General features: G+C 66.7%; 50 protein-coding genes, 1 tRNA gene and 2 pseudogenes (1 of these 53 cut by a window edge). 23 read left to right on the top strand and 30 right to left on the bottom strand.

What is annotated here, in order from left to right:
* Positions 1 to 764: the 3' portion of a dicarboxylate/amino acid:cation symporter gene (locus ACIQCS_RS15145; RefSeq protein WP_345849214.1), read on the top strand. 505 nt of this gene lie to the left of the window's left edge; 764 of the gene's 1269 nt are visible here — the last part of the coding sequence; its start codon lies beyond the left edge, outside the window; its stop codon occupies positions 762 to 764.
* 97 nt (positions 765 to 861) lie between these two features.
* On the opposite strand, the gene gorA is transcribed toward ACIQCS_RS15145, so the two are convergent.
* From gorA to pgi, 4 genes are all read right to left on the bottom strand, one after another.
* Positions 862 to 2208, bottom strand: coding sequence for a glutathione-disulfide reductase (gorA, locus tag ACIQCS_RS15140; RefSeq protein WP_345849216.1), 1347 nt, complete (start codon positions 2206 to 2208; stop codon positions 862 to 864).
* 60 nt (positions 2209 to 2268) lie between these two features.
* Positions 2269 to 2895 carry a hypothetical protein gene (locus tag ACIQCS_RS15135; RefSeq protein ID WP_345849219.1) on the bottom strand — a complete coding sequence of 209 codons (627 nt, stop codon included), beginning with the start codon at positions 2893 to 2895 and terminating at the stop codon, positions 2269 to 2271.
* A gap of 142 nt (positions 2896 to 3037) precedes the next feature.
* Positions 3038 to 3343 carry an alkylphosphonate utilization protein gene (locus tag ACIQCS_RS15130; protein ID WP_280280763.1) on the bottom strand — a complete coding sequence of 102 codons (306 nt, stop codon included), beginning with the start codon at positions 3341 to 3343 and terminating at the stop codon, positions 3038 to 3040.
* Entirely contained in the window at positions 3340 to 4833 is a 1494-nt protein-coding gene (gene pgi / locus ACIQCS_RS15125; RefSeq protein WP_345849221.1) for a glucose-6-phosphate isomerase, read from the bottom strand. Before pgi ends, ACIQCS_RS15130 begins: the two co-directional genes overlap by 4 nt.
* A gap of 106 nt (positions 4834 to 4939) precedes the next feature.
* Here pgi and lepB point away from each other — a divergent pair, with 106 nt between their 5' ends.
* The 4 genes from lepB to ACIQCS_RS15105 all read left to right on the top strand — a co-directional run bounded on the left by lepB (position 4940) and on the right by ACIQCS_RS15105 (position 8547).
* A complete protein-coding gene (gene lepB, locus ACIQCS_RS15120) occupies positions 4940 to 5797 on the top strand; it encodes a signal peptidase I (RefSeq protein ID WP_345849222.1) in 858 nt (285 codons plus the stop codon).
* Positions 5794 to 6465 (top strand): ribonuclease III, encoded by a 672-nt coding sequence (gene rnc / locus ACIQCS_RS15115; RefSeq protein WP_294049869.1) that lies wholly within the window; start codon positions 5794 to 5796, stop codon positions 6463 to 6465. The genes lepB and rnc overlap by 4 nt, the downstream gene beginning before the upstream one ends.
* A 229-nt stretch (positions 6466 to 6694) precedes the next feature.
* Positions 6695 to 7591: a GTPase Era gene (gene era / locus ACIQCS_RS15110; protein ID WP_345849224.1), complete on the top strand. Its 897-nt coding sequence runs from the start codon at positions 6695 to 6697 to the stop codon at positions 7589 to 7591.
* On the top strand, positions 7588 to 8547 hold the full coding sequence (locus tag ACIQCS_RS15105; protein WP_345849225.1) for a nitrilase-related carbon-nitrogen hydrolase: 960 nt from the start codon (positions 7588 to 7590) through the stop codon (positions 8545 to 8547). Before era ends, ACIQCS_RS15105 begins: the two co-directional genes overlap by 4 nt.
* A 6-nt stretch (positions 8548 to 8553) precedes the next feature.
* On the opposite strand, the gene ACIQCS_RS15100 is transcribed toward ACIQCS_RS15105, so the two are convergent.
* The 3 genes from ACIQCS_RS15100 to ACIQCS_RS15090 all read right to left on the bottom strand — a co-directional run bounded on the left by ACIQCS_RS15100 (position 8554) and on the right by ACIQCS_RS15090 (position 10640).
* Positions 8554 to 8871: an antibiotic biosynthesis monooxygenase gene (locus ACIQCS_RS15100; protein WP_345849226.1), complete on the bottom strand. Its 318-nt coding sequence runs from the start codon at positions 8869 to 8871 to the stop codon at positions 8554 to 8556.
* A gap of 177 nt (positions 8872 to 9048) precedes the next feature.
* Positions 9049 to 9765 (bottom strand): NAD-dependent deacylase, encoded by a 717-nt coding sequence (locus tag ACIQCS_RS15095; protein WP_345852022.1) that lies wholly within the window; start codon positions 9763 to 9765, stop codon positions 9049 to 9051.
* Positions 9765 to 10640 (bottom strand): ATP-grasp domain-containing protein, encoded by an 876-nt coding sequence (locus ACIQCS_RS15090; RefSeq protein WP_345849227.1) that lies wholly within the window; start codon positions 10638 to 10640, stop codon positions 9765 to 9767. Before ACIQCS_RS15090 ends, ACIQCS_RS15095 begins: the two co-directional genes overlap by 1 nt.
* 85 nt (positions 10641 to 10725) lie before the next feature.
* Here ACIQCS_RS15090 and ACIQCS_RS15085 point away from each other — a divergent pair, with 85 nt between their 5' ends.
* The 5 genes from ACIQCS_RS15085 to ACIQCS_RS15065 all read left to right on the top strand — a co-directional run bounded on the left by ACIQCS_RS15085 (position 10726) and on the right by ACIQCS_RS15065 (position 13899).
* A complete protein-coding gene (locus ACIQCS_RS15085) occupies positions 10726 to 11076 on the top strand; it encodes a hypothetical protein (RefSeq protein ID WP_345849229.1) in 351 nt (116 codons plus the stop codon).
* Positions 11077 to 11116: 40 nt separating this feature from the next.
* Positions 11117 to 11845 (top strand): 4-hydroxy-tetrahydrodipicolinate reductase, encoded by a 729-nt coding sequence (gene dapB / locus ACIQCS_RS15080; protein WP_345849230.1) that lies wholly within the window; start codon positions 11117 to 11119, stop codon positions 11843 to 11845.
* Entirely contained in the window at positions 11842 to 12507 is a 666-nt protein-coding gene (nth, locus tag ACIQCS_RS15075; RefSeq protein WP_345849232.1) for an endonuclease III, read from the top strand. The genes dapB and nth overlap by 4 nt, the downstream gene beginning before the upstream one ends.
* 148 nt (positions 12508 to 12655) lie before the next feature.
* On the top strand, positions 12656 to 13735 hold the full coding sequence (locus tag ACIQCS_RS15070; protein WP_345849234.1) for a histidine kinase: 1080 nt from the start codon (positions 12656 to 12658) through the stop codon (positions 13733 to 13735).
* Positions 13736 to 13822: 87 nt separating this feature from the next.
* A tRNA-Arg gene (locus ACIQCS_RS15065) sits at positions 13823 to 13899 on the top strand.
* 758 nt (positions 13900 to 14657) lie between these two features.
* Here ACIQCS_RS15065 and ACIQCS_RS15060 read toward each other — a convergent pair.
* The 9 genes and pseudogenes from ACIQCS_RS15060 to ACIQCS_RS15020 form a co-directional block, all read right to left on the bottom strand.
* Positions 14658 to 15207 (bottom strand): annotated as a pseudogene (locus ACIQCS_RS15060) (IS5 family transposase); the annotation flags it as partial.
* Positions 15208 to 15296: 89 nt separating this feature from the next.
* Complete coding sequence (locus ACIQCS_RS15055; RefSeq protein ID WP_345849235.1) at positions 15297 to 15593, bottom strand: hypothetical protein; 297 nt, start codon at positions 15591 to 15593, stop codon at positions 15297 to 15299.
* A pseudogene (locus ACIQCS_RS15050) lies at positions 15590 to 16258 on the bottom strand (RHS repeat-associated core domain-containing protein); the annotation flags it as partial. The gene ACIQCS_RS15055 and the pseudogene ACIQCS_RS15050, both read right to left, overlap by 4 nt.
* Before the next feature lie 490 nt (positions 16259 to 16748).
* On the bottom strand, positions 16749 to 17144 hold the full coding sequence (locus ACIQCS_RS15045) for a hypothetical protein (protein WP_345849237.1): 396 nt from the start codon (positions 17142 to 17144) through the stop codon (positions 16749 to 16751).
* Complete coding sequence (locus tag ACIQCS_RS15040; protein ID WP_345849239.1) at positions 17129 to 18373, bottom strand: RHS repeat-associated core domain-containing protein; 1245 nt, start codon at positions 18371 to 18373, stop codon at positions 17129 to 17131. The genes ACIQCS_RS15045 and ACIQCS_RS15040 overlap by 16 nt, the downstream gene beginning before the upstream one ends.
* Positions 18374 to 18578: 205 nt before the next feature.
* The gene (locus tag ACIQCS_RS15035) at positions 18579 to 18932 is read right to left on the bottom strand and encodes a hypothetical protein (protein ID WP_345849241.1); all 354 of its coding nucleotides are present in this window, start codon (positions 18930 to 18932) and stop codon (positions 18579 to 18581) included.
* Positions 18916 to 21555, bottom strand: a complete 2640-nt coding sequence (locus ACIQCS_RS15030; RefSeq protein WP_345849243.1) for an RHS repeat-associated core domain-containing protein — start codon at positions 21553 to 21555, stop codon at positions 18916 to 18918. Before ACIQCS_RS15030 ends, ACIQCS_RS15035 begins: the two co-directional genes overlap by 17 nt.
* Before the next feature lie 17 nt (positions 21556 to 21572).
* Entirely contained in the window at positions 21573 to 23330 is a 1758-nt protein-coding gene (locus ACIQCS_RS15025) for a hypothetical protein (protein ID WP_345849245.1), read from the bottom strand.
* 40 nt (positions 23331 to 23370) lie between these two features.
* Positions 23371 to 23991, bottom strand: a complete 621-nt coding sequence (locus tag ACIQCS_RS15020; RefSeq protein WP_345849247.1) for an Ig-like domain-containing protein — start codon at positions 23989 to 23991, stop codon at positions 23371 to 23373.
* Between the two features lie 208 nt (positions 23992 to 24199).
* On the opposite strand from ACIQCS_RS15020, the gene ACIQCS_RS15015 reads away from it, so the two are divergent.
* Positions 24200 to 24337 (top strand): hypothetical protein, encoded by a 138-nt coding sequence (locus ACIQCS_RS15015; protein WP_401531238.1) that lies wholly within the window; start codon positions 24200 to 24202, stop codon positions 24335 to 24337.
* Between the two features lie 519 nt (positions 24338 to 24856).
* On the opposite strand, the gene ACIQCS_RS15010 is transcribed toward ACIQCS_RS15015, so the two are convergent.
* The 8 genes from ACIQCS_RS15010 to ACIQCS_RS14975 form a co-directional block, all read right to left on the bottom strand.
* Positions 24857 to 27466, bottom strand: coding sequence for an RHS repeat-associated core domain-containing protein (locus tag ACIQCS_RS15010; RefSeq protein ID WP_345849250.1), 2610 nt, complete (start codon positions 27464 to 27466; stop codon positions 24857 to 24859).
* Between the two features lie 23 nt (positions 27467 to 27489).
* Positions 27490 to 29190, bottom strand: a complete 1701-nt coding sequence (locus ACIQCS_RS15005; protein WP_345849251.1) for an RHS repeat domain-containing protein — start codon at positions 29188 to 29190, stop codon at positions 27490 to 27492.
* Positions 29191 to 29248: 58 nt separating this feature from the next.
* Entirely contained in the window at positions 29249 to 29809 is a 561-nt protein-coding gene (locus ACIQCS_RS15000) for a hypothetical protein (RefSeq protein ID WP_345849253.1), read from the bottom strand.
* 331 nt (positions 29810 to 30140) lie between these two features.
* A complete protein-coding gene (locus ACIQCS_RS14995; protein ID WP_345849254.1) occupies positions 30141 to 30923 on the bottom strand; it encodes a 2OG-Fe dioxygenase family protein in 783 nt (260 codons plus the stop codon).
* A gap of 83 nt (positions 30924 to 31006) precedes the next feature.
* Complete coding sequence (gene nagE, locus ACIQCS_RS14990) at positions 31007 to 32731, bottom strand: N-acetylglucosamine-specific PTS transporter subunit IIBC (protein ID WP_345849255.1); 1725 nt, start codon at positions 32729 to 32731, stop codon at positions 31007 to 31009.
* Complete coding sequence (gene ptsP / locus ACIQCS_RS14985) at positions 32728 to 35184, bottom strand: phosphoenolpyruvate--protein phosphotransferase (RefSeq protein WP_345849256.1); 2457 nt, start codon at positions 35182 to 35184, stop codon at positions 32728 to 32730. The genes nagE and ptsP overlap by 4 nt, the downstream gene beginning before the upstream one ends.
* Positions 35181 to 37448 carry a family 20 glycosylhydrolase gene (locus ACIQCS_RS14980; RefSeq protein ID WP_345849258.1) on the bottom strand — a complete coding sequence of 756 codons (2268 nt, stop codon included), beginning with the start codon at positions 37446 to 37448 and terminating at the stop codon, positions 35181 to 35183. The genes ptsP and ACIQCS_RS14980 overlap by 4 nt, the downstream gene beginning before the upstream one ends.
* 160 nt (positions 37449 to 37608) lie before the next feature.
* Positions 37609 to 40308: a TonB-dependent receptor gene (locus ACIQCS_RS14975; protein ID WP_345849260.1), complete on the bottom strand. Its 2700-nt coding sequence runs from the start codon at positions 40306 to 40308 to the stop codon at positions 37609 to 37611.
* Positions 40309 to 40537: 229 nt separating this feature from the next.
* Between ACIQCS_RS14975 and ACIQCS_RS14970 the strand changes: the two genes are divergently transcribed.
* From ACIQCS_RS14970 to pdeM, 6 genes are read left to right on the top strand one after another with little or no spacing between them, the layout of a single operon-like run.
* Entirely contained in the window at positions 40538 to 41281 is a 744-nt protein-coding gene (locus tag ACIQCS_RS14970; RefSeq protein WP_086127602.1) for a GntR family transcriptional regulator, read from the top strand.
* A 4-nt stretch (positions 41282 to 41285) separates the two neighbouring features.
* Complete coding sequence (locus tag ACIQCS_RS14965; protein WP_345849263.1) at positions 41286 to 42317, top strand: SIS domain-containing protein; 1032 nt, start codon at positions 41286 to 41288, stop codon at positions 42315 to 42317.
* Positions 42314 to 43441, top strand: coding sequence for an N-acetylglucosamine-6-phosphate deacetylase (nagA, locus tag ACIQCS_RS14960; protein WP_401531298.1), 1128 nt, complete (start codon positions 42314 to 42316; stop codon positions 43439 to 43441). The genes ACIQCS_RS14965 and nagA overlap by 4 nt, the downstream gene beginning before the upstream one ends.
* A 59-nt stretch (positions 43442 to 43500) precedes the next feature.
* Positions 43501 to 44910, top strand: a complete 1410-nt coding sequence (locus tag ACIQCS_RS14955) for a M20/M25/M40 family metallo-hydrolase (RefSeq protein ID WP_345849266.1) — start codon at positions 43501 to 43503, stop codon at positions 44908 to 44910.
* 41 nt (positions 44911 to 44951) lie between these two features.
* Complete coding sequence (locus ACIQCS_RS14950) at positions 44952 to 45395, top strand: hypothetical protein (protein WP_401531233.1); 444 nt, start codon at positions 44952 to 44954, stop codon at positions 45393 to 45395.
* 31 nt (positions 45396 to 45426) lie between these two features.
* A complete protein-coding gene (gene pdeM / locus ACIQCS_RS14945; protein ID WP_345852023.1) occupies positions 45427 to 46089 on the top strand; it encodes a ligase-associated DNA damage response endonuclease PdeM in 663 nt (220 codons plus the stop codon).
* Here the strand turns inward: pdeM and ACIQCS_RS14940 are convergent.
* The 3 genes from ACIQCS_RS14940 to ACIQCS_RS14930 form a co-directional block, all read right to left on the bottom strand.
* Positions 46086 to 46790, bottom strand: a complete 705-nt coding sequence (locus ACIQCS_RS14940; RefSeq protein ID WP_345849269.1) for a GIN domain-containing protein — start codon at positions 46788 to 46790, stop codon at positions 46086 to 46088. The genes pdeM and ACIQCS_RS14940 overlap by 4 nt on opposite strands.
* 37 nt (positions 46791 to 46827) lie before the next feature.
* Positions 46828 to 47559 carry a head GIN domain-containing protein gene (locus ACIQCS_RS14935; RefSeq protein ID WP_345849270.1) on the bottom strand — a complete coding sequence of 244 codons (732 nt, stop codon included), beginning with the start codon at positions 47557 to 47559 and terminating at the stop codon, positions 46828 to 46830.
* Between the two features lie 117 nt (positions 47560 to 47676).
* Positions 47677 to 48210 carry a CarD family transcriptional regulator gene (locus ACIQCS_RS14930; RefSeq protein ID WP_086127610.1) on the bottom strand — a complete coding sequence of 178 codons (534 nt, stop codon included), beginning with the start codon at positions 48208 to 48210 and terminating at the stop codon, positions 47677 to 47679.
* Between the two features lie 241 nt (positions 48211 to 48451).
* On the opposite strand from ACIQCS_RS14930, the gene ACIQCS_RS14925 reads away from it, so the two are divergent.
* Entirely contained in the window at positions 48452 to 49027 is a 576-nt protein-coding gene (locus ACIQCS_RS14925; RefSeq protein ID WP_345849272.1) for a hypothetical protein, read from the top strand.
* A 3-nt stretch (positions 49028 to 49030) separates the two neighbouring features.
* On the opposite strand, the gene fdxA is transcribed toward ACIQCS_RS14925, so the two are convergent.
* From fdxA to ACIQCS_RS14910, 3 genes are read right to left on the bottom strand one after another with little or no spacing between them, the layout of a single operon-like run.
* A complete protein-coding gene (gene fdxA / locus ACIQCS_RS14920) occupies positions 49031 to 49369 on the bottom strand; it encodes a ferredoxin FdxA (protein WP_086127612.1) in 339 nt (112 codons plus the stop codon).
* 60 nt (positions 49370 to 49429) lie between these two features.
* Complete coding sequence (locus ACIQCS_RS14915; protein WP_345849277.1) at positions 49430 to 49732, bottom strand: S4 domain-containing protein; 303 nt, start codon at positions 49730 to 49732, stop codon at positions 49430 to 49432.
* Entirely contained in the window at positions 49725 to 52202 is a 2478-nt protein-coding gene (locus ACIQCS_RS14910) for a helicase-related protein (protein ID WP_345849280.1), read from the bottom strand. The genes ACIQCS_RS14915 and ACIQCS_RS14910 overlap by 8 nt, the downstream gene beginning before the upstream one ends.
* Before the next feature lie 253 nt (positions 52203 to 52455).
* On the opposite strand from ACIQCS_RS14910, the gene ACIQCS_RS14905 reads away from it, so the two are divergent.
* From ACIQCS_RS14905 to ACIQCS_RS14885, 5 genes are all read left to right on the top strand, one after another.
* Positions 52456 to 53937 (top strand): M23 family metallopeptidase, encoded by a 1482-nt coding sequence (locus ACIQCS_RS14905; RefSeq protein ID WP_345849281.1) that lies wholly within the window; start codon positions 52456 to 52458, stop codon positions 53935 to 53937.
* Between the two features lie 119 nt (positions 53938 to 54056).
* A complete protein-coding gene (locus ACIQCS_RS14900) occupies positions 54057 to 54509 on the top strand; it encodes a hypothetical protein (RefSeq protein WP_345849283.1) in 453 nt (150 codons plus the stop codon).
* A gap of 131 nt (positions 54510 to 54640) precedes the next feature.
* Positions 54641 to 55312 (top strand): glutathione S-transferase family protein, encoded by a 672-nt coding sequence (locus ACIQCS_RS14895; RefSeq protein ID WP_280280729.1) that lies wholly within the window; start codon positions 54641 to 54643, stop codon positions 55310 to 55312.
* Positions 55312 to 55731: a DUF4279 domain-containing protein gene (locus ACIQCS_RS14890; RefSeq protein ID WP_345849285.1), complete on the top strand. Its 420-nt coding sequence runs from the start codon at positions 55312 to 55314 to the stop codon at positions 55729 to 55731. Before ACIQCS_RS14895 ends, ACIQCS_RS14890 begins: the two co-directional genes overlap by 1 nt.
* Positions 55732 to 55803: 72 nt before the next feature.
* Positions 55804 to 56418 (top strand): YbhB/YbcL family Raf kinase inhibitor-like protein, encoded by a 615-nt coding sequence (locus ACIQCS_RS14885; RefSeq protein WP_345849287.1) that lies wholly within the window; start codon positions 55804 to 55806, stop codon positions 56416 to 56418.
* Positions 56419 to 56458: the final 40 nt, after the last annotated feature.

Raw genomic sequence — 56458 nt, 5'->3', positions numbered from 1 at the left:
TGGGCGGCGAGGTCCAGACGCTGCTGACCAACTTCTTCAAGGCGCTGCGCGACGTGATGCTGGTGGTGATCGACTGGGTGCTGTGGGTGGGGCCGCTCGGCGTGTTCGCCCTGGCCCTGGTCGTCGGCGCCAAGGCCGGCACCGGCGCGTTCGGCGCGCTGATCCACTATATCCTCACCGTCGCCGGCGTCGGCCTGGCGGTGACGATCTTCGCCTATCCCGTGGCAGTGTTCGGCGGGCGCGTCCGCCTCGGCCGCTATGTCCGCGCCGCGCTGCCGAGCCAGGCAGTGGCGCTCAGCACCCAGTCCTCGCTCGCCACCCTGCCGGTGATGATCGAGGGCTCGGGCAAGCTCGGCGTGCCGGTGGCCGTGTCGGGCGTGACCCTGCCGCTGGCGGTGGCGATCTTCCGGGCGACCGGCCCGGCGATGAACTTCGCCGTCGCCATCTATGTCGCCGAATGGTTCGGCGTGCCGCTGAGCCCGGCGACGCTGGCGGTGGGCGTGGTGGTCGCGACGCTGACCTCGCTCGGCTCGGTGAGCCTGCCCGGCACGGTGAGCTATGTCAGTGCGATCGCCCCGGTCGCCGCGACGATCGGCGCCCCGGTGAGCCCGCTCGGCCTGCTCGTCGCGGTCGAGACCATCCCCGACATCATGCGCACCGTCGGCAACGTCACCTGGGACATCGCCGCGACCAGCTGGCTGTCACGCCGCGCCGGCAAGGTGCCGCTGGACGAGGCGGACGCGATCCTCGCCCATGACAGCTGAGCGGCGCGGCTTCGCGTGCGGCACCCTCCCTTCGGGGCGTGATCGGCAAAGGCTGCCCCGCGGCCTTCGTTTCACGCCTTCGGCATGAACTTCCCGCTCACTTCATCAACACCAGCTCTTCCGACATGGTCGGATGCAGCGCCACCGTCTGGTCGAACGCGTCCTTGGTCAGCCCCGCCTTCACCGCCACCGCCGCGGCCTGGAGAATCTCCGGCGCGTCGGGACCGATCATGTGGAGGCCGACCACGCGGCCGGTCGTCCCTTCGCAGATCATCTTGTAGAGCGCGCGCTCGTTGCGATCGGCGAGCACATTCTTCATCGCGCGGAAATCGGACTGGTAGACCGCGATCGAACCCAGCTTGTTGCGCGCCTCGCTCTCGGTCATGCCGACGCCGGCCATGGGCGGGTGGCTGAACACGGCGCTGGGGATGCAGCCATAATCGACCTGGTGCGGCTTGTTGCCGAAGATCGTGTCGGCGAACGCCTGGCCCTCGCGGATCGCCACGGGCGTCAGCTGCACCCGGTTGGTGACGTCGCCCACGGCATAGATCGAATCGACCGACGACTGGTTGTCCGCATCGACCTTCACCGCGCCCTTGCCGTCCAGCTCGACACCGACATCCGCCAGGCCCAGCCCCTCGGTATTGGGCACGCGGCCGGTCGCGAACAGCACGCAATCGACTTCGATCGGCTCATGCTTGGTCAGCGTGACCTTGAGCGTGCCGCTCTCGAGCTTCTCGATGGACTTGAACTCGGTGTGGAAGCGGAAATCGATGCCCTTCATCAGCGAGATCTGGAGCAGCCGGTCGCGCATCGAATGGTCATAGCCGCGCAGGATCACGTCGGTGCGGTTGACCAAAGTGACATGGCTGCCGAACTCGTTGAAGATGCCGGCGAACTCGTTGGCGATATAGCCGCCGCCCGCGATCAGCACGCGCCTGGGCAGCTTCTCCAGATGGAACACTTCGTTCGACGTGATGCCAAGGTCGCTGCCGGGGAAATCGGGCACGTGCGGGTGCGCGCCGGTGGCGATGAGGATGTATTTCGCGGTGATCTTGCGGCCGCTCGCCAGCGTCACTTCGTGCGGGCCGGTGACGGTGGCGCGCTCGAGGAAGGTCTCGACCTGGTTGTTGTGCAGCGTCTGGGTGTAGAGGCCGTTGAGCCGGTCGACATCCGCCAGCACATTGTCGCGCAGCACCGCCCAGTCGAAATCGCATTCGGGCACGTTCCAGCCGAAGCGGCGCGCGTCCTTCAGGTCCTCGGCGAAATGCGCGCCATAGACGAGCAGCTTCTTGGGCACGCAGCCGCGGATCACACAGGTGCCGCCGATGCGATATTCCTCGGCCACCGCGACCCGGGCGCCATGGGCGGCCGAGACGCGCGAGGCGCGGACGCCGCCGGAGCCGGCACCGATGACGAAGAGGTCATAGTCATATTCGGCCACCGGCAATCCTCCGCTCGTTTCGAGGCCGGGAGATAGGGCGCATGCGCCCCGATGCCAATGTCAGCCCCGGCGCAGGTCGATCCGGCGCGAGAGGAAATGGAGGATCCAGGCGATCGCCACCGCCGCCAGCGCGGCCGGGACCATGGCCGCCGGCACGTCCTGCGGCGCCACGAAATGCTGCGCGCCGACGCCGAGCGCGGCGAGGCCCCAGACCCAGGCATGGAGCGCGATCCGCCATGGATTGCGGCGGCGGAAGCGCGCGGCCAGCTCGCGCGGGATCGGCGTGCGCGTCGCCAGCTCGCCGCGGATGCGCTCTCGCAGGCGGCGCAGGTCGCGGCGGAAGCGGTAGAGCTGCCAGATCGGCCAGCCGTGCAGCAGCGCCCCGCCCGCCGCGCCGCCGATCACCAGGGTCGGGCCGATCGGCAGGCCCGCCGCCATGGCGATGACGAGCAGGCCGGCGATGAACAGCCCGAACAGCCAGCCATGGACCTGGGCGGCGACATGCTCGTGCTCGACATAATGATCGATCCGCACGAACGCCTCGGCCTGCCAGCCGGGGATCGCCGCGGCGGGGGCGGGAAGCAGGTCTCCGGTACCAGGATCGAAGAGCGGGCCGAGCGGGCTCACCGGAAACCAGCGCTCGATCGCCGCCCGCTCGCTCTCCCGCACGATTCGCCTGCGATCCATCGGCTGCCCCCTTGCCGTGACGGAGCGAGTCTAGCGGGGGAGGGTAAATGGATTGCCTGCACAGCCCGCCATCCCGGCGGAAACCGGGATCCTGTGCGGCTCCTTCCCCGCGCCTTCGCCTGAGACCGGGGTGACGGCAAAATCAGCGCTTCCGCACGAACTCCGCCCGCAGCACCAGGCCCTTGATGCCGTCGAACTTGCAGTCGATCTCCTGGCTGTCGCCGGTGAGGCGGATCGACTTGATCAGCGTGCCGCGCTTCAGCGTCTGCCCGGCGCCCTTCACGGTCAGGTCCTTGATCAGCGTGACCTGGTCGCCGTCCCGGAGGAGGTTGCCGACCGAGTCGCGCACCTCGACCACATCCGCCGCGCCGGCCTTCGCCGCGGCTTCGGCGGCGGGGATCCATTCCCCGCTCGCCTCGTCATAGACATAGTCTTCGTCGCCGCTCATCCGAATGCCCGGGCAATCAGGTCGTTGGTCGAGGCGTCGAAGCTCTGGTCGCCCGCGCCCGCCGCCTTGGCCATTTCCTTGCCGAGCTCGACGCCGAACTGGTCGAACGCGTTGATGCCGAGCAGCACCGCGTTCACGAAGGTGCGCTGCTCGTAGAACGCCAGGATGGCGCCCAGCGTGCGCGGATCGACGCGATCGAGCAGCAGGGTCGCCGAGGGCCGGTCCCCCGGATAATCGCGCGCCAGATCGTCATTCTTGCGGCCGGCCATCAGCGCCGCGCCCTGGGCGAACATGTTGAGCAGCAGCTGGCGGTGATGCTCCTCCGCCAGCCCGTCGCCCGGCTCGATCGAGCCGACGAACTCGAGCGGCACCAGGCGGGTGCCCTGGTGGAGCAGCTGGAACACCGCATGCTGGGCATCGGTGCCGACGCCGCCCCAGGTGATCGGCGCGGTCGGCCAGGCAACCGGCTGCCCCTCGGCGGTGACGCGCTTGCCGTTCGATTCCATCTCGAGCTGCTGGAGATAGCTCGGCAGCAGGCGGAGCCGCTCGTCATAGGCGAAGGTGGCGCGCGTCTCGCAGCCGCGGACCTGGGTGTAATAGAGGTCGGCGAAGGCGGCGAGGACGGGCGCGTTCGCCTCGAACGGGGCGAGGCGGAAATGGCGGTCCATCTCGGCGGCGCCTTCGAGCAGTTCCTCGAACGCGTCCCAGCCCAGCGCCAGCGCGGCAGGGAAGCCGATCGACGACCAGAGCGAATAGCGGCCGCCCACCGATTCGGCGAAGGGCAGCACGCGCGTCTCGTCGATGCCGAACGCGACTGCCTTTTCCGGCGCGGCGGTGAGCGCCACGAGCTTGCCATAGGGATCGGCGACGCCGCCCTGCATCAGCCAGGAGATCGCGCTCTCGGCATTGAGCATGGTCTCGGTGGTGGTGAAGGTCTTGGAGGCGATGGCAACCAGCGTGGTCTGCGGATCGAAGCGGTCGAGCGCGGTCTCCAGCGCGACACCGTCGACATTGGAGACCACCGCGACTTCGTAGCGCCCGGCTTCGCGGCCCAGCGCGTCGACGAGCAGGTCCGGCCCCAGCGCCGAGCCGCCAATGCCGATATGGAGGATGCTGCGCACCGGGCCGAACGCCTCGGCCTCGATCGCGTCGATCAGCGCGCGCATGCGGGCATGATAGGCCTGGGCGCGGGCGACGCTGTCGGGCGAGCCCTCGCCGCGCTCGGCCGTGTGCTCGGCGGCGCGGCCTTCGGTGACGTTGATCTTCTCGCCGGCGAACAGCGCGTCGCGCTTGGCGACCAGGCCCATCTCCGCCGCGATCCGAGTGAAGCCAGTGACGAGCTCGGGCGTGAGGTGCGTCTTCGACCAGTCGAAATGAATGCCGGCGACATCGGCGGAGAGCGTGGCGACCCGGCGCGAATCGCGCGCGAACAGTTCGGCGAGCGTCGGGACTTCGAGCGACTTGACGGCGGACCAGTCGGGCAATGCCATGTTCATCTCCTTTGGGGACAAGTGCGCCCCTATCGTCCCGGGATCGCCACCGCCACTCCATTCATCGGCTTGACCTCATCGCGCGCCCCAAGCAGAGCAGGTACCCATGGAAAACACGCCCGCCGATTCCCTGAACGAGAAGCCCGCCACGCCCGCCGCGGCGGCCGCGGAGGAGAAGCCCAAGAACGAGTGGAAGGACCTTGGCGTCTTCCTCGTCAAGCTGGCGCTGATCGTCTTCGTGGTGCGCAGCTTCATCTTCTCGCCCTTCTCGATCCCCTCCGAATCGATGATGCCGCGGCTGCTGATCGGCGACTATCTGTTCATCACCAAGTGGAACTACGGCTATTCTAGGCACTCGCTGCCCTGGAGCCTGCCGCTGATCCCGGGCCGCATCTTCCCCGGCACGCCCGATCGCGGCGACGTGGTGGTGTTCAAGGCGCCGGGCCATGACGGCGAGGACTGGATCAAGCGGGTGATCGGCCTGCCGGGCGACAGCGTGCAGGTGGTGAACGGCCAGGTGGTGCTGAACGGCAAGGCGGTGCCCAAGCAGAAGATCGCCGATCTCGAGCTGCCGATCACGCCCAACTTCACCAACTGCCCCACCTTGTTCCAGGCCGTGAGCGCCCAGGGCGACCCGGTGTGCAAGCTGCCGCGCTTCCGCGAGACGCTGCCGGGCGGCAGGACCTATGACGTGCTCGACCAGGGGCTGACGCCCCAGGACAATACCGAGGTGTTCCACGTGCCCGCCGGCCATGTCTTCCTGATGGGCGACAATCGCGACAACTCGACCGACAGCCGCTTCGCCCAGCCGCCCGAGGGCCAGGGCATCGCCTATGTCCCGCTGGAGAATCTCGAGGGCAAGGCCGTGCTGAGCTTCTGGTCGACCGATGGCAGCGCCAACTGGTTCCTGCCCTGGACCTGGTTCACCGCGGCGCGCTGGGGCCGGATCGGGGAAGGCTTTTGAGCGCTCCCGATCTGGGGGAGTGGATCGTCAGGACCTTCGGCCAGCGCCCCGCGGACCTGGCCCCGTATCAGCGCGCGCTGACGCATGGCAGCCAGGCGGCCGAGAATTACGAGCGGCTCGAGTTCCTGGGTGACCGGGTGCTCGGCCTCGCCATCGCCGAATGGCTGTACGAGCGCTTTTCCGGCGAGCCCGAGGGCGCGCTGTCCCGCCGCCTCAATGCACTGGTGACGGGCGCGATGTGCGCCGATGTGGCGCGCGAGGTCGGCGTGCCGCCGCTGCTCCGCCTGGGCAAGCAGGCGCGGGGCGACGGCGCGGCGGACAGCGACAATGTGCTGGGCGACGCAATGGAGGCGCTGATCGGCGCGCTCTATCTCGAGTTCGGCTTCGCGCCGGCGCGCGATTTCGTCCGCAAGGCCTGGGCGAAGCATATCGACGCGCATGCCAGCGCCCCCCGGCACCCCAAATCGGCGCTGCAGGAATGGGCGGCCGCGAACAATCGCCGCCCGCCCGAATATGTGGTGACCGACCGCTCGGGCCCCAACCACGCGCCGCGCTTCACCGTTAAGGTGGCGATCGGCAGCTTCGCCGAGGCCGAGGCCCAGGGCACCAGCAAGCAGGATGCCGAGACGGCGGCAGCGGCGGCGTTGCTGGCGAAGTTGAAGCAATGATGTTCGCGCGACGACGCGACGACGCGACGTTTTTTGGTTCGCGCAGAGGCGCAGAGAGCGCAAAGAGGGATCTGCGCGCAGCGCAGGCGCTCGTTCCTTCGCCTGGCACATGGAAATCGCCGCTATCGCGGCAGCGCGCCTCCTCTGCGCTCTCTGCGCCTCTGCGCGAGCAATCTTCCTTCCACTGCGTCACCACGTCGCCGCGCGAACAAAATTCCGGAACCAGAGCATGACCCAACAACGCTGCGGCCTGATCGCGATCGTCGGCGCGCCCAATGCGGGCAAGTCCACGCTCGTCAACGCGCTGGTCGGCCAGAAGGTCGCGATCGTCAGCCCCAAGGCGCAGACCACGCGCACCCGGGTGATGGGCATCGCGATCGATGGCGACGCGCAGCTCATCCTGGTCGACACGCCCGGAATCTTCACGCCCGAGCGCCGGCTCGACCGCGCGATGGTCGCCGCCGCCTGGGAAGGCGCGGAGGGCGCGGACCTGGTCGCCCTGGTGGTCGACGGCAAGGGCGGGATCGGCCCCAAGGTGCAGACGGTGATCGAGAGCCTGAAGGGACGGCCCGAACGCAAGATCCTGATCCTCAACAAGGTCGACGTGGCCGACAAGCCGCGGCTCCTGGGGCATGCGGCCAAGCTCAACGAGCTGCTGCCCTTCGACGAGACCTGGTTCGTCTCCGCCCAGACCGGCGACGGCGTCGCCGAGCTCAAGGCCGCGCTTGCCGGGGCGATGCCCGAAGGGCCGTGGCACTTCCCCGAGGACCAGGTGAGCGACGCCACCGATCGCATGCTCGCCGCCGAAGTGACGCGCGAGCAGCTCTATCTCCAGCTCCACAAGGAACTGCCCTATTCGAGCGCGATCGAGACCGAGCAATATAAGGAGCGCGAGGACGGATCGGTCGAGATCCACCAGCAGATCCTGGTCGAGCGCGAGACGCAGCGCGCGATCGTGCTCGGCAAGGGCGGCACCCGCATCAAGGAAATCGGCGCCCGTGCCCGCGCCGAGCTGTCTCGTCTCATGGGCGTAAAGGTCCATCTCTATCTTCACGTCAAAGTAAGGCCCGAATGGCAGGAAGACCGTTCGCTTTACCGTGAGATAGGGTTGGACTGGGTCGAGTGACGCACAAGCTCAAGGTCGCCATCGTACAGGATTCGCCGGTTCCGCTCGCGATCGGGGCGGGGCTGGACAAGGCCGTCGCCAAGGCGCGCGAGGCGATCGAGAAGGGCGCGCGCGTCGTCGCCTTCGGCGAAGGCTTTCTGGGCGGCTATCCGGCCTGGCTCGAACATGTTGCCCCGGCGCGGCTATGGGACCATCCGGGCACGCGCGAGCTGCATGCGCTGCTGCTTGGCCAGGCGATCCATGGCGAGGACCCGCGCTTCCAGCCGCTGCAATGGACGGTGGACATCGCCGACGTCGCCGTCTCCATCGGCGGCTATGAACGCGTGCGCCAGAGCCTCTATGCGACGCAATTCCTGTTCCGGCCCAAGGCGCCGGTGCTGCGCCATCGCAAGCTGATCCTCTCTCCCGCCGAGAAGCTGATGCTGGGCCAGGGCGACGGATCGACGCTGGGGCTGCACGCCGCGTCCTGGGGCAGGATCGGCCAGCTCGCCTCGACCGAGCATTGGATGCCGCTCGCCCGCGCGGCGATGCATCATGAAGGCGAGGCGGTGCACGTCGCCGCCTGGCCTTCGCTCACCGACATCGCGATGCTCGCCTCGGCGCATTATGCCTATGAGGGGCGCGCCTTCGTGCTCGCGGCGGGGACGGTGCAGCACAGGCAGGAGCTGATCGCCGGCTATGAGAAAGCCGGCGGCGACGGCTCGGCGCGCAAGCTGCTCGACCGGCTGCCCGAGGGCCAGATCCAGCATGGCCACAGCGCGATCCTGGCACCCGACGGTGCCGTGATCGCCCAGGCCGGCGCGGCGCCCGAGATATTGATGGCGAACATCGACCTCGACGAAGTCGGCCGCGGCCTCGCCACGATGGACGTGGACGGCGCCCAGGCGCGGCACGACGTGTTCGAGCTCTCGGTCGATCGGCGGGCGCGGGCCGGGATCGTCGAGAAAGCGGCCTGAGGCGCGCTATCTCTCCAGCGTGAAGGCGACCCGGTAGAGCCCGGGATGCGCCTCGCCATGGCGCTTGTTGCCGTCGATCAGCCCCTTTGCGTTCAGATGCTCGAACACCCGGCGCGCGGCATCGGCATCGGCACTTTGCGCATAGTTGACCACGCGCGTGCCATCGAGGCTGCAGTGCAGGCTGGCGGAGAGCCAGCCCGCGACTTCGCGCGCGGCGCGCGCGGCCTCGGCGAGATAGGCGATCATCGCCTCCTGCCCGCCCTCGGGCACGGTGAAGACGTTGATCTGGGTGACGATATCGCGATTGGCAGTGATGATCGGCACGGACTTGCTCCTTCCGGGGCGCGGCCGGCGGGGATCGGTTCGGGCAGGATCGCGCGCGCCAAGCCCCGGCGGCACGCGCCGGTTGCTTGTCGCGGGTTCGCCCGGGGCGACACGGAGCCTCGCGCGCGAGGGAGCGGGCTTACCGATGCCGCTCGGGTCCTTTTCGACGGGCCGATCCTAGCAGGTCGCGGGCGCCTGGCCCAGCATCTGCTCCACCCACTCCGGCACCAGCGTCCCCGCCGGGCCCAGCCGGCTCTCGCCGAACCAAGCGCTGCCCGCGCTGGGATCGAGGTTCAGCTCCAGCGTCCGCGCGCCATGATGGCGCGCCGTCTGGACGAAGCCCGCCGCCGGATAGACCGCGCCCGAGGTGCCGATCGAGACGAACAGATCGGCGTCCGCCAGCGCCCGCTCGATCGTTTCCATGTGATAGGGCATCTCGCCGAAGAACACGATGTCGGGCCGCAGCGCCGGGCTGCCGCAATCGGGGCACTCGCTCTCCGGCGGCAGCGCGCCTTCCCATTCCACGCTGTCGCCGCACGCCGCGCACAGGGCGGATTGCAGCTCGCCATGCATGTGGAGCAGCCGTCGGGTGCCGGCGCGCTCGTGCAGGTCGTCGACATTCTGGGTGACGATCAGCAGCTGCCCCGGCCATTCGGCATCGAGCCGGGCGAGCGCGCGGTGCGCGGCATTGGGCTCGACTTCGCCCAGCTTCGCCCGGCGCGCGTCATAGAAGCGGTGGACCAGCTCGGGATCATGCGCGAGCGCCTGGGGCGTGCAGACATCCTCCACCCGATGCCCCTCCCACAGCCCGCCCGGGCCGCGAAAGGTGGCGATGCCGCTCTCCGCCGAAAGGCCGGCACCGGTGAGGATGACGATGTTGTGGATGTCGTGGATCACGCCGACAACTCCTTGAATATTGCCTTCGCGGCAGCAGGATCGGGGAACCCGGAAACCTGCCCATCGCCGACTTCAAGCAACCACCAGCGACCATCGGCATCCCTGCCGAAATCCGCCGAAGCAAAGGTGCTGGGGGTTCGTGCGGCCACCCCCGCAAGCAATGCCGGCGGCGGCGGACCCAGAGCCTTCGCGGCATGCGAACGTGGCCAGCAGCCAACCGACCGCCCACGCACGCTGAACGACCGCCACTCCTGCGCCGGCGCGCCGACGGGCACGAGCGGAACATAGGCTTTGAACACAATGCCCCCGACGAGACTGTCGTCCTGCAGTTCGCGAAACCGTCGAGTCACACGCTCGACCGCATGCTCATCCGAGGCGTCGGGGATATAACAGGCCTCGCTCCAATAGCCGGCCTGTGACTTGACCCAGTCCTTGATGACTAGCGGCATATCGCCGAAGGGCGCGAGGAGGGCCCCGCGCCGCGCCCGATCATCGAGATCGGCTTGCTCCAGCCAGACAGTCATGGGCATCCACTCGGCGAGCGCGGCATGGGAGCCCGGCGCGTGGTGGCAAGCCGCATATTCCGTCGGTGAGGTCAGGAGCCTGATGCCACGCAGTTCAAGCGCGCGATACAGCGCCGCATAAGCTTCGGCTCGAAGCATCCAGCCGCGATATACCGCCTCGCCCGGCCCATCGAAACGCGTCTTGCGCAATGCCGCCTCGACATTGAGAGCGCGGTCGAGATGGTCGTGATCAAGGCGGAGCGCGAGGAACCCGCAATCCCGAGCCGGGCCGACTTCATCCGCGAAGTCGGGCTCGACCCTGCTGGTGTCGAGCGGGTTGGCGCAGAAAAGGACGTAGCGGGCGGACATTGGGCGCTCATCGCATCCCCGCCTCTCACGCGCAACGCGGCGGCTCGCCATCCCCTCGCCGCAAATCGGGCGTTCACTCCCGCGCATGCTTGCCGCAATCCTCCTCGTCGCCCTTGCCGCGCAGGATCGCGCGCCGATCTTCCCCAGCCCGGACGAGGCGGGCGATGCCGCGATGGTGCCGAAGCGCCCCTGCCGGCCGGGTGGGGACACGATCACCGTGTGCGGCAACCGCCTCGGCAGCCGCCTGCCCACGCTCGACGAGGCGCGCTGGGCGGAGAAGCCGCTGCGCCCCGGTTTCCGCCTGCCCGGCGGCGGCAGCGGCACGGTGGCGGCGAGGCAGCGCGAATTGCCCGGCGCCAAGGGCGTGGGGCTGATGGCCACCGCGACCGTCCCGCTCGGCAGGAAGCCCAGGAAGCAGGAAGACGACGCGAAATAACCCTGTCGCGCAGCCCCCCGGCTGTGCCAGAGGAGCGCTTATGACCAGCATCGGCATCTATGGCAGCCTCGGCCGGATGGGGCAGGCGATCGCGGCGGCGGCGCCGGAGATGAACGCTCAGGTCGCGGGCGGGGCGGACGTGCAGGACGACCCCTTGGCGATCGCGGCGGCGGCCGACGTGCTGATCGACTTCTCCGCGCCCCAGGCGCTCGAAGCGCACCTCGCCGCCGCGCGCGCGGCGGGCAGGCCGATCGTGGTGGGCACCACCGGCCTCTCGCCCCAGCATCATGCGCTGATCGATGCCGCCGCGCAGGAGATCGCGGTGCTGCAGACCGGCAACACCTCGCTCGGCATCGGCCTGCTCCAGCGGCTGGTGCGCGAGGCGGCGGCACGGCTCGGCTCCGATTGGGACATCGAGATCGTCGAGATGCACCACCGCCACAAGGCCGACGCACCCTCGGGCACCGCGCTGATGCTGGGCAATGCCGCGGCGGCTGGCATGGGCACCACCCTTGCGGAAGCGGAAGTGACCGACCGCGCCGGCACGGTCGGCCCGCGCTCCTCGGGCACGATCGGGCTGGCGAGCCTGCGCGGCGGTTCGGTGGTCGGCGATCACAGCGTGGTGTTCGCGACTCAGGGCGAGCGGATCGAACTGATCCACCGCGCCGACGATCGCGCGATCTTCGCCCGCGGCGCGGTGAAGGCCGCGCTATGGCTCGCGGGCAAGCCGGCCGGCCGCTACACGATGGACCAGGTGCTGGGAGAGTGAAGAAGCAGGACGTCTTCGAGTTCTTCTCTAGGCTCGCGGCAGACAATCCCCATCCCGAGACCGAGCTGGAATATGTCAACGACTATACGCTGCTGGTAGCGGTGGTGCTCTCCGCCCAGGCCACCGATGCCGGCGTGAACAAGGCGACGCGCGCGCTGTTCCGCGAAGTCGACACGCCGGAGAAGATGGTCGCGCTGGGCGAAGCGGGGCTGAAGCGGCACATCAAGACGATCGGGCTGTTCAACACCAAGGCGAAGAACGTGATCGCGCTTTCCGAAGCGCTGATCCGCGACCATGGCGGCCAGGTTCCCGCCGATCGCGACGCACTCGAGCAGCTGCCGGGCGTCGGGCGCAAGACCGCCAATGTGGTGATGAACACGGCGTTCGGCGCGGAAACCTTCGCGGTCGACACGCACATCTTCCGCGTCGGCAACCGGACCAGGCTGGCGCCGGGCAAGACGCCGCTGGCGGTGGAGAAGAAGCTGGAGAAGGCGGTGCCGCAGCCCTTCCGGCTGCACGCGCATCACTGGCTCATCCTGCTCGGCCGCTACACCTGCAAGGCCCGCACGCCGGAATGCTGGCGCTGCGTGGTCGCCGACCTGTGCCCCTACAAGCCCAAGACTCCCGTGCCGAAACGAGCCGGGGCAGCTGCGGGGCATTGAGCCCCCGGTCGCGGCAAGGCTTTACCAGTCCCCCCGAAACCCGTAGCCGGGTGCAAGGGGCGCAGCGGGCTCACCGGCTCGGACACGACCGGAGGCCCTGCTTTTCCGGCTTGCGCCACCGTCGCTGGATCCGGGTTGGGGGGAACGCGTGGATCGTAGGCAGATCTTCCTGATAACTTTGGGCCTCTGGCTCGGGACGATGGCGGCGTTCGCCTCGATCGGCGCGGCCTCCGCGAGCGGCCTGCCGCATCTCTGGTACCTGTGCTACGTAGCCGGGGTGCCGGTCAGCGGCGTCCTGCTTTCGCTGGTCCTGCAGGCGGGGATAAGACGGCTGGAGACGCGGTCGCTGACCGGCCGCTGGGTCCGGCTGGTCCCGCTGCTCCTCGTCATCGTCGTCATCCAGGCCGCCATCGACCAATGGTTCTACGAGCTGATGCGAGAGGTCTTTGGCCGCAAGCCGACCGGGGAGTTCCTGCGGGCCCTGGCGCTCAACGTCGCCGTCTATGTCTGGATATTCATCATCCAGGCGCTGATCTTCGAGCTGATCGCCGCGATGAACCGGGCAGCGCGCAACGCCCGCAACGCCGAGGAAGCGCGGGAAGCGGCACGCGCGGCCCAGCTCGAGGCCCTGCGCAACGAGCTCAACCCGCACATGCTGTTCAACACCTTCAACGGCCTGTCCTCGCTGGTGCTCTCCGGGCGCAACGCAGAAGCGGAAATGCTGCTGGAGCGCCTGTCGGCCTATATGCGGGCCTGCCTGGACGGCGCGGATACCGCCCTGGTCCCGCTCGCGGAGGAGATCGAGCTCGTCGAAGCCTATCTGGCCATCGAATCGGTGCGCTTCGCCAGCACGCCGGACGTGCGCATCGATTGCCCGGACGACCTGGCCGAGGCGGCGGTGCCGCGGCTCATCCTCCAGCCCCTGGTCGAGAATGCGCTGAAATATGCGGTGCACCCGTCCCGCGGCGCCGCGTCGGTGACCGTGCGCGCGGCGCGCGATTCCGGGCGGCTGCGGCTGACGGTGGCAGATACGGGGACGGGGGCCGGCGCAGCCGGCGCGGTCCCTCCCGGCACCGGGCGCGGCCTCTCCATCGTGAGCCGGCGCCTGGAGACGCTGTTCGGCGCCGATGCGTCGGTGACGGCCGGCCACGACCAGGGCGGCTTCCGCGTCGAGATGCTGCTGCCGCTGAGCGGCGCGGCGCTCGGGCCCGCCATCCGCCTGCGCTAGCATCGGGGCGATGCCCGGTCACGCTTTCGGGATTGAGGCCCGCGCCATCCTGCTGTAGAGGCCCTGTTCCCGGCGTTTCGCCGGCACGCACCCGTAGCTCAGCTGGATAGAGCGCTGCCCTCCGAAGGCAGAGGCCACAGGTTCGAATCCTGTCGGGTGCGCCATTACTTGATTTGGAACCTCGCATAAGCTCGGACGCGCGTTCGCGCTTGCCGACCCTGGCGGATTCCTTCGGGCGCGCCATCAAGCGGCGTTAGGCTCGAATCCCAGTGCCGCATCATCTCCAACCCTCGAGAAACCTCGATTTCCCCAAGGGCCGTCGTGTCTTCCGACAATGCTCCGAGAGTCATCCCGACGGAATGCGAGCGCTCTAGAAATCTACCCGCATCGATCGCACAGGACTATTTCCACTGCCGAACAGTAAAGAGCAAGGAGAATAAGAGAGTTCAACGTAGCCCCGGACTGGCCTTTTGCCATCAGCCTCAAACTCCGAAAGGGATATGAGAATAGTTTTAGCCCTTCCTGCTGATCCCACCAAAACTCCATCAGCAATATCCATTCCCTTGTAGGATTGCATCTCACGATTAGTGCTATTACTTCTTTGAATTTCCCTTCCTTTATTATCGAATATCCGAATACGGCCGTAGTGAGGCGACAGATCAGCTGCCGATACACAGATCGGATCATGTGCAGCGTTCAACACCAGTTTTACCGAGCTACCACTCAGTTCAATTAGCTTCGCGTGCACCTCGAATTTTTCGACGCCATGGCCCGAGCACGCACATAAGAGTGAGCAGGATATAATTACAAAAGCATGTTTCATTGATCATCATCCCGTCGAAATCCAAAGGCAAAAGATCAATTATCAGCGTTCTGCTGCGCACGCGCAGGATCACGCGCCCCTAGGGTCAGGACTCATAGGTCATAGCCAGAAGATGACGGTGGCAGCGAGGGCGATGGCGGAGAAGAAAGCGGTTGGGCATCGGTCGTAGCGTGTGGCGACACGGCGCCAGTCCTTCAAACGTCCGAACATGATCTCGATGCGGTTGCGGCGACGGTAGCGGCGCTTGTCGTATTTGATAGGCTCGTTGCGCGATTTTCGGCCCGGAATGCAGGGCTTTATGCCTTTCTCCTGCAACGCGTCCCTGAACCAGTCGGCGTCATAGCCCCGGTCGCCGAGCAGCCATTGCGCCTTGGGCAACTCGTCGAGCAGCGCGGCTGCGCCGATATAATCACTGACCTGACCTGGCCAGCGGTCATGAAGAAGCTCAAGGGACGGCCGTTGGCATCGGTAATGGCATGGAGCTTGGTGTTCATGCCTCCTTTGGTGCGGCCGATCAGGCGCCCGAGATCCCCCTTTTTACCGCCAGGCTCGAGGCCGTGCGGTGCGCCTTCAGATAAGTCGCGTCGATCATCACCGTCCGGCGCTCGGCACCCGCAGAGGACAGCCCTTCCATCATCCGAGTGAAGACTCATCCGTCAGCCAATACAGATCGCTCAAATCCAGTCTCCTCACGGAGCCTAAATCAGATCGCAGCCCTCACATCAATGGGCCCTGACCCTAGCCGGCCGTTTTTATGATATTCAGATTTCCACCGACGTTATTGACCGAAACATACATAAACCAGGCCGATCTAAGCCCACTCAATTCAACGAGACCCATGTCAGCATCACAAATACTATCGCTGACAGCGTCGAGCAGAGCGCCAGCGCTGTCTAAGCCAAACGCAGAAATAATGTCTTCATCCGCATTTTGAGCCCATAACAGGACGGCCCGCCTCAAATCATCTTCGGAAAATTGGGACACATAGGTCCCGCCGTTGACGTCAAGAACAAATGTATACAATTCTGCGATCATCGCTTTGCCTTCATGGAGTGATTTTCAGACTGCTGAACCCGAATCTGGTCGGTCTTGATCTGATTATGAAGCTTTTCGATCTTCATTTTATCATCCGGAGTCTTGTTGGGCTTCGACTTCAGGCCCTGCAACTCTCCACGCGCTTGATCAATGCGCCGCTGAGCCGCATTAACACGGTCTGGATTGGATTTCTGCGCATTTCGCCCACCTCCGGTCTGCGAGGAGCCGGTCTCATTGGGATTGGAATTGAATAGTGCATTACCTATTCTTCTGAAACCATCTGCACCGACTCCAACCCCGGTGGTAATCAGCGCTGTTGAGCCGATCGCAACTGGTACGGCGACGGGAGCCGCCGCGCCGCCAGTACCAACAGTTCCAGCAACACTCGCACCGTCGCCAGCCGCTCCGGTAGCAATTGCCAATCCACCCGCAACAACTTCTGCCGCCCCCAAAAGGACCTGCCCCGCCCTCTGAAAGAAACTACAATCAGGTGGGCACTCCCCTAACCCTGTCGGATCGGAGCGGTTCGTCGGATCGTTTGCGACATAAGCATAGAGATTGACCTGATCCTTGTACCCAATGGGATCAGTCTGCAGGAAGCGCCCGAGCATGGGCGCATAGATGCGGGCCTTGTAGTAGTACATGCCCAGTTCGGGGATCCACGCCTGGCCGGTATACTAGAATCGCCCGATATTGGCCGCAGCCGGAACGCCGTACTCATCTTAGCTATTGGCTTGGCCGAACCCGCCATACCAGCCGGTCCAGAGCACGATCGAGCCTTGATGATCCGGCTTGGGCAAGCGCCCGTTCGACCAATCCCCGCCCAGGGCGGAGCCCTCGAATCAGGCTAACGGATCATCTTCTCCAGACCCATGGATATAGCGCCGCAGCATCGTGCCCGAGCCGTCATACTCCGCCACGATCTCATCGCCGGCATAGAGGAAACGCGTGGTGCCCGTCGACGCCTTGTAGGTCTCGTAGAGCTGCCCCAGCGGATCGTAAGCGAGCTGCGCCCCTGCTGAGGTAAAGACCGGCCGGTTCTCGGCATCCTATGCGCGGCTCATGATCGATGGCGCTCCCAGTAAGCCGTTCAGCGGCGAGCTATTTGCACGCGGAGGGTGTGAATCCTCTTGAATAATCAACTACGCCTATCACTCACATGGTCAACTCATTAAAAAAACTCACAAAAGTTTCCGACTTGTATTCATGCTCATGTAGATCGATAACAGGAAATCCACTAGAGCGTAAATCCACAGCCAATATAATAGCGTCAAATTCGATATCTCCAAACGGTATGTATCTTTCTAAATTTAATCTGGAATATTGAATAATTCTTTCTATAGGCCAAATGGAAACGGAACTCTCTCTATCAAAATCTCTTTCACTAAACCCATCAAAGCTTCCATATATTTCCATAAATCCAGAAGGGACAATTGGACAATTTTTTAAAAAATTATCCAATACATCCTTAGGAGCAGGGGGATTTAATTTTAATCCCCTATCAAGTAGCTTGCTTCTAATACTGCTCCCCCAAGTCATTGTGATAGCCATCGATCAATTAGCTGCCGCCTATATTGAAAAACTGACTGGAAGCCTGATTTATATTGCCTGCTTATGAGTGAATCACGATATGCCATAAGATCTCGGTTGCTAACGCCCGTCGGGCGTGGAGCTCCAGTTCGGAGCGCATATAAGGCTTCGCTCGGGCCAGCGCCCCATGCTCGACCCATAGCTACATTCAATCCGGGACGAGTCCCTAGATAATCCCTCGCCGCTTTGCCAGCAGCCTGCCTAGCCGCTGCTTCCCGCTCCCCATTTTGGGCCCATCGGACTGCCTGGGCGCTTGGATAGTGGGGTTCTGAACTTTCGGCGTAAACTCGATTTGGATTTCGAGGCTCCAGTTCCTCCCAGCTTCTCATGGCTTGATTGAAAGCCCATTCTCGAACAGGTCCCGATGCGTCCGTTTCCATGCCGAGTAAATCTCGACCTCGAGATCTTTCTTCGGCCCGCCTACCGGAGCAACAGGAAGAGGCTGCCGCGGCAATCGAGCTCTCGCTATTGGTGCTCGCGCAATTAAACATACCCGAGCTGCAACCTCCCGAAGAGAATAGGCTGCCTGTTTCAGCCATGCCGCTCGGGTCGCGCGCATTTGTCGGGTCATTTCCTACGTATGCGTATAGATTGACCTGATCGTTATACCCGATGGGATCGGTCTGCAGGAAGCGCCCGAGCATCGGCGCGTAGATGCGGGCCTTGTAGTAATACATGCCCAGTTCCGGGATCCACGCCTGGCCGGTATACTGGAACCGCCCGCCATTGGCCGTGCCCGGCACGCCATACTCGTCATAGCTGTTCACCCGCGTCACCGTGCCGCTCGCATCCGCCACCGCGATGATCGAGCCCTGATGGTCCGCGTACAGATAGAGCGGCGCGGACACTCCGCTGCCCTCATATTGCACCACCGGATCGTCCGCTCCCGCGCCATGGACATAGCGCCGCAGCATCGCGCCCGCGGCGTCATATTCCGCCACCAGCTCGTCGCCGTCGTACAGGAACCGCGTGTCGCTCGTCCCGCCATAGACCCGGTACAGCCGGCCCAGCGGATCATAGACCAGGCTGGTGCCCGACGACGCCGCCACCAGCCGGTTCTCCGCGTCATAGCTATAGGCGATCCCCCCGTCCGAGGTCAGGTTGCCGTTCGCATCATAGCCATAGCTGTTCGCGCCCACCGACGCGTAGCGGTTGAGACCGTCCGCCACATAGGCCCGGTTGCCCGGCACCAGGCCCCCATAGGCATAGGGCGCGATATTGTCCCGGTCCCGCCGGACGATCTGGCCCGCCGGATTATAGCCATAGCCCGTGTAGAGATTGTGCGTCCCCGCGCTCGCCCCATAGATCTGGTATTCGCCCGTGAGCCGCCCGGCACCTCCGCATCTGGCATATCCGCCAATATTGATACAAGAACTAAGAGATCAAATTCACGGACTACGCGTCACCATTGCAGGATATTGTCGCGGATTCGACCTTACGAAGATTTGCACGGAAATTTATAACCCCGCATCCACCATCCATAATATGAGGAAGCTCTGCTTCGTTATTTAAAAATATTGACCTTCCTTTCCCATTTGGGTTTCTAATAAACTCTCCGACTATAATGTCGCCGAATATATAATAATATCTATCGTACTGACTAATATCCTTCGCTCCATGAGGCATATTGATACGATGCTCGAAATCATTATTCACCTTATCTTTCTCATGATCCACGTAGTTACCTGAATCAGAGCACGCACCCACCAACAAAATTGCCCATATGAGCAGATCAATCCTTACCTTCATCCTCTTGCACTCCCGAAGAAGAACCAACTGTGCCTTTAGCAGGGTAGTATGCACCACGCTCCGTCAACCCATGCTCCCGTCTAATCATATTCTCGTTCGATAGAGAATGTAACTCCCGGCGCGGCGTGGTTCCTGGGATAAAATTCGTAGGTTCGAAAGTCTGACGACCGAGAGAAATTGCCCTTGAATGACCCAACTCGTGCCCCAACCCAACGAACGGCGGCCTATCTGTTGAAGCTTTATTGTCAACACCACCCTTGGTGTTGGATGGATCAAAAAATACTGTTGACCCGCTTCCCTTTCCATTTGATGCATTGATATAATTATCAGGCCTAGCAGAATTACCATCTCCAGAATTTGTGACCATCCGGATGGTTATAGTTTTGTCAGATTTGATAAGCTTTTCGACCAGCGCTCTCCCACCTTTTCCTTGGGCAATTAACTTAAGCTCGCGCATGACGGCATCTTTGAATTCTTTAGTGCCACTAATTACTAATTTCTTCCCGTCAGGATCACGTCCATTGACCGGGTCGTTTGCAACATAGGCATATAGGTTCACCTGATCGTTATACCCGATGGGATCGGTCTGCAGGAAGCGCCCGAGCATCGGCGCGTAGATGCGGGCCTTGTAGTAATACATGCCCAGTTCCGGGATCCACGCCTGGCCGGTATACTGGAACCGCCCGCCATTGGCCGTGCCCGGCACGCCATACTCGTCATAGCTGTTCACCCGCGTCACCGTGCCGCTCGCATCCGCCACCGCGATGATCGAGCCCTGATGGTCCGCGTACAGATAGAGCGGCGCGGACACTCCGCTGCCCTCATATTGCACCACCGGATCGTCCGCTCCCGCGCCATGGACATAGCGCCGCAGCATCGCGCCCGCGGCGTCATATTCCGCCACCAGCTCGTCGCCGTCGTACAGGAACCGCGTGTCGCTCGTCCCGCCATAGACCCGGTACAGCCGGCCCAGCGGATCATAGACCAGGCTGGTGCCCGACGACGCCGCCACCAGCCGGTTCTCCGCGTCATAGCTATAGGCGATCCCCCCGTCCGAGGTCAGGTTGCCGTTCGCATCATAGCCATAGCTGTTCGCGCCCACCGACGCGTAGCGGTTGAGACCGTCCGCCACATAGGCCCGGTTGCCCGGCACCAGGCCCCCATAGGCATAGGGCGCGATATTGTCCCGGTCCCGCCGGACGATCTGGCCCGCCGGATTATAGCCATAGCCCGTGTAGAGATTGTGCGTCCCCGCGCTCGCCCCATAGATCTGGTATTCGCCCGTGAGCCGCCCGGCACCGTCATAGCTGTAGTTCGTATACCCCGTGCCGTGCCACAGATTGCCCCGATTGCCGTCCGCCCGGAACGTCGTGTCCAGGATCCCGACCAGGCTGTTCACATTGGTGTGCGTCAGCCGGTCCAGCCCGTCATAGGCCGAGGCGAACCAGTTGCCGTCCCCATGCGTGATCCGCGTCCGGTTGCCCCCGCCGTCCACCTGGAACGTCAGCGTCCGGCTCACCCCGCCCATCGCCGTCGTCGTCGACAGCCGCCGCCCGAACCCGTCATAGGTCTGCGTGACCGCGTCCGCGCCGCTCGCGCTGTCGAACCGCGCCGCCGTCTGCAGACCCCGCAGATCGTAGCTGTAATAGACGTCCCGCGTCATCGCCGCCGGCACGTTGGTGCAGGCATAGCCCGCCACGCACGCATCCGGCACGATCTTCGCCGTCATCCGGTTCAGCGCGTCGAAGGTGTAGCTGAACACTCGCCCGTCGCGCTTCCTCAGCGAGGTGCGGTTGCCGTTGAGGTCATAGCCATATTCCTCGCGGTCGTTGGCGTTGACCGCGCCCGAAGTCGCCAGCGCGTTGGCCGGGGTCGAGGGGTTGTAAGCGCCCGGCGCGCTCGTCGAGGGGAATTGCCACTGCACCTGGCGGTCATGCCCGTCATAGACCAGCCGCGCCTTGTTGCCGTTCGCGTCGACGACATATTCCTGCTTGCCATTGGCGGTGAAGCCGTAGCTGGCATAGGCCTGTTCCAGGCCCGACCCCACTGCCTTGCGCACCTGCACCAGCTGGCCCGCATCGTCATAGACGTTCTTCGTGATGCGATCGATCGGATTGGCCGGGTTGCTCTGGTCGCAGGCGCTCGCCGGCAGGCTGCCGAACAGCGCCGGATCCATCCGCACCGCCGTGCATCGCGGCCGGCCCTCGCCGTCATAGCCATATTGGGTAACGCTTGCGATCGTGAAGGGATCGCTGCCCGCAAGCCGCCCGGAGAACACCTCCTTCACCTTGCGATCGAGCAGGTCGTAGCTGGTCTCCACCTTTTGCTGCACCGAGAAACCCGACCAGTCGGCCGGCGCGATCGCTTCCGATTGCCAGGCGGCAAGCTCGCCCTTCTCGACCAGCGTCAGCCGGCCATTGACGTCATAGGTGTTGCGCACCGCCAGATGGTGGAGCGGTCCCGCGCCGTCCGGATCGGGCGCGATCGTCCCCACCACCCGGCGCGCCGTGTCGTACCGCACCGCGGCGGTGAAATCCGACGGCGCCGACTGCGCCATCGCGGCGAGCGGTGCAAGCAAAGCGGCCGAGCCCAGCAGCCGAGCGACATTCTTCTTCATGGTCATGTCCCCCTGCTTCCGCTTCACGAACAGCTCGCGAGACCGGCGCGCGGCCTGGTCTCGAAGATCTTGTTGCCGGTCTCGTCATAGCCGTAGCAGGTGCGCAGGCTGACTCCGCCCGAGCTCACCACCAGCCCGCGCACCAGCAGGTTGTCCGCAGTGCCGCTCGCGCCATATTCGTAGCTGGTGACCGTGATCGGCGCCGCCGGATCGCAGCTCGCCGTGCTGCTGCCGGCAGAGGTCTGGCACAGCGTCTCGGTCGCCGGCAGCCAGACCGGCGATGCCGCCGCCACCAGCGCGCCGCCGGAATTCTTCACATAGGCATAGCCCTGCACATAGGTGTAGAGCTTCAGCGGCCGCGCCGCGCCCGCAACCGGCGCCGGCTGCATCTCGCTCGTCACGCCGCCATGCGGGGCATAGGTAAAGTCGGTCCGGTTGCCGTTGGGATCGACGATCCCGTTGGGCTTGGCCACATTCTGCCGCGTGACGGGATAGGACGCGACACCGAAGAGATAGCCCTTCACCAGATCGGGCAGCCCGGAGCCCGGCTTCGCGACCAGCGTCTCCTTGCTGAGGGCGCGATAAGCGCCGTTATACTCGGCCAGATATTTGTTGCCTTCGGGATAGGTCACTTCGACGAGGAAGCTGCCCTCCGCCAGCGGGCCGCCCGGCGGGTTGTTCGAGAAGAAGTCGCTGGCGCCGGTGTAGCGATATTGCGTCGTCTGCCCGTTCGCATCGGTGAAGCTGTAGGGGCTCGACCGGGTGAAGGTGCCGCCGAAGCTCTTCCCGTCCGGATCCATCACGCCGCCGTTGATCTGCCCGTCGGTCTCGATGGCCTGGCCTTCGTCGGTGATGACGCCCGGCTCGGCGTTGGACGCATAGGTCCACACGCTTCCGTCCGCCAGGATCTGGCGATCGATCTTGTTGGTGTACAGATAGATATTGGTGATCTTGCAGTTCGCATAGCCGGGCGGCTTGATGCAGGTGATGCTGTCGCTCCAGCCATAGGTCGTCGTCTGGTTCATCACGTCGGTGAAGCCGGTCAGCTTGTCGCCGCTATAGCCGTAGCTCGTCTTCAGCGCGGCGCCGCTGCAGGTGCTGGAAGCCGTGACATAGGTTCTGGACAGGTTGAACCCGCACGCCGCCGAGATGCTTCCGTTGGCGCCATAGTCGAACACCATCGCATAGCCCGAGGTGTCGCTCACCAGCTTGAGCTGGCGGCTGGCATTGTAGGAGAAGCTCTGCACCCGTCCGTCGGGATAGGTGATGCTGGCGATGCGCTGCGAGGACGGCATCACGCCGCCGCCGACACTCAGCACGGGGACCGATGCCGTGAAGGCGTAGATCGTGCCCGCCGCATCCGTATAGACGAGGTTGCCGCTGACGATCTCCAGCGTGCCGCGCCGGGAATCGAGGTTCGATTCGATCGGATTGGGCGAGCCGACATCGTACATGCCGCCCTGGCTGGCCCCCAGATAGACATTGTAGACATAGCGCCCGACCGATTTCACTCGCCTGGTGACATAGATGTCGAAATTGGTGCTGGTATGCCTCCCGAAGAACATCGCGTTCGGGTCGTTCAGATAGCTGCCGATATAGAAGCGCTCGAGCTTGAGCGGTCCGATCGCGATGTCGGTCGTGGAATAGGTGAACGCCGAATCCGCGAGGTTCACTCCGGTCGGGGTGGTCGAGTAGATCTTGGGCGGGACGATCTGGGCCGTCGCGGGTACCGCGCCGAGCATCGCCGAGGCCGTGAGAAGCAGTGCAACATGCCTATGCATTCTGGTCTCCATCAGGAATTTGGGGTGGCGGCGCGGCGCGCTAGACGGGTGGCTCGCCGATGCAGGCGTTGTTGTTGCCGGTGGCGGTGACGGTGACGATGCCCGTGGCCGTCGCGCCCAGGCTGTTGGCGATCGTGTAGGTGAAGCTCGCGGTGCCGGTATAGGCCGCGCTGAACGTCACCGAGGTGCTGCTGACGATCGAGGCATAGATCGATCCCGAAAACGGGTTGATCGAGACCAGCGTCAGCGGAACATTGCCGTTCGGGTCATAGTCGTTCGCCAGCAGGTTCACCGTCTTCGTCGTCGAGCAGGCGAACGAGGTCGAGTCGTTGACCGCGACGGGCGGCGTCGGGGTCGGCGTCGGCGTGGGAGTAGGCGTGGGAGTAGGCGTCGGCGTTGGCGTGGGTGTCGGGGTGGGCGTCGGCGTCGGCGTGGCGCAGACGGGCGGTGCCCCGGTGCCGGTGAAATATTGCGCGCGATTGCCGGCCGGATCGAAGCAGGTCGCCATCGTCACCGCGCTGTTCGGCCCGCCGCTGATCGACGACCGCACCAGCCGCCCCAGCTGGTCATATTGATAGGTCGTGGTTTCCTGCGCATGCGCCGGCAGCGACGCGAAACCTATGGCCAGCGTGCTCGTGCACGCCAACAAGCGAAGACGCATATGCCCCTCCCGATTTCCATTTAATGGATTGAATCAATTCGGAAAAATGCCGCACCCAAGAATAGGGCGCGAAAGATATGTGAACGCAGCTACCCCCGTCTTTTCAAGACAGTTCAAGCTGTTTTCACAATAAATCCAACACTGCAACATCCCGATTTCGATGGCATATCGGGGCAAAGCCCAGCCCTGGCGAACCGACGCGATGCGGATGCCTTCTCGCTTCGCGCGGCATTGGCTGTCGGCGCAACAGGATCGGGATCGCATCGGCGGCGCGCTGCTGGCCCGGAGCGCCAATCCTGGCGGGATCGACACCGTTCCCGCCGGCCGCGCCATCACCCTTCATTAAGCGATTGATATTGTATCGCTAATCGACGAGCGGCTCCTTGAACCGACCCCAGCATGTTCCGCATTGCCGCGCGATCCCACTCAAAGCAATCCTGACAGCTTCGGCGATGTTCGCGCCCTATGGCACCCAGATATGCCCGTCGCCGCTCAATAGGAGCATTTGGCCTTGTTGATCGTGGAGTATATGAACCTGTCCTTCACCTTATATGAATCGACGACATATACTATGGAAATATCATCCACTCCGTCTATTCGGAAGAATAGAAAGAATATTTCTTTCCCGTCCGCTCTATGTGCCGACCTGTACGGCATCAATGGATAGACGTAGTTATTATATGGCTGCGCGTAATAGTCTCGATAGGATTCGAGAATTGCCTCACGATCCACCTCGACATTTCGGAGGCTCTGGCCGCCGCCATCGATGCAATCCGTCCTCCAGGCTCGGGCATGATCCTGGATATGCCGGGCGCTTGCCGTCGTGCTTGCCGCCATCGCCAGCAGAATGCCCAATATCGCCGGGCTAGAAATGTTGAATCTGATCGGGCGGAACGTACCAGGGCCGGCGAAGCTCGCGAACCTTGGGGCTCTCGCGGTAGATATTCTCTGTCTTGGTCGCGTTCTGCTCTTCAACCGAATTGCCATCCTTGTCGACCTCTATACTTCTGGTGCCGCTATCCTTGGCCCAGGCATGGTACAGAATTTCGTGCGCGGCCACCGCTCCCGGAGAGAAGGGGAAATCCTTCAGCCCGCCGCCAATGTCCATCGTGACATTCTCGGTAGTTATGTAGTTCAGGCTGCCCGACCCCTTGCCGTTCCTGGAATCGGTTGCCTTGGACAAGTCGAACTTGTTGATGTCGTTCGGCATGGAGCTCGAGGGCGTGGAGCCGGGGAAATCCTCGACGGCCCGGATGACATGGATGTTCCGTGAGTCCTGAAGCTGCTTGTATCGTTGCGCCAGGACCGGATCCGCGCTCGCGGCCTTTTCGAGGATCCCCTTGAGTTCCGCCTGGCGGGCAGCGCTGCCCTCATAGACGATTTGCCACATGCCGGTGGGGTCGGTCATGTTGACCGGGTCGCCCGAAGCATAGGCATAGAGATTCATCTGGTCCTTGTACCCGACCGGATCCGTCTGCATGAACCGCCCCAGCATGGGCGAGTAAATGCGGGCCTTGTAATAATACATCCCGATCTCCGGGAGCCAGGCCTGCCCGGTATATTGGAAGCGGCTCGCATAATTTCCGCCCGGAATGCCATATTCGTCATAGGAATAGGCGGCGATGCCATTGCCGCCCGCATCGGCGACGGACACGACCGAGCCCCGGTAATCGGCCTGCAGGCTCGCGCGATCGCCGAGGGCGGCGCCATTATACCATAGCAGGGGATCATCGTTGCCGGCGCCGTGAACATAGCGGGCGAGCACGCTGCCCCAGCTGGCATATTCCAGCGTCAGCCGGTCGCCGTCATAGAGGAACTGAATCGCGCCATTGCCCTGCTTGTAGGTCTGGTACAGGCGTCCGGCCGGATCATAGGTGAGCGTCACGTTGGCCGACGTCACCACCAGGCGGTTCTCCGCGTCATAGGTGTAGCTGTTGACGCCGTCCCACGTCAGATTGCCGTTGGAATCATAGCCATAGGCATTGCCGCCGACGCTCGAATATTGGTTGAGGCCGTTGGGTGCGTAGGCGCGGTTGGCGTTGGTATAGCCGAAGTCGTACAAAGCGTTCGAGCGCGTCCGGCTGGTGATCTGCCCCGGCGCATTGCGGCCCAGGGTGGTCGTCAGGTCATAGCCGCTCCCGGCCAGATCGTCGCCGAGGCTGTTCAACCGCGAGATCGCGTCATAGCCATAGGTCGAGGTCACGCCGCCGCGCACTTCGCTCCCCCGGCGCCCCTGGATGTCCCAGTTCATCGTCACGACAGCGCCCGAGCCGTTCTCGAGGATCGAGACCAGCCGGTCGGCGCCGTTATAGGCAGAGACGAAGTATCTGCCGTCCGGATGGGTGATCCGCGTGCGGTTGCCATCGCCGTCGTACAGGAAGCTCATGGTGCGGCTGACGCCACTCATCGACGTGGTCGTCGAGCTGATCCGCCCGAAGCCGTCATAGCTGTTCAGCACCGCATCGGCGCCGGAGGCGCTGTCGAAGCGCGCAGCGGTCTGCAGGCCGCGCAGGTCGTAGCTGAAATAGACGTCGCGCGTCATCGCGGCGGGGACGTTGGTGCAGGCATAGCCCGATACGCAGGCGTCCGGCACGATCTTCGACGTCATCCGGTTCAATGCATCATAAACATAGGTGAAGGCGCGCCCGTCGCGCTTGCGCATCGTGGTGCGGTTGCCATTGGCGTCATAGCCATAGGCTTCGTAATCATAGCTGTTGACCGCACCCGCGCTGGCCAGGGCGCTGGCCGGCGTCGCCGGGTTGAAGCCGGTGGGCGCGCTTGCCGCGGGGAATTGCCACTGCGCCTGACGATCGAAGCCGTCATAGGTCAGCCGTGCCCTGTTGCCATTGGCATCGACGACATATTCCTGCTTGCCGTTCGGGGTGTAGCCATAAGTGGCATAAGCCTGGTCGAGGCTCGTCCCCACGCCCTTGCGCACCTGCACCAGCTGCCCGGCCGCATCATAGAGGTTGCGCGCGATCCGATCGGGCCCGTCGCTGCCCTGGGTTCCCTGGACGCAGGCGCCGGGCAGGCTGCCGAACGCGGCGGGATTCATCCGGACTGCGGTACATTCCAGCCGGCTTTCCACGTCATAGCTGAACTGGGTGAGCGCAAGGACATTGCCGGCCGCATCGGCCTTCTTCTCCCAGATCTTGCGCCCTTCCGAATCATAGCCGGTGAGCGCCTGGCGAAAGAGCGTGAAGCCGCTCCAGTTGATCGGGAGCACATTCTCCGATTGCCAGGCGGACAGGTCGCCGGTCTCGACCTTCACCACCTTGCCGTCCTGGTTGTAGGTCGTCCGCACCGCGGGATAGTGCGGCGAGCCGGTACCGCCCGGATCCGGCGAGATCATGCCGACGAGCTGGCCCGCGACATCGTAGCGCAAGCCCGTGGTGAAGGCCGAGGGGCTCGATTGGGCCCAGGCGATCACGGGCAGGAACGACAGCGGAACTGCCATGATATGAGCGAGCTTCATCGCGCTTCCCCTTTCGATCGCGGTCAGTTGCAGCTGGCGAGGCCGGCGCGCGGCTTCGTCTCGCTGACGCGGTTGCCGAAATTGTCGTAGGAATAGCAGGTGCGGGCGGGGGTGCCGGTCGCATCCTGGACGACGCCGCGCAGCCACAGGCTGTTGGCAGTGCCCGGCACGCCATATTCATATTGAGTCACCACCTCGTCGGCGGGGCTGGCGCAGCCATCCTGGGTGGCGTTGATCGTCTCCTTGCAGACGATCTCGCGGCTGGGGCGCCAGATCGGCGGGCCGGCAGCCACCAGCGCGCCGGAGGCGTTCTTCACATAGGCGTAGAGCTGGACATATTCCCAGCGCTTGAGCGGGCGCACGCCGTTGACGCTCGGCCCCAGCTCCGACTTGATGCCGCCCCAGGCATAATAGCCATAGTCGGTCCGGTTGCCGTTCGCGTCGACGATATAGTCGGGCTGGTTGCAGCTGCTGGCGCTCGCACAGGACAACGGGAAGGACGCGATCTGGGTCGTCGCGGCCTGCCCCGAGCCGGGCTTGGGCGTGGTGACGACCTGGGTGATGTTGCCGCGGCCGTCATAGGTGTAGGTGACCTTGTTGCCCTCGGGGAGCGTGCCTTCCTTGATCCGGCCGGCATAGTTGAAGTCCTGATCCAGGACCCAGCTGCTCTCCCGGCCGAGCTCGTCCTTGCGATAGCTCAGGCCGCCGGAATAGGTGGCGACCTCGAATATCCTGCCACTGGGATCGGTGCGCTTCGCCCAGTTCACGCGGGTGCTGCCGACGGGCGCGTTCAGGTCCGACTTGTAGGTATAGCTCCAGGTGCCGCTCGGCGTCTGGATGGAAGTGACCTTGCCGCCATCGGCGTTGCCGTACACCGTGTTCGGCCAGCCGGGGCTGCTCTGGCCATAAGTGACGTTGGTCGCGCCGACGCCGGTGGCTACTTGCTCCGGCGACTTGATCTGCGCGGAGGCCCAGCCGGCATAGACATACATCTGCCGGCCGAGATTGTCGGTCAGCGTGCCGTTGAAACCCGTCATCGAGGGCCAGTTGGTCGAATGCGAACAGGCGACCGTGGAGGGCGCCGGGCAATAGTCGACCGCCATGTTGTAGGCGGTGACGCTGTTGCCATAGGCGCCATAGGCGATGTTGAGCGCGAAGCCGGCGTTGCTGGTCACCCGGCGCAGCATGGGTATGCCCGAAGGGCTCGTGTCATAGGTGAAGATCAGCTGCTCGCCATTGGGCTTGGTGATCGAGGAGACATACCAGCGATTGGGATTGGTCGCCGCGACCGAGAAGACCGCGATCGTCCCGTCATAGTCGGTGAAGACATTGCCGGAGAGCGTTTCGCCGCCATGGATCTTGTACGGCAGGACATTGCCGTTGGTCGTCTTCAGGAACACCACCGTGCGCCGGCCGAGCGTGATGGTATAGGGGCTGGGACCCATCTGGGTGATCGGGTTGCCTTGCTCCATCACGCCCGTGAGATTGGTCCGGGACGGTGATTCGAGCAGGTAGAGATAGGTCAGGCTGAGGTTCAGGTCCTTGGGCCCGATCGCAGGCCCCGGATAGTCATAGGCCAGCCTTCCCGAGCCCAGATCGACATGGTTCGAGTCGATGGCCTCGTTCATCGGCGCGGGCAGCCCGCGCGGGTCGGCCGGCTGGGCCAGGGCCATCTGCGGGACCGCCAGGGCCGCGCCACCGCATAGCAGAATTCGACGGATCACTTGCATTCTCCTCGGAGAAGAAGCCGGAAGGTTGGGAGGAAACGGGCAGGGGAGGCCGCTAATCGGCGTTCAGCCAGATCGTCGCCTGGGGCTTGGTGAGCGTCGCCGCGCCCGAGACGACGGTGAAGTTCACATAGAATTCAAGCGATTCCGCGCCGTAGATCGACAGGCTGTCGAGCGGATAGCGCATGATCGTCGAGCCCGGCGGGATGGTGATCGTTCCGCTGGCCGGCGCATAATTGCCGGCGGTGGCGGTGCCATCCTGGGTGCTGTAGGCGAGCGTCACCGCGCCGGTGCAACCCGCGCCCGGCAGGACCTGGGACAAGCCGTTGTACGGCGAGCCATATTTCACCAGCGTGAAGCTATAGTCGGGGATGGTGATGACGCAGCTCGCGCCCGGCGTGGGCGTGCCGCTCGCGACGACCGCGACATTGGTGCGGTTGCCGGCCGCATCCAGCGTGTAGCTCGAAGTCGCGCTGCTCGAACCGCGGGAGGCGCTGGCCTGCACCAGCCGACCCAGGGCGTCATATTGATAGGTGGTGGTTTCCTGCGCATGCGCGCCTCCGGCCGCCGCCGTCAGGACAAGGATGCTCGAACCGATCAACCGGTGAAACCGCATGCGAATCTCTCCCCCCGCTCAGGGTATCCGGACGCGCGCCATCAAACATTGCCGTGACGTTTTCGCGTGGTCGGGGCCTGAATCAAATGAAGGCTGTCAGAACTTGCGAAGTCGAAGGAAGAGACGTTTCATGTCAGTTTTATGACAAGAAGTTCATCAAAGGCGGCATTGGCGCGGGCATCCGGAAGCAAATCCTGAGAGCGTTCACAATGCTTCCCTCGGGAGAGAAAAATTTGTTCCGTTTCGGTGCATTCGGCCGAGTGCGCGCGTCGCGCCGGGAACGACAGGGTTCCAGCCTGTGCGGCGGTGGCGGCCAGGCCGGGCGGATCCCCTATCCGGATGCCGGTCCGGATCGGCGCCAGGTCATCACCAGCACATCGCGATAGGCGGCCCTGGCCGGATCCAGCGCCTGGATCGCAGTGACGCCGTGCCGGATGCGCCGGTCATCCAGCAGGACCGCCTCGCCCGGCTCGGACAGGACGAAACTGTCGCGGCGGCCGGTTTCGTCGAGGATCTCGGTCATGCCCGCCTCGACATTGGCACGGGCGACCAGCATGACCAGCACCCAGTCGACGCCGTCGCGATGCATGCCTTCCGGCGTCGGCAGTCCAAGCTCGGCTCCCAGCGCCTCGATCCGGAACTGATGAAGCTCGCCATCCCATTGGAGATCGGCGCCGCCGCCCTCGAGCGCGGAGAAGAGCGGCGTGCAAAGCGCAAACAGGTTTCGCAGGATCGGATGGCGGACAAGGGCTTCGGTGGCGGGGGCGAACCATCGCTCCACATCGCCGTTCAGCGGGTTATAGGCGCTGCTCTGGAAATGGGGCTGGTCGGGCTTGCGGAGCGCTGCCGTGTCGCGCAGCGCGAATGCCGCGTGCCGCCGGCGGCGATAGCGCCCGCCATCGGCCATGAACCTGTCGGGCTCGAGGTCGCCCCAGAAGCCGGCAAAGCTCCCGAACGTGCCGGCCTCGGTCGCGCCGGCCATTTCCCGGAAGCTGGCGGCATCGACATGCACATAGCCCGTCCCGGCCAGGGCCGAGCGCAGTTGCGCAATCCGCTGGGTGAGATCGACGATATCAAGGCCCTCGACATTCGAACCATGCCTCCTTCGCGCCAACCGCCGCCCACCGCAAGCAGGTTCGATCCGCGCGCGCGCATGGGACCGGTGCCGGCCGAGGCGAAGCGCGAATGCGCCCGCGCCTAGCCGGGCAGCAGCTCGCTCCTGAGCCGGGCGCCCAGCGCCTCGGCACCGGGGCCGGTGATCAGGTGGAGGCGGTTGCCGGAGCCCATCGCCGCGCGCACGCCCGCGCCGGCCAGCGCGGCGATATCGACCGCGCCGGGATCCGCGACGTCGATCAGCACGCGAGTCGCATTGGCGGCGACGGCGCGAACCTGCGTCCCGGCAAGCGCGGCGCGGATGCCGCTGATATCGGCCTGCGCCGCCGCCGCCGGCATCGCGGGCGCGGGCGCGGGAGCCGCCGCCGCTACGCCGCCGCCGATCGCCGCCCGCACCTCGGTGGCAACCTGGTCGGCGATCGGCCCGAGCACCACCTGCAGACCGCCGTCGCGCAGCTTGACCACGCCCCGCGCGCCCAGCGCCTTGAGGCGCGGCTCGTCGGCGATGCCATTGTCGGCAAGCACCAGGCGAAGTCGCGTGGTGCAGGCATCGACCGAGCGGATATTCGCCGCCCCGCCCAGTGCTGCCGCGATCGCCGTGCCGCGATCGGCGACGGCCGCGTCCGGATCCCCCCCTGCCTCGATCGGCTCGCGGCCGGGAGTCTTGAGGTCGAACTTCCGGATGCACCAGCTGAAGGCGAAGTAATAGATGGCGGCATAGGCGATCCCGACCGGGATCAGCAGCAGCGGCCGGGTGGAAAGGCCATAGTTCAGCACATAGTCGAACAGCCCGGCCGAAAAGCCGAAGCCGAGCTTCACCCCGAGCAGGTCCATCACCACCATCGCGATGCCGGTGAGCACCGCATGGATCAGGTAGAGCACCGGCGCCAGGAAGATGAAGCTGAACTCGATCGGCTCGGTCACCCCGGTGAGCAGCGATGTGAGCGCAAGGCTGAGCAGCAGGCCGCCGACCGCCTTGCGCCGCTCCGGCAGCGCGTTGCGGTACATGGCGAGGCAGGCGGCGGGCAGGCCGAACATCATCACCGGGAAGAAGCCGGCCATGAACGATCCCGCCGTCGGATCGCCCGCGAAGAACCGCTTGATGTCGCCGGTCGCGCCGTGGAAGTCGCCCAGCAGGAACCAGGCGATGTTGTTGATGATATGGTGCAGGCCGGTGATCAGCAGCAGCCGGTTGAGCAGCCCGTAGAGGAACAGCCCGAGCGAGCCGGCGCCGAGCACCCAGCGGCTGAGCGCATCGATCCCCGCCTCGAACCAGGGGAAGCCGAGCCCGAAGGCGGCGGCGAAGACCAGCCCGGCCAGGCCCGAAACGATCGGCACGAAGCGGCGGCCGCCGAAGAAGGACAGATAGTCGGGCAGCCGGATCGCGTGGAAGCGATTGTAGAGCAGCCCCGCGACGATGCCCGAGCAGATGCCCACGGGAACGCTGAGCTTGGAGATCTCCTTGGCCCGCCAGGCCGCCTGTTCCAGCGCGGCGGCACCGGCGAGATCGGGCGGCAGATGGAGCAGCACCTTGGCCCCCTCGGTCGCGACCAGATAGGTGACCACGCCGGCCAGCGAAGCCGCGCCGTGATTCTCCCGGGCCAGGCCGACCGCCACGCCCGCCGCGAAGAGCAGGCCGAGGTTCGAGAAGATCGCATCGCCGGCCGCCGCGATGAAGGGGACGTTCAGCATGTCCGCCTGGCCGAGCCGCAGCAGCAGCGCGGCGATCGGCAGCACCGCGATCGGCAGCATCAGCGCGCGGCCGAGCGGCTGGGCCTTGGCAAGCAGAGTCGAGGGGCTGAAGCTCATGCGGACGCTTCCATGGCTAGGGCGCGGACCTCGTCCGCGGATTGGGCATCACAGGCACGCGCGGCGAGCGCGGCACAGCCAGCCATGTCGAACCGGGCGACCGCGGCCTTGACCGCGGGCACCTGGGCGGGCGTCGCCGAAAGCTCGGTGATGCCGAGCCCGATCAGGATCGGCGCGGCGAGCGGGTCGGACGCGAGCCCGCCGCACATGCCGGCCCAGCGGCCCGCCGCCGCGGCGCCCCTGCCCACTTCGCGCACCAGGCGCAGCACCGCCGGGTGCATCGCGTCGATCCGCTGCGAGACCGCCGCGTTCCCGCGATCGGCGGCGAGCGTATATTGCGTGAGGTCGTTGGTGCCGATCGAGAGGAAATCGGCCTCCCGGGCGATCTGCCCGGCGAGCAGCGCCGCGGCGGGAGTCTCGATCATCACGCCCAGCAGCACCGCTGCCGCCACGCCGAGCTCGGCGCGAACCTCATCCAGCAGCGCGCGGACCGGGCGATAGTCTCCCAGGTCCGCCACCATCGGCAGCATGATCCGGCATTGGGCCACCGGCACCGCGCGCAGGATGGCGCGCAGCTGGACGCGCATCAGGTCCGGCCGGGCGAGCGTCAGCCGCACGCCGCGCAGGCCGAGCGCCGGATTCTCCTCGCCGTCCATCGGCAGATAGGGCACCGGCTTGTCGCCGCCGATATCGAGGGTGCGGACGATCAGCGGGCGCTCGCCGAGCGTGGCGGCGACGGCGGAATAGGTTTCGCGCTGCTCGTCCTCGCTCGGCGCAGTCTCGCGGTCGAGGAACAGGAACTCGGTGCGCAGCAGGCCGCAGCCCTCCGCCCCCGCGCTGATCGCGGCCGCGGCATCGGCGACCGAGCCGAGATTGGCGAAGACTTCGATGCGGGTGCCATCGGCGGTATGCGCGGGCGCATGCGCGGCGGCCAGCTCGCGGGCGCGGCGCTCGCGCAGCACCGCCAGCCGCGCGCTCGCCTCTGCCAGCGCATCGGCATCGGGACCGACGGCGAGCGTGCCGGCATCGGCATCGAGGATCACCGGCGTGCCGTCGGCGATCGCCAGCACTCCCTCGCCCGCCGCGACCAGCATCGGCACGCCCGCCGACGCCGCCAGGATCGCGACATGCGAGGTCGGCCCGCCCTGCGCGGTGCAGATGCCGGCGAGGCGCGTCGTGTCGAGGCCCAGGAACTGCGACGGCAACAGGTCCTCGCCGAACAGGATCGCGCCCTTGGGCAGCAGGGGCGCGGCCGGCGCGGTGGCGCCCAGCAGCCGCGCGATCACCTGACGCTCCAGGTCGGTCAGGTCGGCGATGCGCTCGATCAGCAGCGAATCTCCCGTGGCGCGCAGCGCGGCGGCAGCTTCGGCCGTGGCGGCGCGCCAGGCAAAGGCGGCGCTGCGCCCCTCGCCGACATGGCGGGCGGCGATGGCGGCCAGTTCGGGATCGGCGAGCAGCGCGCGGTGCGCCTCGGCAATCTCGGCGGCGGTGCCGTGCGCACCGTCCAGGCCGGCGGCGATGGCGGCAAGCGTACCGGACAGAGCGGCCTGCTCGGCGGCGGCACCCTTGCCGTCCGCCGGCACGTCGAGATCGACGCCGCGCAGCTGGAAGGCCTGGCCGATGGCGAGGCCGGGCGCGGCGCGGACCGGACCGGTGGCGGGCGCGGCCGGCCTGGGCGCGGATGCGTGCGCAGTCTCGTGGAAATTGGCGAGGACCAGCTCGGCCACGGCATCGACCGCGGCCTGGGCGTCGTTCCCCCGCGCAACGATCCGCACCTCGTCATCCTTGCCCGCGCCCAGCCCGAGCATCGCGACGGTGCTGCGCGCATTGGCGCTGCGATCAGCGACATGGAGCGTGACATCGGCGACGAAGGGCTTCAGCGCCGCGACGATGCGCGCGGCCGGGCGGGCATGGATGCCGTTGGCGGCGGTGATCCGCACGCTGCGTTCGGCAGCGACGTCGGAAGCCTCGGGCGCGATTGCGCCTTCATGCGCGTGGCGCACGACGCGTCCGATCGGCGCGCCGGCTTCCACCATGCGGCCCAGCGGCTCCAGCGCCAGCGCATAGCCCTGATTCGCCACCACCACCGGCGTGATCAGCGCGCGGGCGGCGACGGCGATTGCATCCAGGTCGAACGCGATCAGCGCATCCCCGGCCGCCACCCGCGCGCCGGGGGCAACCCTGGCCGCGAAGCCCCTGCCGTTCAGCGCGACCGTCTCCAGCCCGATATGGAGCAGCAGCTCGGCGCCATTGTCGAGCCGCAGCGTCACCGCATGCGCGCTCTCCGGGATCGAGATCACTTCGCCCGGGGCCGGCGCGCGCAGCACGCCCTCGACCGGATCGACTGCGAAGCCGTCGCCCATCATCCGTTCGGCGAAGACCGCATCGGGCACTTCGTCGAGCGGGGCGAGCCAGCCGGCAAAGGGGGAAACCAGCGTGACCGCGTCGCTCACTGCACCAGCTCCACCGACTCCAGCGCCCACATCGGGTTGAGGCCCCGCGCGGTCGTGCGGATGCACAGCGCCTCGTTCCCGGCGCGCACCGGGAAGGGCGCGACCAGCCGGGTCAGCCCAGGATTGCCCACCGCAGCGGCGAGCGGCAGCGTCGCGAGCAGCGGGCCCTCGCAGGTGCCGGCGCGGACCTCGAACTCGCCTTCCGGCGTCGCCGAGGGCGGGATCTTCACGTTCGCCAGGTCCGCGCCGAGCTGGAAGTTGAACGGGATCTGCCCGACGGTGAGCGCGATCGCCTTCGCCCCGCCCACCGGCGCGGCTTCCCATTGCCAGCAGGGCGCGAAGATGTCGGTGAGGAACACCGCGCGCTTGCCGGCGGCGGGATAATCATCCTCCAGCGCGAGCACGACCTTGCGCGAGCAGGTCTTCAGATCCTCGTCATTGCGGAACCGCACGCTGCGCGCATCGAGCGGCTGGTCGATGGCCCCGCCCACCGGAGCGGTGCCATGGAAGCTCGCGGCGCGCAGCCGCGTCGGCAGCGGCAGCGCGAGCGGGCCGGCATAGAGCGGCGCGCGCGCGGTCACCGGCGTGCCGTCGATCGTGTAGCGGATCGGCAGCCCCGACTGGTTCGCCAGCGTGACCGACACGGTCTTCTCGCCCGCCTTGTAGTCGAGCGCCGGGCGCACCGCGAAGGCGCTGGTGGCCGGCGTCATGCCGAGCGGCTTCATCCGGTCCATCTGCGGCACCAGCCGGTCGACGAAATCCGCATAGTCGCGCCCTTCCGCCTTCGACCAGCCGATCTCGGCCACGGCGCTGGCGCGCGGGAAGAATTGCCAGGTGGCGCGCGCCTCGGTGCGGGCATGCTCGGTCCACAGATTCGCCTGCAGGCCCAGGATATGGTGCTGCTGCTCGGCGGGGATCTCCCTGGGCGCCGGATCGAAGGCATAGACGGTCCTGAGGTCCATCACGTCGCCGCGGCCCGGCGGCTCGTCGGGACCCTGGCCCTGGCGATGGTTGACGTAGAGCGTCGGCGAAGGGCTCAGCACCGCATCGTGCCCGGCCTTGGCGGCGGTGATCGCGCCTTCGATGCCCCGCCACGACGTGATCGTCGCATCGGCGGGCACATCGCCCTCGAGGATCTCGTCCCAGCCGATCAGCTTGCGGTGGTGCGCCTGGAGGAAGCCGGCGATGCGGTGGACGAACCAGGCCTGGAGCGCGGTCTCGTCCTTGATGCCCAGCGCCTTGATCTTCGCCTGAATGGCGGGCGAGCCCTTCCACTGGTCCTTCACCGCCTCGTCGCCGCCGACATGGATATATTGCGACGGGAACAGTTCCATCACTTCGGTCAGCACGTCCTCGAGGAACGCGAAGGTCTTGTCGTCGACATTGTAGAGCCAGGGGAAGACGCCCCAGTCGCTCTCGGTGCCCGGCGGGATCGGCACGCCCATGCCAAGCTCGGGATAGGCGCGGATCGCGGCGAGCGCGTGGCCGGGCATCTCGATCTCGGGCACGATGGTGATGCCCCGCCTCGCGGCATAGGCGACGATCGCGCGGATCTCGGCCTGGGTGTAGAAGCCCCCCGTCTTCGGCAGCCGGGGCGCGCCCGGCGCGGTGGCGGGATAGCGCCAGCCCGAGATGCTGGTGAGCTTCGGATATTTGCGGATCTCGACGCGCCAGCCCTGGTCGTCGACCAGGTGCCAGTGGAGCGTGTTGAGCTTGTTGACCGCCATCCAGTCGATCAGCTGGCGGACATAGGCGGGCGACTGGAAGTGGCGGGCGCTGTCGAGCATCAGCCCGCGCCAGGCGAAGCGCGGCGCGTCATGGATGCCGAGGCCGGCAACGGTGACCGGCCCCTTGCCGCCGTCCTGGGTCAGCACCTGCCACAGCGTGACCGCGCCGTAGAGCAGGCCGGCATCGTCGCCGGCGGTGATGGTGGCGCCGTTCGCGCCGATCTCGAGCCGGTAGCTCTCCGCCTTGCCGGTCTTGGCGCGCACGAAGCGGATCGCGGGACGCTGCGACGCGGCGGCGGGGCGCAGCGCCAGGCCGCGCGAAAGACGCAAAAGCTCGGCCAGCCGGTCGGCGGCGGCGCGCGCGCCGGCATCGTCCGCCGGCACGACGATCGCGGTCGATGCGGCAAGCGCGAAGCGGCCCGGGGCGGGCGCCATCTCGGCGGGCACCGGCAGGAGGCGCGGCAGCTGCTGGGCGGCGGCGGGCAGCGGGGCGCAGAGCGCGGCGACGAAGGTCAGAGCGAGGCGGCAGGAAATCACGCGGACGGCTCCCGGCTTGGATCGAGCGAGCTTAGGCGGTTTCGCCCCGCGCTCAATCGCGGCGTGCCCGATGGGGAAGCGCCGCGGATAAGAAAAAGGGGCGGCGGTGGTGCGATCGCTCGTCCATCCGCCGCCCCAGTGCACTACACCAGGTTGGAGATCAGAAGTTGACGTTGACGGTCGCGAGCAGCTTGCGGCCGTTCTTGTACACGCCGCGCGGCAGCGCCTGCGTGTTGGCATAAGCGTAATATTGGCTGTCGGTCAGGTTCATGCCCGACAGGGTGAGCCCGATTTCCTTGGTGAAGTTGTAGGTCGCCGACACGTCCACATTGGCGCTGCCGCGGACATACATCTGGTCGCCACGGTCGATGCCGGTGAAGTATTTCGAGCGCCAGGTATAGGTCGCCCGCAGGGCCACCGGGCCGCTCTCGAAGAACGGGCTCAGGCTGGCCTGATGCCGCGAGTTGTAGGGCAGATCGGCGCCGTTGTTCGCCGAACCATCCGAATAGGTATAGTTGGCGAGGATGCCCAGGCCGAAGGGCAGGCTCTGCTGATAGGCGATGGCGAAGCCCTTCACCTCGGCCGAGCCGGCATTGAACGGACGGGCGATCTGATAGGTCGTCACCATGCCCTGGGCAGTGTTGTAGTGCTGCTCCGGCGCGGTCTGGGTCAGGATGTAATTGCTGATGTCCTTGTAGAACACTTCACCCGACAGGATCGCGCGCGGTGCCAGATACCATTCCAGCGAGGCGTTGAAGTTGTTCGACTTGTAGGGCTTCAGGTCCGGATTGCCGCCGCCGCCGGTGAGGATCTGGTCGGACAGCCAGAAATAGTTGGTCTCGTCGGCATAGTTCGGACGGGCGATCACCTGCGCCGCGGCGAAGCGGAACACCAGGTCCTTCTTCACATCGGCGATGATGTTCACGCTCGGCAGGACGTTGTCGTAGCTGCTCTTGGTGGTCTGCCACACCCAGTCGGTCTGGACGTTGCAGGTCGCACCCGGCTTGCAGACATAGCCCGCGCTGTTGGTCGAGGTGTGGACGTAGCGCACGCCGAAATTGCCGCGGAAGCCGCCGGCGTCGAAGTTCGCCTGGGCATAGAAGGCGTGGATCTTCTCCTTGATGTCCCAGTTGCCCGCGGTGAATTCCGACGCGGCGAACTTGGACGGCTTCGGGAGCGACGTGCCGGGGGGCAGCAGGCTACCATTCTCGACCTGGGACACCATCGAGTTGCCGTCGATGATGAAGCGGCCGGCCATCTGGTCGTTGATGCCGTTGAAGCCCGACAGATAATTGCCGGCCACGGTACGCGTGTTGAACTTCGAGGCCGCGGCGACGATGTTCGCGAGCGTCGCACCTTCATATTCCTGGCCGGTTTCGTGCTGGCGATATTTGTAGCCGATCTGGATGCGCTTCAGCACGCCGTCGAACTTCAGACCGAGATCGGCCTGGGCATAGCGCTCCTTGTCGGTGGTCGGCTTGTCGACCAGATTGCCGCCCCAGCCGGCGTCGGTGACGAAGGCCGCCGGGTTGCCGAGCACGTTCGAGCCATAGCTGATCGTGCCGGGCCGGTCGGGCGCGCCGCTGATGTCGACGGTGTAGTTCGCCTTGTTGAGGAACTCGAGGAACACCTGCTTCTTGGTGCCGCCATCGGCGTCCGAGATGCCGCCCTCGACGTTCAGGTCCCAATGCACATCGTCCCAGCCGATCTGGCCGTGGAAGGTCTGCGAGTGCATCTCGGCGACGCGGTACTGCGCGTCGAGCACCGAGAGCGCGTTGGTGAAGCTCGCCTTCTTCACGATGCCGTTCTCGACGGTCAGGCTGTTCAGGCCGGTCGCGCTGTTCCAGACATTGCCCGGGAAAGCGTACATCGACTGGTTGAGATTGTCATAGGTCGCGTCGATGCGCAGCCAGTCGGCGGTGATCGTGAGCTGATCGACCGGCTTCCACTGCGCGGTCGCCGAATAGGTCAGGCGCTCGCGGTCCTGCGCGAAATAGGAAGTGCCGAACGCGTTCGGGAACTTCGCCTTCGGGTTCGCCGTCAGCGTGGTCGCGCAGGTGCCGGTGCAGGCCGCAGGGACAGTTCCGTTGTTGGTCGGCAACAGGCTCGAATTGGTCGGGCCGGCATCGTTCTTGCCCGCCCAGAAGTCCGCGGTGATCGTGCCATAGCTCTCGAGGCCGTCGCGGCGGAGGCGATCCTTGGCGCGCTGGAACGAGGCGAGGATGCCGAAAGTCTTGCTCTCATTGTGCCAGCTGACCAGCGCCGCGCCTTGCACATCGCCCTTTTTCGAGCGGTCGTTGTAGAGATAGCCGAGCGAGCCGGCGACCACGAAGGGCTTCAGCTCGAGCGGCTTGCGGGTCACCACATTGACGGTGCCGCCGATCGAGCCTTCGTCGATGCGCGGCTCGGGCGACTTGTAGACGTCGACCCGGTTGACGAGCTGCGGCGCGAGCAGCGCATAGTTGAAGGTGCGGCCCGGATTGTCGAGGATGAACCAGTCGGCCGAGGCGACCGTCTGGCCGTTCAGCAGCGTGCGGTTCAGCGCCGGATCGGTGCCGAGGATCGAGACCTTCTCGCCCTGGCCGAACGCGCGGTCGACGGTGACGCCGGGAACCAGCGTCAGCGCCTCGGCGACATTGGTGTTCGGGAACTTGCCCACGTCTTCCGACGAGACCGAGTCGATGATCGCGTCGGCCTTGCGCTTGGCCTCGATCGATTGGGCAAGCGAGGCGCGGAAGCCGGTGACGACGATCTCATGGTCGTCGGCGGGCTGGGCGGCGTCGCTGGTCTGTGCATGCGCGGCACCGCTGAGCAGCGCCATCGCGCTGGCCGTGCCGATAAGAAATCCCCGGATCCCCATCTCTCATCCCCTTGGTCAGATGATTCTGAACTTGCTTATGATTCGTTGTGGTACGGCACTGGCAGACCAGTCGCATACCAATATCAGTACCATTCCTCACTGTTGAGGAGCCGTCAAGACAGATTTTTACAGTGCGGTTACAGACCAGAGCAATTTTTTTGCTGACATGTGGTATGTTATTGGTACTAGTGTTGCATCCGGCACACAGCCGACCGATGATGGGGAACCGATGCCGCTGCTGGCGCAAAAGATCAGGCCGCTCGACGGAGCAGGCAGGGGGCCGCTCTACCGGCAGCTCGAGACCGCGTTGCGCGAGGCGCTGCGCGACAATCTGCTCAAGCCCAACGAAGCGCTCCCCGCCGAGCGCGACCTGGCCGCCGATCTCTCGGTCTCGCGGATCACGCTGCGCAAGGCGATCGACAAGCTGGTCGACGAGGGGCTGCTGGTCCGCCGCCACGGCGCCGGCACCTTCGTCGCGGGCCGGGTGGAGAAGCAGTTCGCCAAGCTCTCGTCCTTCTCCGAGGACATGGCCTCGCGCGGGCGCAGCGTGCGCAGCGAATGGCTGATTCGCGAATCGGGCGTGGTGACGGGCGAGGAATCGCTCACCTTCGGGCTCAGCCCCGGCACCGCCGTCTATCGCTTCCACCGTATCCGCTATGCCGACGACGTGCCGATGGCGCTCGAGTTCGCGATCATCCCGGGCTTCGGCCTGTCCGGGCTCGATGCCGTCGATTCGTCGCTCTATGCCGCGCTCGAGGCGACCGGCAACCGCCCGGTGCGCGCGCTCCAGCGGCTGCGCGCGGCATTGTGCGACGCAGAGCGGGCCGCACTGCTGGGCGTGGAAGTGGGCGCGCCGGTCCTCTATATCGAGCGCCGCGGCTTCCTGGCCGATGGCCGGGTGATCGAGGCGACCACCAGCTGGTATCGCGGCGACGCCTATGACTTCGTCGCCGAACTCGACATGCGGGGCTGAACCGATGACCGACCCCGAATCGACGAGGATGTTCGCTGAGGCCGCCGAGGCCGGCGCCACCGTTCGCCGCCAGCGCGACCGGAACGGGCCGGTAGTCCGCGAGCTGGGCGCCCGGCTGCGCGCCACGCGCCCGCGCGGCGTGCTCACCTGCGCGCGCGGCAGCTCGGACCATGCCGCCACCTTCGGCCGCTATCTGATCGAGACGCGGCTGGGGCTGCTGACCACTTCGGTCTCGCCGTCGATCGCCTCGGTCTATGGCGTCGAGACCGATTATTCCGACATGCTGGCACTCGGCATCTCGCAATCGGGCAAGAGCCCCGACATCCTGGCCGCGATGCGCGCCGCCAGGGAGAGCGGCGCGCGCACCGTGGCGATGGTCAATGTCGCCGATTCGCCGCTCGCGACCGAATCGGACACGCTGGTGCCGCTCCAGGCCGGACCCGAGATCAGCGTCGCCGCGACCAAGTCGTACATCGCCGCGCTCGCCGCCCAGCTCCATCTGGTGAGCGAATGGGCCGGTGACGAAGCGCTCGCGGCCGGCCTCGCCGCGCTGCCCGACCTGCTCGAACAGGCGTGGAGCGCCGACTGGTCGCCGCTGGTCGAGCGGCTGCGCGACGCGCGCGGCCTCTATGTGATCGGCCGGGGCCTGGGCTTCGGCGTGGCGCAGGAAGCGGCGCTCAAGTTCAAGGAGACTTGCGGCCTCCATGCCGAGGCGTTCAGCGCCGCCGAGGTCCGCCACGGGCCGATGGCGCTGGTCGGGCCCGGCTTCCCGCTGCTCGTCTTCCGCCAGGACGACGCCACTGCCGACGGCGTCGACGACCTGGTTGCGGACGTGCTGGCGCGCGGCGGCGAAGTGCTGGTGAGCGGCGGCGAAGTGCCGGGCGCGATCCACCTCCCCCATCCTGCCGCCGGCCCGGCGATCGAGCCGATCCTGCAGATCCAGGCATTCTACCGCGCCGCCAACGCGCTCTCGATCGCGCGCGGCTTCGATCCCGATCGGCCGCCGTCGCTCGCCAAGGTGACCGAGACGATCTGATGCAGGCGCTGATACCGACTCGCGCGCTGGTCGACGGCGCGCTCCGCCAGGATGTCGCCGTCCTGATCGATGGCGCGCGGATCGCCGGCGTGGCGCCGGCCGACGCCGTGCCCGCCGGCGCCGAGTCGCGGCGCCTGGACGGCACGCTCGCCCCCGGCTTCATCGATACCCAGGTCAATGGCGGCGGCGGCGTGCTGTTCAACGACGCGCCGACCGTGGAGGGCATCGCCGCGATCGGTGCCGCGCATCGCCGCTTCGGCACCACCGGCTTCCTCCCCACGCTGATCAGCGACGATCTCGACGTCATCCGCCGCGCCGTGGCGGCCGTGGACGCGGCGATCGCGGCGGGCGTGCCGGGGGTGCTCGGCATCCATATCGAGGGCCCGTTCCTCAACGTGGATCGCAAGGGCATCCATTCGGCCGAGAAGATCCGTCCGCTCGACGCGGAGGGGATCGCGGCGCTGACCGGCCTGGCGCGCGGCCGCACGCTGGTGACGCTGGCACCCGAGCGGGTGGCGGTCTCGGACATCGAGCAGCTCGTCGCGGCGGGCGTGGTGGTCGCGGCGGGGCATACCAATGCGCGCTACGATCAGGCCAAGGCGGCGGTGGCCGCGGGCATGCGCGGCGTCACCCATTTGTTCAACGCCATGTCGCCGCTCGGCTCGCGCGAGCCTGGCATGGTCGGCGCCGCGCTCGATTCGGACGCGCTGGTCTGCGGATTGATCGTCGACGGCCATCACGTGAATCCGGCCACGCTCCGCCTGGCGCTGCGCTGCAAGCCGGCCAGCGGCTTCATGCTGGTGACCGATGCGATGCCCTCGGTCGGATCGGATGCGAGCGCGTTCGTGCTGCAGGGCCGCCACATCACCGTGCGGGACGGCGCCTGCCGCAGCGACGACGGCACGCTGGCCGGGTCGCATCTCGACATGGCGGCGGCGGTGCGCAACGCGGTTGCGATGCTCGGCGTCGATCTCGCCACCGCGGTGACGATGGCGAGCGCCAGCCCGGCCGGGCTGATGGGCCTGGGCGACACGCATGGCCGGATCGCGACCGGCCATGCCGCCGACCTGGTGCTGCTCGACGATGCGGGGCAGGTCCGCGAGACCTGGATCGGCGGGGCGTAGGGCCTGCCGCCGGCGCGCGCCGGCTTGCTCCGCCCCGTCCACAGGCGTAGCGCTCCCGCATGACCGACTCCACCAAGGCGCTCGACTATGTCGAGGCGCATCTCGACGACAGCCTGGACCGCCTCTTCGCGCTGATGCGCGTCCCCTCGGTCTCGACCGATCCTGCCTATGCCGAACAATGCCAGCGCGCCGCGAAGCTGCTGGCCGACGAGCTGGCCGGCCTGGGCTTCGCCGCCCGCGTCGCGCAGACGCCGGGCCATCCGATGGTGGTCGCGCATCATGACGGGCCGGCGGGCGAGCAGGTTCCGCACGTCCTGTTCTACGGCCATTACGACGTGCAGCCGGTCGATCCGATCGAGTTGTGGAAGCGCGATCCGTTCGATCCGGTGATCGAGACGCGCGGCGACGGCGCGAAGCAGATCGTCGGCCGCGGCGCGTCGGACGACAAGGGCCAGCTGCGCACCTTTGTCGAGGCCTGCCGCGCCTGGAAGGAGACCGAGGGCAGGCTGCCGTGCAAGGTGACGATCCTGTTCGAAGGGGAAGAGGAATCGGGCTCGACCAGCCTCGAGCCGTTCCTCCATGCCCATGCCGAGGAGCTGAAGGCCGATTTCGCGCTGATCTGCGATACGCTGATGTGGGACACCGAGACGCCGGGCCTCACCATCGGGCTGCGCGGCATGGCGGCGGGCCAGGTGACGATCCGCGCGGCTTCGCGCGATCTCCATTCCGGCCTCTATGGCGGCGCGGCCCGCAACCCGATCCAGCTGCTCTGCACGATCCTGGGCGAAATGAGGGACGCCGATGGCCGAGTGACGCTGACCGGCTTCTATGACGGCGTGCCCGAAGTGACGCCGGCGGTCCGTGAGAGCTGGGACGCGCTCGGCTTCGATGCCGGCGGCTTTCTCGGCGAGATCGGGCTGCGCGTGCCCGCCGGCGAGAAGGGCCATGACGTGCTCGAGCAGATTTGGTCGCGGCCGACCGCCGAGGTCAACGGCATCTGGGGCGGCTATACCGGCGAAGGCTTCAAGACGGTCATTCCGGCGGAGGCCCATGCCAAGGTGAGCTTCCGCCTGACGGGGGGCCAGGACCCGGAAAAGGTCTGGGCGTCGTTCGAGGAGCATGTCCGCTCGCGCCTGCCCGCCGATTGCTCGGCCGTGTTCACCGGGCGTGGCCCGGGCAGCCCCGCGGTCTCGGTATCGAGCGACAGCCCGCCGCTGGAGGCCACCCGGGCGGCGCTCGATGCCGAATGGGGCAAGGCGGCGCTGATCGGCTGCGGCGGCGGCATCCCGGTCGTCACGTCGATCTCGAGGATCCTGGGGATGGACACCGTGCTGGTCGGCTTCGCGCTGACCGACGACAATATCCATTCGCCCAACGAGAAATATGATCTGAAGAGCTTTCACAAGGGCATCCGCTCCTGGGTGCGGATCCTGGCGAAGATCGGCGAGACGGCGAAGGTTCCAGCCTGATCGCACTGGCCCGAATCGGCCAGCTCGGCTAGGTTCGGGCCATGCATGAGGGGGCTCGATTCATTGCTTTGATGCTCGGCGGCGCGGCGCTGGCGGCCTGCCAGCCCGATGCGGCCAAGCCGGTGCCGAAGGCCGAGGCAAGCGAGGCCGCTGCCGCGCCCGCAGCGGCTGCGGCTGGCGCCGCCAGCGCGCCGCTGCGCGAATGGCTGGTCGGCAGCTGGTCGTTCGAAGCGAGCTGCGCGAGCGACTTCATCGCCCATTATGCGGCCGATGGCAGCCTCGACAATAGCGGCGAGATGGGCGGCTGGGCGCTGGCCGGGAACATAGTGACCGAGACGATCCGCGAACGCTATGACGCCGCGGCGAGCGACGGCGCCGAGAAGGTGAACCCGCCCGAGACGCGCAGCTACACGATCGAGCGCGCCGACCAGGATCACGGCACGATCACCTATCAGGGCCGCAAGGTGCCGATGCTGCGCTGTTGACGGCGCGGCCGCCAGGATCGATAGCGGCATGATGGTTCCCCTTTCGTTCGCCGGCCACGACCTGATGGCGCTGCCCGAGGGCGCGCTCTACTGGCCGGCGCGGCGGGCCCTGCTCGTTGCCGACCTGCATTTCGAGAAGGGCAGCTGGTTCGCCGCGCGCGGGCAGATGCTGCCTCCCTATGATTCGATCGCGACCCTGCAGGCGATCGAGGCGCTGGCGGAGCGGACCCAGGCGCGCGAGCTCTGGTGCCTGGGCGACAGCTTCCATGATTCGGAAGGCTGCGAACGGCTGCCCGGGGATGCGCGGGCGCTGCTCGCCCGGCTCACCACCCGGCTCGACTGGCGCTGGATCACCGGCAATCACGACAGCCTGCTGATCGATCCCTTTGGCGGCGCGATCCTGGCGGAGGCGGAGGTCGACGGGCTGGTCCTGCGCCACGAGGCCGAGCCGGACGATCCGCGCCCCGAGCTGTCGGGCCATTTCCACCCCAAGCTGCGCCTGCGCATCCGGGGTCGACAGGTGGCGCGGCGCTGCTTCGTCGCCTCGCCGACCAAGCTGATCCTGCCGGCCTTCGGCGCGCTCACCGGCGGACTGGACGCGCATCATCCGGAGATCGCCCGCGCAGTGGGGTGCAGCGCGCAGGCGCTGGTCGCGCTCGAGGACCGGCTGCTGCGCTTCCCGCTCGCGGCCTAGCCGCCCCGGCGCGGCTCGAGATCGGCGCATTCCACCGGGCCCTGCCCGATCACCCGGCATTTGGCGGAGCCGAGCACCCGGACCACGCCGCTCGACGTCGCGCTGATCTGGGCGTTGTAGCGCACGTTCATCACCAGCGCCCCGCCGCTCCCCGAGACGAGCAGCGCATCGGCAGTGGTCAGCGCCGCCGCGTCGAGGTTGCTGGTGCCATAGAGCCGCACGCGCGCGTGCAGCGCGTTGCCCGCGAGCGCCACCGTGCCGGTACCGGCCAGGGTAACGCTCAGATCCTGCGCGTCGACCTTGCCGATATCGATCCGTCCCGCCCCGTTCAGCGAGACGTCGAGCCGGTTGCCGCGCATCTCGGCGATCTTCAGCAACGCGCCGCCATTGGTCTGCACCACGCGCAGCCCGGGCACCGTGACGCGGATGCGCGCGCCGCTCGCGGTCTTGCCCGCGGCCGATTCCCAGCTTTGCGTGCCGGCATTGACGATCAGCGTTCCCGCCTCCACGCGCACGCCCACCCGGTCGAGCGCGGCGCGCTCGCCGGTGAGCGTCACGCCCGGCGCTCCGGGCACCACCTCCACCGCGAACGGCCCGTCGATGCGCAGCCGGTCGAAACCGGTGACCATCACGACGCGCTCGTCCGCCGGCGCGGCGGCGGTGCCGAGGAGCAGCAGGGGAACGAGGGCGAGCCGATACATGGCCGCACCCTCGCGCGGCTTCAACGCCGAGGCAAGCTCAGGAGCAATGCGCCTCGCCCGAACCCACCGCGCTCACCGAGCATTTCGCGCCGCCGGTGAGATCGACATCGCCCGAACCCGCGATCGAGACCGAGGCCCCGCCCTTCACGACGCCGCGCAGGCTGCCCGAGCCGATGATCGAAATGCTGGCGCCCGTGGCGGTGAGCTTGCTGGCGTCGATGTCGCCCGATCCGGCGATCGAGGCATTGAGCCGGCTGACCGTACCCGCGACGGTGAGATCCCCCGAGCCGGCGATCGAGAGATCGGCGTCGGTCGCGGCGAGCGCGGCGATGCCGAGATTGCCCGAACCGGCGATCGCGCCGCGGAAAGCGCCCTCGGCCTTGTCGATGCTCATGTTGCCCGAGCCGCTGACGCTCGCGCCATCGAGCTTCGGCAGGACGACATGAACCTTCACGCCGCGATCGTTGCTGATCGTGAACCCGTTGCGGTCCTTGCGGCCGACGCGCAGCGTACCGTCGACCACCCGGACTTCAAGCTGGTCGAGCACCGCCGTATCGCCTTCGGCCGTGACCGCGAACTGGCCGCCGTTCCGCACCTCGATGTCATCGGGCCCGCGCAGGTCGACCTTGGTGAAGCCGCTCGCGTCATAGCTGCGCTTGGCGCCGACGCCGCTCGGCGTGACCTTGTGACCTTCCTTTTCCCAGCTGGCGTGACAGGCACCGATGGCCGTGAGCGGCAGCAGGGCAAGAGCGAACAGGGCAGCGCGCATCGAAACTTCCTCCCGAAGCAGTATGTGTGTTGGATGTATAATACACCATCGATGAAACAAGGAAAAGGGGCGGTTTTCAAGGCCGCCCCTTTCCTCGGGCTTCGATGCCGGCCGAGATCAGGCCGGAACCTTGTCCTTGTTGTGGATCGCCGCGGCCTTGCGCAGGATCTCGAGGATCTTCTCGAGCGCGGCCGGCTCGTCCACTTCCTCCATCGCCGCGAGCTCGCGGGCGAGGCGGCTGGCCGCCGCTTCGAAGATCTGGCGCTCGGAATAGCTCTGCTCGGGCTGGTCGTCGGCACGGAACAGGTCGCGGACCACCTCGGCGATCGACACCAGGTCGCCCGAATTGATCTTCGCTTCATATTCCTGGGCGCGGCGCGACCACATGGTGCGCTTGACCTTCGGCTTCCCCTTCAGCGTATCGAGCGCTTCCTTGAGTGTCTTGTCACTCGAAAGCTTGCGCATGCCGACGCTCTCGGCCTTGTTGGTCGGAACGCGCAGCGTCATCTTCTCCTTTTCGAAGCGCAGCACGTAGAGTTCGAGCTGCATCCCCGCGATCTCGGATTTCTGCAGCTCGATAACACGGCCCACGCCGTGCTTGGGGTAAACGACATAATCGCCGACATCGAAGGACAGCGCCTTGGCAGCCATGTGCGAGGAACCTTTCGTGATAACCGGCCCCGACGGGCTCGGCGTCCGCCCCGGCGAATGCGGGACGGGCTGATCGGGGCGACTTCTCTTTGCTTCTCCGGGCGGAGGCGATTTTTCCTCCGTCTCGGGGCATTTAACACGTTTGCAATAAAATTACCAGACCGACCGTGCCGCCTTGCAGCGAAAATATGCAATTAATCGCAGGATTGTGGCTGCCTCTCGACTCGAGCATTGCTGAGACATGTTCGCGCCACTTCTGCTCCTTCAGGCCCAGGACGCCGGCGCCATCTTCTCATCGGCGCTCAAGGCGTTGCTCGACACATGTGAGACGCTGGCACCGGCGGAGTTCGTCCGCCGGATCGCGACCCTGGCGCTGCAGGGCGGCGCCCCCGCTTCCAAGCGCGCAGGCGAGGCCGGCAATTTCGACGGGATCGGCTGGCCCCGCGATCCGGCAAGGGCCTGTGCCCGGTTCGAACGTGCTGCGCCGCAGCGTGGCGATTCGGCCCATGATCTCGCGCGCTGCTTCGAGAACGGCCAGGGCAGGCCGCACGGCCTGGCCAGCGCGCGCACGCTCCATGCCGGCGCCGCGCGGCGTGGCGCCCATGCCCAGACCGACCATGCCGGCAGCCGCACGGATGCCGCCGCGCGCATCCAACGGGCCGGGTTCCGGGGCGCGGCGCCCGATGGGAAGACGGCGACCGACCGGGAAGCGGCGGCCGAGATGATGCACTGGCGGCGCATCGCGGCAGCGGAGGAGCCTGACCCCAAGCAGCGCAAGGAGATGGCCGACATCCTGACGGGCATCGGCAAGAACTAGAGGCTAGCTGCCCGAACCGGGCTCCGGCGAGAAGAACTGCTCGAACTTGCCCTCGACGCCCTTCATCGCATCGGCGTCGGCGGGCACATCGCCCTTCTGCGTGATGTTGGGCCAGGATTCCGAATAGGTGCGATTGAGCTCCAGCCACTTCTCGAGGCCGTTCTCGGTATCGGGCAGGATCGCCTCGGCCGGGCATTCCGGCTCGCAGACGCCGCAGTCGATGCACTCGTTCGGATTGATGACGAGCATGTTCTCGCCTTCGTAGAAACAGTCGACCGGACAGACCTCGACACAATCCATGTACTTGCACCGGATGCAGGCGTCGGTGACGACATAGGTCATGGAAACTGGCCCCTTGGATCGAAGACGTGGGGGTCCTGCTATGCCTGTGGATTCGCTGCGTCAATCAGTTGGCGCTTCCTGCGAGACGTTCTCAGTGACCACCAGGTCCTGATAGCAGGCGCGCCCCTCGGCCGGCGGGCCGCGCCTGACGGGCAGCAACTCGACCCGGATCACCCGAACCTTGCCATAGAGCGGGAAGGCCACGACGCACCCCACGCGCACCGTGGCCGAGCTGCGCTCGACCCGGCGGCCATCGATGCGCAGCAGGCCCTTTTCGGCGATCGCCTGCGCCGCCGAGCGCGTCTTGGCCAGGCGCGACCACCAGAGGAACCGGTCGATCCGCATCGCCGCGCCGTCACCCATGCTTCAGGGCCTGGAGCGCCGCGAAGGCATTGTCGCGCGGCGGCGCCTTGGGCCGGGGCGGCGCCACCAGCCCCTGCCAGATCCAGCGTTGCGGCTCGCCCTCCGCCGAACGGGCCGTGCGGAAGCCGAGCTGGGCCATCAGCCGCGCCAGCGTCTCGCCGGTCAGTCCCATCGAAGTGGCGAGCGCCGGATCGGGAGCAAAGGGCTTGCGGCCCTGGCGCGCGTCGTGCGCGGCGCGGGCGATGCGCTCGACCAGGTCGACGCGCACAGCCTGCGCGCCCAGTGGGCGATAGCCATGGACGAGATCGGCGCCCGGCGCGCCGCGCGGCAGCGCCGTGGCGCCGTCGCGCGGCGCGTCGGCCAGCCCCATCCGCTCGCGCCGCCAGCGCGCCGCGCCGGGCTTGAGCAGCGCGGGAGCGAAGATGTCGAGCGTGCCGATGGTGACGCCGATCGTGCGCAGCCGCTGGCGCGCCGGCGGGTCGAGCGCCTCCACCAGCATGGCTGCGGCACGGCGCGGCAGCAGCCCGCCGGCCTCGAGCAGCGCATTGGCGAGCGCGCGCAGCGGCGAACCGGCGGCCGGATCGCGCGCCGCCGCGTCGAGCTTGCCGAGCACGGCCAGGTGCTTGCCGATCTGGTCGGCGAACCAGCGTTCGAGCCGGGCCTGCACTGCCGTTCTCGCCGGGGGATCGAGCACGTCGAGCGCGCGATCCAGCCGGATGCGTGGCCGGACGATATTGGGGCCCGGCTCCAGCGCCGCGACCGCCACGCCGTTCCAGGCGAGCACCGATCCGGTCAGCGCGATGGCCGCATCCTCCGCCTCGGCCAGCGCGGCCCCGCGCTTGCGATATTCGCCGCCCAGCCGCTTCTCCGCCGCCGCCAGCAGCATGCGCTTGTCCGCGGCGCGCGCCTCGGGCGCGACAGTGAAGCGAAAGCCGGTGAGCGTGCCCAGGGCATGTTCCTCGACGGTCACTTCGCCCTCGGGGCCGATCGTCACCGGCAGGTTCGAGGCGTCGGCGCCGATCTGGCGCAGCAGCACGGTGGTGCGCTTGTCGACGAAGCGCTGAGTCAGGCTGGCGTGCAGCGCGTCCGAGAGCTTCTCCTCCACGGCGCGCGTGCGCTCGGCCCAGTGGATCGGGTCCTCCAGCCAGTCCGCGCGGTGCGCGATATAGGCCCAGCTGCGCGCCGCGGCGATGCGCCCGGCAAGCGTCTCGACATCGCCGCCCATATTGTCCAGCCGCTGGATCTCGTCGGCGAACCATTGGTGCGGCACGTGGCCGCGCCCCTCGGAGAGATGCCCGAACAGCCGGCCGACGAAGCGGCTGTGCGGCTCGGGCCCGAGCTTGCGGAAATCGGGCAGGCCGCACGCCGCCCAGAGCCGCTTGACCATCGCCGGCGCGCGCACCCGCTGGCGGACCCAATCCTCTTCCGAAAGCCGCTTGAGCACGGCCAGGTCCACCGCCTCGGGCGCGGCGCGCAGCACATCGCTGTTCGGCCTGGCCTCCAGGCTGGCGATCAGCGCCTCGACACTGGCGAAGTCCGGCTCGCCTTCGCGCCAGTAGAGCTTCTCCAGCGGCGGCACCCGGTGCCCCTCGATCGCGAGCACCTCCTCCGGCGTAAAGGCATTGGGGCCTTCCTCGTGCAGCGCGCCGAAGGTCCCGTCCTTCTGGTGCCGCCCGGCGCGCCCCGCGATCTGCGCCATCTCGGCCACGGTCAGCCGGCGCTGGCGGCGTCCGTCGAACTTGGCAAGCGAGGCGAAGGCGACATGGTGCACGTCCATGTTGAGGCCCATGCCGATCGCATCGGTGGCGACGAGATAATCGACCTCGCCCGCCTGGAACATCGCCACCTGGGCATTGCGGGTGCGGGGGCTGAGCGCCCCCATCACCACTGCCGCACCGCCGCGAAGCCGGCGAAGCGCCTCGGCGACGGCATAGACTTCCTCGGCGCTGAACGCGACGATCGCCGAGCGGCGCGGCAGGCGGGAGAGCTTCTTGGCCCCGGCATAGCTGAGGGTCGAGAAGCGCGGCCGGCCGATCACCTCGGCCTCGGGCACCAGCGCCTTCAGCATGGGTTTCAGGCTGTCCGAGCCGAGGATCATCGTCTCTTCGCGGCCGCGGGCACGCAGCAGCCGATCGGTGAAGACATGGCCGCGCTCGGGATCGGCGCCCAGCTGCGCCTCGTCCAGGCCGACGAATGCGACTTCGCGTTCCAGCGGCATGCTCTCGGCGGTGCACAGGAACCAGCGCGCCTTGGGCGGCAGGAGCTTCTCCTCGCCGGTGATCAGCGCGACCTCGGCATCGCTGCCCTTCATCCTGACGACGCGATCATAGACCTCGCGCGCCAGCAGCCGCAGCGGGAAGCCGATCATGCCGCTGGCATGGCCGGCCATCCGCTCCACTGCGAGATGCGTCTTGCCGGTGTTGGTGGGGCCCAGCACGGCGGTGATCGGAGAACGCGCGAAACGACTCATTGCGACTCCCAAGATCGTTCCGAGTCGCCCCTTAAGCAACTCCCCCGGATTGGCGATCCGCCTTAACCATGTTGGAAATACTGGCGAATATGCTGAACGCTTCGCTTCATCCGCGAGGTGGCACAACTCGCCGCACGAGCCGGCCCCGAACAGGGTGCTTAATTTGACTTTAAGTCCTGCCTTCCACAGTGATCTTGTCGGTAGCCGGGGGTTTACGGCACGACATCGACGACCTTTTGGGGGGCGTTGCGCCTTGTATCTGCGTAGTGACCATGGAGAGGGGCTGACCGGCGGCGGCGCATCGGCGCTTGCCGCGGCACCGGCGCGCGGCCTGGCCGCACGCCTGAGCGAGCGCTTCGCCGACTTCGAGTTCGCGCCGGACCTGGGCTCGCGCATCGGCTCGCTGACCTGGTATCGCGGCGCCGCAACCTGCGTCGCCCTGATCACCGCCACCCTGCTGCTCGCGCCCGGCTTCGAGAACCCGATCTACGGCACCGTTCCCGCGCCGCTTTCGGGCGCCGAGTTCGACGCGACCCAGGCGCACGCGATCAAGCCGCTCGGCATGGGCTCCGGCACCGGCGCCCGCGTCGCCGCCACCGGGCTGGTCGCGCCGCTCACCGACACGCCGGAGCGACCGCTCCTCGAAGGCACCACCAAGCTGGCTTCGGGCGGCGCGCTGCTCGCGACGCTGCTGCGCTCGGGCATCGGCAAGGCCGACGCCACCACGGTGAGCAGCATGATCACCAAGGCCGTTGCGCTGGACGAGATTCAGTCCAACACCATGGCCGACTACACGCTGGGCCGCCGCGTCGACAAGTCGCAGCCACGCCCGCTCGAGAAGCTCGATATCCGCACCCGCTTCGATCAGCGCGTCGAGTTCGTGCGCACCGGCAACGTGCTGTCGATGCGCGCGATCCCGATCGCGATCGACCGGACGCCGCTGCGCATCCAGGGCACCATCGGCCGGTCGCTCTATCGCTCGGCCCGCGCCGCCGGCGCGCCCGCCAAGGCGGTCGAGACCTATATCAAGACGCTCGCCACTCGCACGCCGGTCTCGCGGCTCGGCTCGGACTGCAAGTTCGACATCATCGTCGGCCAGGCCCGCGCCGAAACCGGCGAGGTGCAGCTCGGCAGCCTGATGTATGCCGGCGTCAGCGGCTGCTCGAACAAGGTGCAGCTCGCGCCGTTCGAGCAGGGCGGCAAGACCAGCTGGTTCGATGGTTCGGGCAAGGGCAACAGCACCGGCGCGATGGCGATGCCGGCGAACGGCCGCTTCTCCTCGGGCTTCGGCATGCGCCGCCATCCGATCCTCGGCTATACCCGCATGCACCGCGGCGTCGACATCGCCGCGCCCTGGGGCTCGCCGGTCTTCGCCGCGAGCGACGGCGTGGTCCAGTTCGCCGGCCGCAGCAGCGGCTATGGCAATTTCATCAAGGTGACTCATGGCGGCGGCTATGGCACCGGCTATGGCCATCTGAGCCGCATCTATGTGCGCAACGGCGAGCATGTGCGCCGCGGGCAGCGGATCGGCGCGGTGGGCAATACCGGCCTCTCGACCGGCCCGCACCTCCATTACGAACTCTATCGCAACGGCATGGCGGTGAATCCGCGCTCGGTGTCGTTCACCAGCACGCAGCAGCTTACCGGCGGCGATCTCGGCGAGTTCAGGGCCCAGCTGAACCGCCTGCTCTCGGTGCCGATCGGGCACGGCGCCGTGAAGGACGCCGAGGACTAGCATCCCGCGCAAGGCCCCGCTCCCGGGAGGGGAGGCACGGCTCGTCGCAACCTGCTGCGCCAATGCCGGCCATTTGTGATATGAAGTCAGGATATCCGAGTCCGACTCCGGAGCGTGCCATGCGTCTCGTCCTCACTGCCGCCCTGTTCTGCGCCGTCGCGATGCCGGCGCTCGCCCAGCAGTCGCAGCCGGCGTCCACCCGCGACGCCTCTCCCCGCGACGCCTCCACCCGCGACAGGGCCGAGGCGCTCGCCCGCGCGCTGAACAATCCGATGGTGCAGGAAGGCGCGGCGGCGATGCTCACCAACCTCGCCGGCATCGTGCTCGACACGCGGGTCGGCCCCATCGCCCGCTATGCCGATCCCAGGATCGGCGAGCAGGACACGCTGCGCGACATCCAACGCCGCAACGATCCCGATTTCGAGAAGCATTTCCACCAGGATGCGCGCGCCGCCGTCGCCGTCGCGGGCAAACTCACCGACGGTGCGCTGCAGATGCAGGAATCGCTCGACCAGACCGCTGCCCGGCTGCGCGCGGCGCTCGCCCCGCTGCGCGCCGCGCTCAAGAACTGATCCGCCCGCGCAACGATCGCCCGGGGGCGGAGGAGCCGCCGCAACCATATGGCGCGCTGCCGCGCGTCTCGGACGCAAGCCGCGTCCGCAAGCGCTTTACGCGGGCGCGTCCCGGGTCCTAAAGCGAGCCGATGTGGCAGCTTTACCAATTCCCGCTCTGTCCCTTCTCGCGCAAGGTCCGCCTGCTGCTGGGCGAGAAGGCCGTGGGCTATGAGCCGGTGCGCGAATCGCCCTGGCTGCGGCGCGACGAGTTCCTCGACCTGAATCCCACCGGCCAGGTGCCGGTGATGGTCGATGACGAGCGCGGCGTGACGCTGATCGATTCGCAGGTGATCTGCGAGTTCTTCGAGGAGACGGTGAACAAGGCGCCAATGCTCAACGGCACCGCCACCGATCGCGCCGAGATCCGCCGCCTGGCGATCTGGTTCGATACCAATTTCTATGCCGAGATCACCGCCCCCCTGCTCCACGAGCGGATGCTGAAGCGCATCGTCTACAAGCAGTCGCCCGACGGCCAGGCCCTGCGCAATGCGATGAAGGCGGCGGTCAACCATCTCGACTATATCGACTATCTGCTCGATCACCGCACCTGGCTGGCGGGCCCGACGATGAGCCTCGCCGATCTTGCCGCCGCGGCCCAGATCTCGATCGCCGACTATCTTGGCGGGATCGACTGGAAGAGCCACGAACAGGCCAAGGGCTGGTACATCCGCATGAAGAGCCGCCCGAGCTTCCGCCCGCTGCTCAGCGAGCGGATGGAGGGGATCCCGCCCCCCGCCGATTACGAGAAGCTCGACCTTTAATGGCGGGGCCGCACCGGACCGCAGCGCTGCTGGGATTCTACGGCGATAGCCTCGATCCGGAGGAACTGACCGCCGGGCTGGGTGGCGTGCCGACGGTCGGGGTCCGCAAGGGCGGCACATGGCATACCGCGCGCGGTGCCGCCAAGATCGCGCCTACCGGCTCGTGGCGTATCAAGGCCGAAGACTGTTCGCCCGGCGATCTCGATGGGCAGATTCGCTCGCTGCTGGCGCCGCTCACCAGCGATCTTGATATCTGGCGCGATTTCTCGACGCGGTTCGGCGGCCGGATCTTCGCGGGCCTTTTCCTCGCCGAATGGAATGAAGGGATGCTGCTGGAAGCGGGCACGCTCGCCCTGCTCGCCGAACGCGGGCTGTATCTCGATCTCGACATCTACGGCGCGGAGACTGCGGCGGAATGAAACTCCCGGCGCCGCCATGCGCTTTTCCCGCAAGGTCCTGATCGCTCCGATCGGGCAATCCCCGGGGTGCTTATGCTCGAACATCTTCCCCATTGGCTCGGCAAGGCGCTGAGCCCGTTTCGCGCCGGCGCCGACAAGCTGGCGATCGTCCGGCCCGAACTGGCCGGCGAAGGCGTGATCCATCTCGCCAGCCCGGCCTTCGCCAATGGCGCGCGGCTGCCCGATCGGTTCACCGCCGATGGCGAAGGCGTCTCACCGCCGCTCTTCTGGACGGGCGTGCCCGAAGGCACGGCGCGGCTGGTGCTGATCGTCGAGGACCCCGATGCGCCGACCCCGCAGCCGGTGGTGCACGCGATCGTCTGGGGCCTGCCGCTCGACGGCAACCTCAAGGAAGGCGAGATCGCGCCCGATGGCGAGGGCAGCCCGGACGGGGAGGATATCGGCCGCAACAGCCGCTTCGTCGAGGGCTGGCTGCCGCCCGATCCGCCCAACGGGCATGGCGAGCATAATTACGCCTTCCAGCTCTTCGCGCTGAACGAAGGCGAGGATCCCGGCGAGAATCCCGGGCGCGGCGCGATCCTGCGCGCGATGGAAGGCCGGGTGATCGCCGCCGGGCTGCTCACCGGCACCTATTCGCGAGGCGAGGAAGCCCCGATCGGGCCGGTGGGAGCCGGTGCCGCCGCCTGATGCACAAGCCGTCATGCCGTGATGCGCGCGGTGGCGGCAC

The organism is Sphingomonas sp. NPDC092440 (assembly GCF_044754985.1).
Lineage (GTDB): Bacteria > Pseudomonadota > Alphaproteobacteria > Sphingomonadales > Sphingomonadaceae > Sphingomonas.
Note: the sequence above shows the minus strand (reverse complement) of the source record. Positions and strands in the feature narration are given on the sequence as shown.

What these genes read in the sequence shown, in the direction of transcription:
- ACIQCS_RS14890 (WP_345849285.1), top strand. Translation starts at nt 55,312, where the DNA reads ATGGCGGGGCCGCACCGGACCGCAGCGCTGCTGGGATTCTACGGCGAT.
- ACIQCS_RS14940 (WP_345849269.1), bottom strand. Translation starts at nt 46,790, where the DNA reads ATGTATCGGCTCGCCCTCGTTCCCCTGCTGCTCCTCGGCACCGCCGCC.
- fdxA (WP_086127612.1), bottom strand. Translation starts at nt 49,369, where the DNA reads ATGACCTATGTCGTCACCGACGCCTGCATCCGGTGCAAGTACATGGAT.
- lepB (WP_345849222.1), top strand. Translation starts at nt 4,940, where the DNA reads ATGGAAAACACGCCCGCCGATTCCCTGAACGAGAAGCCCGCCACGCCC.
- ACIQCS_RS15020 (WP_345849247.1), bottom strand. Translation starts at nt 23,991, where the DNA reads ATGCGTCTTCGCTTGTTGGCGTGCACGAGCACGCTGGCCATAGGTTTC.
- ACIQCS_RS15035 (WP_345849241.1), bottom strand. Translation starts at nt 18,932, where the DNA reads ATGAAGGTAAGGATTGATCTGCTCATATGGGCAATTTTGTTGGTGGGT.
- ACIQCS_RS15010 (WP_345849250.1), bottom strand. Translation starts at nt 27,466, where the DNA reads ATGAAGCTCGCTCATATCATGGCAGTTCCGCTGTCGTTCCTGCCCGTG.
- pdeM (WP_345852023.1), top strand. Translation starts at nt 45,427, where the DNA reads ATGGTTCCCCTTTCGTTCGCCGGCCACGACCTGATGGCGCTGCCCGAG.
- ACIQCS_RS14915 (WP_345849277.1), bottom strand. Translation starts at nt 49,732, where the DNA reads ATGGGTGACGGCGCGGCGATGCGGATCGACCGGTTCCTCTGGTGGTCG.
- era (WP_345849224.1), top strand. Translation starts at nt 6,695, where the DNA reads ATGACCCAACAACGCTGCGGCCTGATCGCGATCGTCGGCGCGCCCAAT.
- ACIQCS_RS15130 (WP_280280763.1), bottom strand. Translation starts at nt 3,343, where the DNA reads ATGAGCGGCGACGAAGACTATGTCTATGACGAGGCGAGCGGGGAATGG.
- ACIQCS_RS14935 (WP_345849270.1), bottom strand. Translation starts at nt 47,559, where the DNA reads ATGCGCGCTGCCCTGTTCGCTCTTGCCCTGCTGCCGCTCACGGCCATC.
- ACIQCS_RS14970 (WP_086127602.1), top strand. Translation starts at nt 40,538, where the DNA reads ATGCCGCTGCTGGCGCAAAAGATCAGGCCGCTCGACGGAGCAGGCAGG.
- ACIQCS_RS14885 (WP_345849287.1), top strand. Translation starts at nt 55,804, where the DNA reads ATGCTCGAACATCTTCCCCATTGGCTCGGCAAGGCGCTGAGCCCGTTT.
- ACIQCS_RS15085 (WP_345849229.1), top strand. Translation starts at nt 10,726, where the DNA reads ATGCTTGCCGCAATCCTCCTCGTCGCCCTTGCCGCGCAGGATCGCGCG.
- ACIQCS_RS15090 (WP_345849227.1), bottom strand. Translation starts at nt 10,640, where the DNA reads ATGTCCGCCCGCTACGTCCTTTTCTGCGCCAACCCGCTCGACACCAGC.
- ACIQCS_RS14975 (WP_345849260.1), bottom strand. Translation starts at nt 40,308, where the DNA reads ATGGGGATCCGGGGATTTCTTATCGGCACGGCCAGCGCGATGGCGCTG.
- ACIQCS_RS15025 (WP_345849245.1), bottom strand. Translation starts at nt 23,330, where the DNA reads ATGCATAGGCATGTTGCACTGCTTCTCACGGCCTCGGCGATGCTCGGC.
- ACIQCS_RS15015 (WP_401531238.1), top strand. Translation starts at nt 24,200, where the DNA reads ATGCCTTCTCGCTTCGCGCGGCATTGGCTGTCGGCGCAACAGGATCGG.
- ACIQCS_RS15135 (WP_345849219.1), bottom strand. Translation starts at nt 2,895, where the DNA reads ATGGATCGCAGGCGAATCGTGCGGGAGAGCGAGCGGGCGGCGATCGAG.
- ACIQCS_RS14895 (WP_280280729.1), top strand. Translation starts at nt 54,641, where the DNA reads ATGTGGCAGCTTTACCAATTCCCGCTCTGTCCCTTCTCGCGCAAGGTC.
- ACIQCS_RS15045 (WP_345849237.1), bottom strand. Translation starts at nt 17,144, where the DNA reads ATGGCTATCACAATGACTTGGGGGAGCAGTATTAGAAGCAAGCTACTT.
- ACIQCS_RS14955 (WP_345849266.1), top strand. Translation starts at nt 43,501, where the DNA reads ATGACCGACTCCACCAAGGCGCTCGACTATGTCGAGGCGCATCTCGAC.
- pgi (WP_345849221.1), bottom strand. Translation starts at nt 4,833, where the DNA reads ATGGCATTGCCCGACTGGTCCGCCGTCAAGTCGCTCGAAGTCCCGACG.
- nagE (WP_345849255.1), bottom strand. Translation starts at nt 32,731, where the DNA reads ATGAGCTTCAGCCCCTCGACTCTGCTTGCCAAGGCCCAGCCGCTCGGC.
- ACIQCS_RS14900 (WP_345849283.1), top strand. Translation starts at nt 54,057, where the DNA reads ATGCGTCTCGTCCTCACTGCCGCCCTGTTCTGCGCCGTCGCGATGCCG.
- dapB (WP_345849230.1), top strand. Translation starts at nt 11,117, where the DNA reads ATGACCAGCATCGGCATCTATGGCAGCCTCGGCCGGATGGGGCAGGCG.
- ACIQCS_RS14930 (WP_086127610.1), bottom strand. Translation starts at nt 48,210, where the DNA reads ATGGCTGCCAAGGCGCTGTCCTTCGATGTCGGCGATTATGTCGTTTAC.
- ACIQCS_RS14910 (WP_345849280.1), bottom strand. Translation starts at nt 52,202, where the DNA reads ATGAGTCGTTTCGCGCGTTCTCCGATCACCGCCGTGCTGGGCCCCACC.
- ACIQCS_RS15055 (WP_345849235.1), bottom strand. Translation starts at nt 15,593, where the DNA reads ATGATCGCAGAATTGTATACATTTGTTCTTGACGTCAACGGCGGGACC.
- ACIQCS_RS14965 (WP_345849263.1), top strand. Translation starts at nt 41,286, where the DNA reads ATGACCGACCCCGAATCGACGAGGATGTTCGCTGAGGCCGCCGAGGCC.
- ACIQCS_RS15000 (WP_345849253.1), bottom strand. Translation starts at nt 29,809, where the DNA reads ATGCGGTTTCACCGGTTGATCGGTTCGAGCATCCTTGTCCTGACGGCG.
- ACIQCS_RS15030 (WP_345849243.1), bottom strand. Translation starts at nt 21,555, where the DNA reads ATGACCATGAAGAAGAATGTCGCTCGGCTGCTGGGCTCGGCCGCTTTG.
- ACIQCS_RS14925 (WP_345849272.1), top strand. Translation starts at nt 48,452, where the DNA reads ATGTTCGCGCCACTTCTGCTCCTTCAGGCCCAGGACGCCGGCGCCATC.
- ACIQCS_RS14950 (WP_401531233.1), top strand. Translation starts at nt 44,952, where the DNA reads ATGCATGAGGGGGCTCGATTCATTGCTTTGATGCTCGGCGGCGCGGCG.